Annotated in this window: 35 protein-coding genes and 1 pseudogene (1 of these 36 running past the window's edge); 12 read left to right on the top strand and 24 right to left on the bottom strand. The window is 71.2% G+C overall.

Going from position 1 to position 43,651, the window contains the following annotated elements:
• The 6 genes from TN53_RS17500 to TN53_RS17475 all read right to left on the bottom strand — a co-directional run.
• A partial coding sequence (locus tag TN53_RS17500; RefSeq protein ID WP_046259436.1) for a DUF4142 domain-containing protein occupies nt 1–768 on the bottom strand: 768 nt, incomplete at its 3' end.
• A 248-nt stretch (nt 769–1,016) separates the two neighbouring features.
• A complete protein-coding gene (locus TN53_RS17495; RefSeq protein WP_046259435.1) occupies nt 1,017–2,390 on the bottom strand; it encodes a DUF692 domain-containing protein in 1,374 nt (457 codons plus the stop codon).
• 216 nt (nt 2,391–2,606) lie between these two features.
• On the bottom strand, nt 2,607–3,188 hold the full coding sequence (locus TN53_RS17490; RefSeq protein WP_046259434.1) for a TIGR03086 family metal-binding protein: 582 nt from the start codon (nt 3,186–3,188) through the stop codon (nt 2,607–2,609).
• Nucleotides 3,188–3,595 (bottom strand): hypothetical protein, encoded by a 408-nt coding sequence (locus TN53_RS17485; RefSeq protein WP_159038138.1) that lies wholly within the window; start codon nt 3,593–3,595, stop codon nt 3,188–3,190. Before TN53_RS17485 ends, TN53_RS17490 begins: the two co-directional genes overlap by 1 nt.
• Before the next feature lie 88 nt (nt 3,596–3,683).
• Complete coding sequence (locus TN53_RS17480) at nt 3,684–4,322, bottom strand: TetR/AcrR family transcriptional regulator (RefSeq protein WP_234441612.1); 639 nt, start codon at nt 4,320–4,322, stop codon at nt 3,684–3,686.
• Nucleotides 4,319–5,035: an aminoacyl-tRNA hydrolase gene (locus tag TN53_RS17475; RefSeq protein ID WP_046259432.1), complete on the bottom strand. Its 717-nt coding sequence runs from the start codon at nt 5,033–5,035 to the stop codon at nt 4,319–4,321. Before TN53_RS17475 ends, TN53_RS17480 begins: the two co-directional genes overlap by 4 nt.
• Nucleotides 5,036–5,140: 105 nt before the next feature.
• On the opposite strand from TN53_RS17475, the gene TN53_RS17470 reads away from it, so the two are divergent.
• Nucleotides 5,141–6,001 carry an ABC transporter ATP-binding protein gene (locus TN53_RS17470; protein ID WP_046259431.1) on the top strand — a complete coding sequence of 287 codons (861 nt, stop codon included), beginning with the start codon at nt 5,141–5,143 and terminating at the stop codon, nt 5,999–6,001.
• Nucleotides 5,998–6,669, top strand: a complete 672-nt coding sequence (locus tag TN53_RS17465; protein WP_046259430.1) for a hypothetical protein — start codon at nt 5,998–6,000, stop codon at nt 6,667–6,669. Before TN53_RS17470 ends, TN53_RS17465 begins: the two co-directional genes overlap by 4 nt.
• Here TN53_RS17465 and TN53_RS45155 read toward each other — a convergent pair.
• The 7 genes from TN53_RS45155 to zapE all read right to left on the bottom strand — a co-directional run bounded on the left by TN53_RS45155 (nt 6,661) and on the right by zapE (nt 13,692).
• Complete coding sequence (locus TN53_RS45155) at nt 6,661–6,840, bottom strand: hypothetical protein (RefSeq protein ID WP_095046541.1); 180 nt, start codon at nt 6,838–6,840, stop codon at nt 6,661–6,663. The genes TN53_RS17465 and TN53_RS45155 overlap by 9 nt on opposite strands.
• 18 nt (nt 6,841–6,858) lie before the next feature.
• Nucleotides 6,859–7,701 carry a polysaccharide deacetylase family protein gene (locus tag TN53_RS17460; RefSeq protein WP_046259429.1) on the bottom strand — a complete coding sequence of 281 codons (843 nt, stop codon included), beginning with the start codon at nt 7,699–7,701 and terminating at the stop codon, nt 6,859–6,861.
• Nucleotides 7,702–7,797: 96 nt separating this feature from the next.
• Nucleotides 7,798–9,174 carry a PhoX family protein gene (locus TN53_RS17455; RefSeq protein WP_046259428.1) on the bottom strand — a complete coding sequence of 459 codons (1,377 nt, stop codon included), beginning with the start codon at nt 9,172–9,174 and terminating at the stop codon, nt 7,798–7,800.
• Between the two features lie 90 nt (nt 9,175–9,264).
• The gene (locus tag TN53_RS17450) at nt 9,265–10,041 is read right to left on the bottom strand and encodes a slipin family protein (protein WP_046259427.1); all 777 of its coding nucleotides are present in this window, start codon (nt 10,039–10,041) and stop codon (nt 9,265–9,267) included.
• 107 nt (nt 10,042–10,148) lie between these two features.
• Nucleotides 10,149–11,606, bottom strand: coding sequence for a SulP family inorganic anion transporter (locus tag TN53_RS17445; protein WP_046259453.1), 1,458 nt, complete (start codon nt 11,604–11,606; stop codon nt 10,149–10,151).
• A 5-nt stretch (nt 11,607–11,611) separates the two neighbouring features.
• A complete protein-coding gene (locus TN53_RS17440) occupies nt 11,612–12,190 on the bottom strand; it encodes a carbonic anhydrase (RefSeq protein ID WP_046259426.1) in 579 nt (192 codons plus the stop codon).
• 395 nt (nt 12,191–12,585) lie between these two features.
• Nucleotides 12,586–13,692, bottom strand: coding sequence for a cell division protein ZapE (zapE, locus tag TN53_RS17435; RefSeq protein WP_234441611.1), 1,107 nt, complete (start codon nt 13,690–13,692; stop codon nt 12,586–12,588).
• 313 nt (nt 13,693–14,005) lie between these two features.
• Between zapE and TN53_RS17430 the strand changes: the two genes are divergently transcribed.
• The 4 genes from TN53_RS17430 to msrB all read left to right on the top strand — a co-directional run bounded on the left by TN53_RS17430 (nt 14,006) and on the right by msrB (nt 17,368).
• Nucleotides 14,006–14,794: a pyrimidine reductase family protein gene (locus TN53_RS17430; protein WP_095046540.1), complete on the top strand. Its 789-nt coding sequence runs from the start codon at nt 14,006–14,008 to the stop codon at nt 14,792–14,794.
• A gap of 132 nt (nt 14,795–14,926) precedes the next feature.
• Nucleotides 14,927–15,400 carry an indole-3-glycerol phosphate synthase gene (locus TN53_RS17425; protein ID WP_199924593.1) on the top strand — a complete coding sequence of 158 codons (474 nt, stop codon included), beginning with the start codon at nt 14,927–14,929 and terminating at the stop codon, nt 15,398–15,400.
• A gap of 152 nt (nt 15,401–15,552) precedes the next feature.
• Complete coding sequence (murC, locus tag TN53_RS17420; RefSeq protein ID WP_046259423.1) at nt 15,553–16,941, top strand: UDP-N-acetylmuramate--L-alanine ligase; 1,389 nt, start codon at nt 15,553–15,555, stop codon at nt 16,939–16,941.
• Nucleotides 16,942–16,960: 19 nt separating this feature from the next.
• Nucleotides 16,961–17,368: a peptide-methionine (R)-S-oxide reductase MsrB gene (msrB, locus tag TN53_RS17415; RefSeq protein WP_046259422.1), complete on the top strand. Its 408-nt coding sequence runs from the start codon at nt 16,961–16,963 to the stop codon at nt 17,366–17,368.
• A gap of 66 nt (nt 17,369–17,434) precedes the next feature.
• Here the strand turns inward: msrB and TN53_RS17410 are convergent, their stop codons facing one another.
• Both TN53_RS17410 and TN53_RS44095 read right to left on the bottom strand, forming a co-directional pair.
• A complete protein-coding gene (locus TN53_RS17410) occupies nt 17,435–17,884 on the bottom strand; it encodes a hypothetical protein (protein WP_046259421.1) in 450 nt (149 codons plus the stop codon).
• A 1-nt stretch (nt 17,885) separates the two neighbouring features.
• Entirely contained in the window at nt 17,886–22,505 is a 4,620-nt protein-coding gene (locus TN53_RS44095; RefSeq protein ID WP_052745221.1) for a DNRLRE domain-containing protein, read from the bottom strand.
• Between the two features lie 423 nt (nt 22,506–22,928).
• Between TN53_RS44095 and TN53_RS17400 the strand changes: the two genes are divergently transcribed.
• The gene (locus tag TN53_RS17400; protein WP_052745220.1) at nt 22,929–24,563 is read left to right on the top strand and encodes an esterase/lipase family protein; all 1,635 of its coding nucleotides are present in this window, start codon (nt 22,929–22,931) and stop codon (nt 24,561–24,563) included.
• 22 nt (nt 24,564–24,585) lie between these two features.
• Here TN53_RS17400 and TN53_RS17395 read toward each other — a convergent pair whose 3' ends face one another.
• Complete coding sequence (locus TN53_RS17395) at nt 24,586–25,212, bottom strand: RraA family protein (protein WP_046259420.1); 627 nt, start codon at nt 25,210–25,212, stop codon at nt 24,586–24,588.
• 128 nt (nt 25,213–25,340) lie between these two features.
• Between TN53_RS17395 and TN53_RS17390 the strand changes: the two genes are divergently transcribed.
• A complete protein-coding gene (locus tag TN53_RS17390) occupies nt 25,341–26,582 on the top strand; it encodes an MFS transporter (RefSeq protein ID WP_046259419.1) in 1,242 nt (413 codons plus the stop codon).
• 108 nt (nt 26,583–26,690) lie between these two features.
• Nucleotides 26,691–28,166 (top strand): glycoside hydrolase family 3 N-terminal domain-containing protein, encoded by a 1,476-nt coding sequence (locus tag TN53_RS17385; RefSeq protein WP_046259418.1) that lies wholly within the window; start codon nt 26,691–26,693, stop codon nt 28,164–28,166.
• Here TN53_RS17385 and TN53_RS17380 read toward each other — a convergent pair.
• A pseudogene (locus TN53_RS17380) lies at nt 28,167–29,434 on the bottom strand (glycoside hydrolase 5 family protein).
• Between the two features lie 8 nt (nt 29,435–29,442).
• Between TN53_RS17380 and TN53_RS17375 the strand changes: the two are divergent.
• Together TN53_RS17375 and TN53_RS17370 are read left to right on the top strand one after the other, a co-directional pair.
• Entirely contained in the window at nt 29,443–30,675 is a 1,233-nt protein-coding gene (locus tag TN53_RS17375) for an N-acetylglucosamine kinase (RefSeq protein ID WP_095046539.1), read from the top strand.
• 290 nt (nt 30,676–30,965) lie between these two features.
• Nucleotides 30,966–33,185, top strand: coding sequence for a glycoside hydrolase family 3 N-terminal domain-containing protein (locus TN53_RS17370; protein WP_046259416.1), 2,220 nt, complete (start codon nt 30,966–30,968; stop codon nt 33,183–33,185).
• On the opposite strand, the gene TN53_RS17365 is transcribed toward TN53_RS17370, so the two are convergent.
• The 6 genes from TN53_RS17365 to TN53_RS17340 form a co-directional block, all read right to left on the bottom strand.
• Nucleotides 33,175–34,056, bottom strand: coding sequence for a carbohydrate ABC transporter permease (locus TN53_RS17365; protein WP_046259415.1), 882 nt, complete (start codon nt 34,054–34,056; stop codon nt 33,175–33,177). The genes TN53_RS17370 and TN53_RS17365 overlap by 11 nt on opposite strands.
• Nucleotides 34,053–35,060: a carbohydrate ABC transporter permease gene (locus TN53_RS17360; protein ID WP_095046538.1), complete on the bottom strand. Its 1,008-nt coding sequence runs from the start codon at nt 35,058–35,060 to the stop codon at nt 34,053–34,055. Before TN53_RS17360 ends, TN53_RS17365 begins: the two co-directional genes overlap by 4 nt.
• A gap of 2 nt (nt 35,061–35,062) precedes the next feature.
• Complete coding sequence (locus TN53_RS17355) at nt 35,063–36,439, bottom strand: ABC transporter substrate-binding protein (protein WP_046259414.1); 1,377 nt, start codon at nt 36,437–36,439, stop codon at nt 35,063–35,065.
• 164 nt (nt 36,440–36,603) lie between these two features.
• On the bottom strand, nt 36,604–37,242 hold the full coding sequence (locus TN53_RS17350) for a hypothetical protein (protein WP_052745219.1): 639 nt from the start codon (nt 37,240–37,242) through the stop codon (nt 36,604–36,606).
• Complete coding sequence (locus tag TN53_RS17345) at nt 37,239–41,465, bottom strand: NEW3 domain-containing protein (protein WP_046259413.1); 4,227 nt, start codon at nt 41,463–41,465, stop codon at nt 37,239–37,241. The genes TN53_RS17350 and TN53_RS17345 overlap by 4 nt, the downstream gene beginning before the upstream one ends.
• Nucleotides 41,466–41,574: 109 nt before the next feature.
• Nucleotides 41,575–42,456 (bottom strand): MurR/RpiR family transcriptional regulator, encoded by an 882-nt coding sequence (locus tag TN53_RS17340; protein ID WP_046259412.1) that lies wholly within the window; start codon nt 42,454–42,456, stop codon nt 41,575–41,577.
• Between the two features lie 198 nt (nt 42,457–42,654).
• On the opposite strand from TN53_RS17340, the gene TN53_RS17335 reads away from it, so the two are divergent.
• Entirely contained in the window at nt 42,655–43,419 is a 765-nt protein-coding gene (locus TN53_RS17335) for a sugar isomerase domain-containing protein (RefSeq protein WP_046259411.1), read from the top strand.
• A gap of 89 nt (nt 43,420–43,508) precedes the next feature.
• Here TN53_RS17335 and TN53_RS17330 read toward each other — a convergent pair whose 3' ends face one another.
• Nucleotides 43,509–43,651 carry the 3' end of a beta-N-acetylglucosaminidase domain-containing protein gene (locus TN53_RS17330; RefSeq protein WP_095046543.1) on the bottom strand. 2,878 nt of this gene lie beyond the right edge of the window, so 143 of the gene's 3,021 nt are visible here — the last part of the coding sequence; its start codon lies beyond the right edge, outside the window; it ends in the stop codon at nt 43,509–43,511.

Genomic DNA, 43,651 nt, shown 5'->3' with positions numbered 1-43,651 from the left:
TTGGGGCTGGGGGGGGGGGGGGCGGGTGGGGGGTGGGGGGAGTGAGTAGCTCGGGGTCACCGGGACGGCCGGGGTCGGGGCTGCCGTGAAGGCGGGCGGGGCCGGGGGGTTGGTGATCGGGGGTGTGCTGCCGACGGCCATGTCCTGGGCCAGGGCGTCGAAGTCGACGTAGCCCGTGGCCTCCAGGATCTTGATGTGGTCCAGGACGGTGGTGTTGGCGTCGTCGGCGAGCGTGCGGACCAGGGAGTTACGGGTGCTCGCGCGGACCTGGGCGACGACGGAGAAGACCCTGCCGTGTGCGAGACGCAGGATGTTGGCGAACTCGCGGTCGTACTCGACGCCTTGGGCCGAGTTCAGGGTGGCGAGCCACCCCTTCTGCTGGTCGTTCGGCTCGTTGGGAAGGGTCAGGCCCAGCTGGGAGGCGACGTCGCGGACCCGCTCGTCCAGGAAGGTGTGCCCCTCGACGAGGTGCTGTCCGGCCGTCCGTACGGCCTGTGTCGTGCCCTTCTGCTGGGCCTGCTGACCGGCGGGCAGCTCCCACAGCCCGGCCAGCCGGACCTTCGTGACGAACTCCCGGTCGAGCGCGGACAGCGGCCCGTACTGCGTCGACACGGTCTCGGCATTGAGTACGTCGGCCGCGGTCCCCGACCGGTCGGCGTACGACCAGATCGGGAAGATCAGCGCCATCAGGGTCGCTGTCAGGCCGGTGATGATGAGCCCCGTGCCGCTGAGAATTCCTCGGCCCTTGACGGGGGGTCGCGGTCGCATGGTGCCTCCTGTTACGGCACCGCACGCAGTTGGGATTTCGAGTGCGGGATTGGCATGTTACTGCGCGGTCCGCGCCAACTGCCGTACAGGAGCGAATGGTTGCATCCCGGACACCAGGGGCGAATGGTGAAGGGAGACTTGGTGGCTTATGGCACCAAAGGGTGGCTAACCGAGTGTGTGGGAGATGTGTCGAGGCGCCGGTGTTATCCCCGGCACACTCGGCTGCGGCCGGCGCGGACGGCGGCCGGTCACCGTCGCAGCAGCACCCGCCGCGTCGCCCGTGCCAGCCGTACGGCGGGCCGGTGGGACCGCGGCCGCGTGCCGGACCGCTCCAGCCACCACTCCCGCAGCCCGGCCCGGGCGTGCGGGTCCTCCGGCAGGCCGGAGCCGAGGAGGTACCCGGCGAAGTCCAGCGCGTCCCGCCGGTAGCCGGCGCCCATCGGATGCCCCTGGGCGTACCCGAGGAACGCCGCCCGGTACCCCGCCCCGAGAATCTCCGGCAGCTCGGGCGCGACCTTCGCCACGACATCCGCCCGCTTCCCGGCGAGCGCCCGCGCCTGCACCCCGACCCGCACCCGGTCGAACCCCTCGGGCACGGGCGTCCCGGCGACGAGCGCGGAGAGCAGAGCGGTCTGGGCGAGGGCGAGGCGCTGACGGGCGGGGGCGGTGGTGGAGGCGGCGTCAGCGCCGTCGAGGGGGGCATCGGCAGTGGTGTCGGGGCTGGTCTTCATGACCCGCCCCGCGACATCCGTCACGGACTCCCCGCCGCCCTCCTCGGAGCTCCCCCCGGCCTGCTCGCGCCCCTTCTCCAGCGCGCCCCGTATCGCCGTCAGTTCCCGCTCCAGCTCGCTCGGCTCGGGGAAGTTCTCGTCCCGTTCCAGCAGGACCCCCGGCGGGGAGACGCGGGAGGCGAGGTCGGTGAGGATGTCGAGGACCGGGCGGGGGACGGGGTGGGCGTGGCTGTCGTGCCAGACGCCGTCGCGTTCGAAGCCGCCCGCCACGTGGACGTAGGCGATGGCCTCCAGAGGGAGGTCGGCGAGGGCCTCGGCGGGGTCCTCGCCGCGGTTGACGTGGTTGGTGTGGAGGTTCGCGACGTCGATCAACAGTCGTACGCCCGTGCGGTCGGCCAGCTCGTACAGGAACTGCCCCTCCGTCATCTCCTCACCCGGCCAGGAGATCAGCGCGGCGATGTTCTCGACGGCGAGCGGCACGGGCAGCGCGGCCTGGGCGATACGGACGTTCTCGCACAGCACGTCGAGCGCGTCGCGGGTGCGCGGCACCGGCAGCAGATGGCCCGCCTCCAGGCGCGGTGAGGCCGTCAGGGGCCCGCCCGCCCGGACGAACGCGATGTGCTCGGTGACCAGCGGTGAGCCCAGGGCCGTGGCGCGCTCGGCGAGGGCCGTCAGCCGGTCCTCGTCGGGCCGGTCCGCGCCGCCGAGGCCGAGGGAGACGCCGTGCGGGACGACGGTCACCCCGCGCTCGCGCAGCCGGAGCAGCGATTCGGGGAGATGCCCGGGGCAGACGTTCTCCGCCACGGCCTCGACCCAGTCGATACCCGGCATGCGCTCCACGGCGTCCGCGATCTCCGGCCGCCATCCGATTCCCGTACCCAGTCGCTCCATCGTCCCCGTCCCTCCTCCGGCCGACTCTCCCGCTCCACCTGGATCCGTTGTGTCGTCCCCTTCGACGGCTCGCTGTTTCCGGCGTGACGGGGGTATGGCCCCGGTGTCCGGTCCCGAATCCCCCCACCCCGTCGTTCAGAGGAACATTTGAGGTTCCGGCCACCCGTGCCAGGAGGTACGCAATCCAGCAGCCGCCCGTTCAGGCGGGCGGACCGCTCACCCCCACTCCGGCGACCGCCCCAGCAGCCGCAGCGTCTCCTCCAGCGGCCCGGCGTCCGGCGGCACGTCCAGCGTCGCGGCGAACGCGAACCCCGGACCCCGCCCCGCCGGATCGGCCGGGACATGACGGGCCACGGCCAGGGCCGCCGTCAGGACCTCGTCGGGCAGCTCGAGCCCGACCCCCAGCGTGGCGGCCACATCCCAGGCGTGCACGACGTAGTCGATGAGGTGGAAGGCGATCGCGAGCCGCCCGGGGAACCGCCCGCCCAGTTCGGGGAGCGTGAACTCCCGTTCCACGGCGCCCGGTTCGGCGAACGCCCCGAGGAGGCTCGTCGCGGCCGCCCGATGCACCTTGGCCGGCTCGCGCAGGTCCGCCGGCTCCGTCCAGTACGCCGGATCGCCGCCCGCACCCCGCGCGGCGGCCGCGAACCCGTGGTGCTGCGCGGCCATGTGCGCCACCAGCCGCCGCAGTGTCCACCCGGCGCAGGGACTGTCCCGCTCCCAGTCCCCGTCCTGCGCGAGTTCCACCACCCGCAGGGCCTCGTACACGGCGATCCGGTCGAGTTCCACGACGTCCATCACTGCTCCTCGGTGATCGGGTCCAGGGCGTGGGCCCACAGGGTCGATGGCTCGAATATCGCGAACTCCCGTGTCGTCGACCGAAGTTCACTCCGCCCACGGTGGGCGCGCACGATCCGCAGATGGTCGGGCCGGGCGACGAACTCCTTGAGCTCTTGTTCGCCGGCCCACACGGACACGGCCCCGGAGCGTCTGCGGACCGGGTCGGCCCACAGCCACATGCCGAGCGAGCCGGGCGTCCCCGGCCAGGTGCGGCGCAATCGCACGCCGGCCAGGGCGACCGCGGCGGCCTGCCCGAAGCCGAGGGCGGTGAAGTCGGTGACGCTGACCAGCACCGGGGCGTCGGTCGGCGGTTCGGGCCCGGGCTGCCAGGGAGCGCGCAGGATCGCTCGTCGCGAGATTCGCATGGATCCGAGAATAAAAGTAAGCGAACGATCGTGCTACTTGTTTTCCGTGATCGGTCCCGAAAGACGAGCAGCCAACATCCCTTATCCCTCAGCCCACTTGAGGCGCCGACGAGACGTCCACCGCCACCGCCCGCAACCGCGCCGCGATCCCCACCCGCGCCCGTCGATAGGCGACGTTCTCCCCATGCAGCACGGACAGCGCGTTCGCCGACTCCATGAGGGCGATCAGCTCGAAGGCGAGCTGCGCGGCATCGGTGTCGGAGCGCAGTTCACCCGCGGTCCGCGCCTCCTCGACACAGCCCTCCACATGAGCGCCCCAGGACCGCTGGGCCCTGACCAGCGCATCGTGCACGGCCCCCTCCCGGGCGTCGAACTCGGCCACCACGCCGTAGAAGAAGCAGCCGCCGGGAAAGACCCGCCCCTCCGAGTACTCCAGCCACGCCTGGCACAGCCGCCAGACCCGTCCGATCCCCGCCGGAACCTTCGCGGCGGGCTCCACGACCTCCGCGACGAACACCCGCGAGGCCTCCCGCACCGTGGCCAACTGCAGCTCCTGCTTGGAGCCGAACAGGGCGAACACCCCGCTCTTGCTGAGCCGTAGATCGGTCGCGAGCCGTCCCACCGACAGCGCCTCGAGACCCTCCACGGAGGCGATCTCGACGGTACGGCGCAGCACCGACTGCCGGGTGCGGTTGCCTCGTTCGACCCTGCCGTCGAGCCGGGTCACCGCAGCGCCGGATGGTCGGCGACGACCGTGCACGAGCCCGGGGCGATCTCGGTGAACCCGGCGTCCCGCACCAACGGCAGCCCACTGCCGACGAGTTCGCGCCACCGGTCCCGTCCAGGGGTCCGTACGGCGACCGGGAACCCGGCGTCGCGCCAAGCGGCCCGCTCCGCGTCCGACAGCTCCCACCAGGCGAGCTGAGCCCCGTGCCCGGCCTGAGCCATCGCCTTCCCGGCCGACATGTCGACGTCCGGGCTCATCCACAGCACGGGGACACCCGGATCGGCGTCCACCGGCGGCTCGGGGTCGTCGAGGTCGGTACCCGACACCTGAAGCTTGGCCAACTCCTTGGGCCACCCGTCCAACGGCACCGGCGGAAACACCCGCACCTCCGCGGACTTCCCGGTGACCGTGATCCCGGGCAGCGCCTCGGCCTTGCGCCACTCGCCCCCACGGGCCCGCCGCACGACCTTCCGGATGCGTGCGTCCTGCCAGTCCCGCATGACCTGAGCCCACTCACCGTCCCCGAGGGAGCGTCCATCGCTGAGCATGACGAGAACAGCACGGGCAGCGGTCTCGAGAGCGTCGGTCCGGGCGGGAGGCGCATCCCGCTCGATGCGCACGACCAACGGCAGCACGAACTGCGGTGCATGATCGCGGGCAGTGGCTTCGTGCCGGAAGGGACTGTCACCGGTGGACTTGGAATCAACGCTCACGCAATCACCCTAAGGGGCGCGGGGCTGTGCCGATGTGCGGCTACCGCCGCGTGAGCGCGACCAGCCACAACCAACCGTTGGTCGCCACACGACATCATGACAACCATGGAACGCGATCTACAGCTGGACAACGTGGGCCGCCGCTACGGCCTACGCGGCCCCTGGGTCTTACGAGGCATCCATCTCACCCTCATCCCCGGCACCCTCACCCGCATAGAAGGCCCGAACGGCACCGGCAAATCCACGCTCCTTCGCGTACTCGCCCGCCTCGACGCCCCCTCGGAGGGTCGCATCAAGGGCCGCCCGCACACCGCCTACGTCCCCGAACGCTTCCCCTCGGCCCTCCCGTTCACCGCCCTCGGCTACCTGACCCACCTGGCCACGATCCACGGCCTCACCCGCACCTCGGCCGAGCGAGCCGCGGCCGACACCCTGGAGCGGTTCGGCGCCACCCCCTACGCCCGCACCCCCATGGCCCAGCTCTCCAAGGGCAGCAGCCAGAAGGTCGCCGTCGCCCAGGCCCTCCTCGCCGAACCGGAGCTGCTCGTCCTGGACGAGGCGTGGACCGGCCTCGACGCGGACGCCCGGGCGGAACTGGAGCGCGCGGTCGCCGAGCGCACCGCGGCGGGCGGAGCGGTGGTGTTCGTCGACCACGACCCGAGCCGGCTGGCGGGGGTGCCCGACGCGACGTACGCCGTGCACGAGGGCGGCCTCCACCGTCGTACGACACAGGCCGCCGCGCCCTCCGGCCCGCAGGTGACCGTCGTGGCCCAGGGCCCGGCAGGCGGCCGGCTGCCCGCGGACGCGCACCGGATGGCCACCACCGCCGAGGAGACGGCACCGGGCACCTACAGGCTCGCCGTCCCCGCGTCCCGCTCGGACGTCCTGCTCCGTACCCTGCTGGCGGCCCGCCCGCCGTGGCATGTGGTGAGCGTCAGCCACCAGACACAGGAAGACGGCCGATGACCGCTCTGCTCCGCTACCAGGCCGCCCTGCTCGTACGCTCCCAGCGCTGGCTGCCGCCGTTCATCCTGTACGTCGCCTTCCTGGGCATCGGTGTGCAGAGCGGCCAGCCGATCCTCGACTCGCTCGGGTACGCGGCCGCCGCGCTGCTGCCCGTCGCCGCCTGGCTGGTGCGGATCTGTGTGTCCAACGAGCCGCCCGCGGCCCGTGCCTGTGTGTCCGCGGCGGTCGGGCCCGCGAGGGCGCACCTCGCCTCTCTGCTGGTGGCATTCGCCACGGCGGCGCTGCTCGGCACGGCGGCGACTCTCCTTGTGACGCTGATCAGCGATCCGGTGGGCGCCGACCACCAGATGCGGGTGCCACGGTTCCCCGCCGGTGCGGCGGGGCTGATCGCCACCCTCGCGTGCGCTCTGCTCGGCACGGCCGTCGGGGCGCTCACCACGTGGCCGCTGCTGCGCTCGCCGGGACGGGCGGTCCCCACGATGCTGCTCGCGGCGCTGCTGACGACGGTGACGACCGGTTCCCCGGCCCAGGCGGCGGTCCAGGGCCTGGTCACCGGTTCCCGTGAGGGCACGGTCCCACTGCCGCTGCTGCCCCTGGCCGCGGCCGCCCTGCTCACCGCGGGCGCGACCGCCGTGGCCTGCGTGCTGACGTCCCGGAGATCACCCTGAGCAGGCGGTCCGCTGGGCCTCCTGCCACTCGCATACCGGGCACATGGTGATCCCCTTGTACGACTCCGGGTACTCCGTCGGCTTCCGGCACAGCACACACTCCGCGTACGGCGGCCCGTCGGCGACGGGCGGCTTCGGCGCCGCGCTGATCGTGCAGTAGTCCTCGCTCATATCCCCAGCGTAGGGCGGTCAGCGGCGCCCGCCCCCCGCCGCGATCAGCTCGGACACCTTCACGAACCGGTACCCCTTGGCCCGCAGCTCCGGCACGATCGTCCGTACGGCCCGCTCGGTCGTCGGGGCGGCGCTGCGGGTGCAGTGCATGACGACCACGGAACCGGGCCGGACCCCGTCCAGCACCTGCCGGGCCACGGCGTCCGCGTCCGTCGCGAAGGCGTCCCCGCTGACCACGTCCCACTGCACGGCGGTGACACCGGCCGGGGTGAGCGCCCTGAGGGCCTCTCGGTCGTAGCAGCCGCCGGGGAAGCGGAAGTACGGCCGCGCGTCCGGGACGCCCGCCTTCCGGAAGGCGGCGTACGCGTGCTCGACATCGGCCCGCATACGGTCCTGCGAGACCGTCGGCAGCCCGTAGCAGTCGCCGGTGAAGGCGTAGTGGCTGTACGAGTGGTTCGCCACCTCGAAGAGCGGGTCCCGTCCGATCGACCGCGCCTGTGTCGGGTACTCCTCGGCCCACCGCCCCGTCATGAACACGGTGGCCGGCACCTTCAGCGTCCGCAGCGCCGCGATGAGCCGCGGATTGTCGAAGCGCTCGCCGGCCGCCGCCCGGGGCCCCTGGTCCGCGGTCATGTCGGCGTCGAAGGTGAGCGCGACCGTCCTGCCGTGCGTGCGGGGGCCGTTCTTGAAGACGGGGGTGAGTCCGGCGGGGCCCGGGGCGAGGGTCGGGGCCCGGGAGGGGGCGGCGGGAGCGGAGGGAGCCGGACGGGCGGCGTGCTGTGCCTCGGGGGCGGCGGCGCAGGCGGTGAGCGCGGCGCCGAGTGCACAGGCGGCCACTACTTGTCGTACTCGAATGATCACTGTATGAACATAACGGGATGAATCAGGCACATCCCGGATTGCGGCCGCTTCGATCATGCGCCGGGAGGCGGGGGTCCGCCTCCCGGCGCAGGGGCCCTACCTGCGCCAGGGTCCCGTCACCGCGAACGTCGTCCCCGGCGTGTAGCAGTTGACGTACATCGTGTCGCCGTCGGGGGAGAAGGTGACCCCCGCGAACTCGCCCCACTCCGGCGCCTCGGGCGTCCCGATGTTCTGGGCGTTGCGGGCCATCGCGTACACCTCGCCCCTGCGCGTGACGCCGTACACGTGCTGGGCGCCGTTGCCGTCCTCGCAGACCATCAGGCCGCCGCTGGGGGCGAGGCAGATGTTGTCGGGGGACTCGCCGGGCAGCTGGATGTCGGTGTCCGGACCGAAGACGATCACCAGGGTCAGGCGGCGCGAGGACGGGTCGTAGCGCCAGATCTGGCCGAAGTGGTCCGCGGCCGAGCCCTCCGCGCTGTGGGCGAAGGACGACACGAAGTACACACACCGGCCGCCCCAGTAGCAGCCCTCCAGCTTCTGCGCGTGTGTGATGCCCTTCGGGCCGAAGTCCTGGAGGCGGATGGGGGTCTGGGCGGCCAGCGGGTCCGGTACGTCGACCCACTCGACGCCCTCGAAGCACGCGCCCGTCTCCTGGATCGAGGACAGGTCCGGTACGCCGGGCACCCGCATCGCCTGGAGCTTTCCCCCCGCGCGCAGGGAACCCAGGCCGCCCAGCGGCTTGTTCGGCAGGAAGCGGTAGAAGAGGCCGAACGGCTTGAGGAACGCGTCCTCGGTCTCGTAGACGATGCCCCGCTGGGGGTCGACGGCGATCGCCTCGTGCTGGAAGCGGCCCATCGCGGTCAGCGGGACCGCTCCGGAGCGGCGCGGGTCGGCGCCGTCGACCTCGAAGATGAAGCCGTGGTCCTTGGTGTAGCCGTTGGTGCCGGCCTTGTCCTCGGTCTCCTCGCAGGTCAGCCACGTGCCCCAAGGGGTGGGCCCGCCCGCGCAGTTGACGGCCGTGCCGGCGATGGCGACCTGCTCGGACAGAACCCTGTTCCGGCCGTCGAGCGCCAGCGTCGTACAGCCGCCCTTGCCGGCCGGATCGTAGGTGAGGCCCTCGACGGTCGGGACGGGGATGGCCGCGGTGGGGCGGTTCTCGTGGTTGCGGACCAGGTGTACGACGCGAGCACCGCTGTGTCTGCCGGCGAAGGCGGCCATGCCGTCGTGGTTGGAGGGAACGAGCCCCTGGTCGTAGGAGAGCTTGCCGCCCTCACGGGAGAGGACCTTGTAGCGGAAACCTTCCGGCAGATCGAGCAGGCCGTTCGGGTCGGGGACGAGGGGGCCGTAGCCGGTGTGGCCGAGGTTCTGGGCGGCGGCGGTGCCCGTGAAGAGCTCGGAGAGGGCGCCGGTGAAGGCGATTCCCGCCCCCAAGGCGCCGGAGCGGGCGAGCACCTGACGTCGTGTTGCGGACATGGAGCAGCAACCTTCCTGCTGGCGGACAGGATGTGACGCCGCTGTGTCTATCACCTGGCGCGGGCTCCGTGAACCACGCGCGTAGAGGTGTCACCTGTCGGTGGGGTGCTCCTGGGCCCTCTCCAGGAAGCGCAGCAGCTCCACCGGGAAGGGGAGGACCAGGGTGGAGTTCTTCTCGGCGGCCACCGCCACCACCGTCTGGAGCAACCGCAGCTGGAGGGCGGCCGGCTGCTCGGACATCTCCTTCGCGGCCTCGGCGAGCTTCTTCGACGCCTGGAGTTCGGCATCCGCGTTGATGATCCGGGCGCGGCGCTCGCGGTCGGCCTCCGCCTGCCGGGCCATGGAACGCTTCATCGCGTCCGGCAGCGACACGTCCTTGATCTCGACGCGGTCGACCTGCACGCCCCAGCCGACGGCCGGGCTGTCGATCATCAGCTCCAGGCCCTCGTTGAGCTTCTCGCGGTTGGAGAGCAGGGCGTCCAGCTCGCTCTTGCCGATGATCGAGCGCAGGGACGTCTGCGCCATCTGGGAGACCGCGAACTTGTAGTCCTCGACCTTCACGAGCGCGTTCGCCGCGTCGATCACCCGGAAGTAGACGACCGCGTCCACGCGCACCGTCACGTTGTCCCGGGTGATGCCCTCCTGGGCCGGGATCGGCATCGTGACGATCTGCATGTTGACCTTGTGCATCCGGTCCACGAACGGGACCACCATCGTGAACCCGGGCGCCCGCACGTCGTCCATCAGCCGCCCTAGCCGGAAGATCACCCCGCGCTCGTACTGCTTGACGACCCGCGCCCCGGCGGCGACATAGACCACGCCGGCGGAACCGGCTGCCGCGGCCACGGTCAGGAGCTCCTGGAGCATGGCGACCCCCTCACTGAGAGGCCTGTTTGTCCGCTCCTGCAACGATATGCCCGGTGCCCGGTCCGAGGCTATGGACCAGGCACCGGGTGTGGATCGCGTGCTGCGTCTTACTGGGCGGTGACCCGCACCGGTTCCGTGCCGACCGCGCTGTGGCGCTCGGCCCAGTTCTCCAGTGCCGTACGGCAGGCGTGGTCCAGGTGGTGCAGACCGGACAGGTCCAGCTCCACCGGGCGGTCCTGCGGCAGGGACTCCAGGTTGTCGAGGATCTTCGGCAGCCTGAGGAAGGTCGCGTTGCCCGACAGATACGCCTGGACGGGTCCGGCGCCCTTGTCCACGACCTCCAGCTTCAGGTGCGAGGCCTCCCAGGCGGTCTTGGCGACGGCCAGCGCGAGGCCGATGAGGACGCCCTCGAACATGCTGACCGCGACGATCGACACGGCCGTGACCACCAGGATCAGCGCCTCACCGCGGTGCTCGCGCCACAGCGACACGATCTCCCGTACGGGGATCAGCTTGGCGCCGGAGTAGACCAGGATGCCCGCGAGCGCCGGGATCGGGATGTAGGCGAGGACGCCCGGCAGCAGCGCCGCGAACAGCAGCAGCCATACGCCGTGCATGACCCGGGACGCCTTGGTCTTCGCGCCCGCCTGGACGTTGGCCGCACTGCGCACGATCACCGCGGTCATCGGCAGCGCGCCGAGCACCCCGCAGAGCGCGTTGCCCGCGCCCTGCGCGACCAGTTCCTTGTCGTACGCGGTGCGCGGCCCGTCGTGCAGCCGGTCCACGGCCGCCGCGCTGAACAGCGACTCGGCGGACGCGATCAGGGTGAACGCGACGATCGTGGCGAGCACGCCGATGTTCGCGAGCTCACCGAAGGCGGTGAAGGACGGTGGCTGGATGGAACCCAGCAGCCCCTGCACCTCGACGGTCGCCACCGGCATGGAGAACGCCAGACCGGCGAGCGTGGCCAGACCGACCGCGGCGAGCGGACCGGGCACGGTGCGCACCTTCGCCGGCATGCGCTTCCACAGCACGAGGATCGCGATGGTGCCGGCCCCGAGCCCGAGCGAGGCCAGCGCCCCGGTGTTCCCGACGGCGTCCGCGAGCGCACCGGGCAGCCCGGCTATCTTCCCGAGGCCCGAGGCGGGCGCCTTGGCGTCGGCCATCGCGTACAGCTGTCCGGCGATCAGTACGAGGCCGATGCCGGCGAGCATGCCCTCGACGACGGAGACCGAGATCGCCCGGAACCAACGGCCCAGCTTCAGGGCGCCCATGAGGATCTGGAGCGCGCCCGTGGCCAGCACGATCACGCCGAGCACGGGCAGCCCGAACTCCTGGACCGCCTCGAAGACCAGCACGGTCATCCCCGCGGCCGGTCCGGAGACCTGGAGGCTGCTGCCGCGCATGAGACCGGTGACGATGCCGCCCACGATGCCGGTGACCAGACCGAGTTCGGCCGGCACGCCGGAAGCGACGGCCACGCCCACGCACAGCGGGAGCGCGACCAGGAAGACGACCAGAGAGGCGGCGAAGTCCTGCCGCAGATGAGGGTATTTGGTCATCATCGTGATCACAGCGCCTCGAACGTGTCGGTGCCCGCGCGGTGTTCCCGCACGGCACCGGTGTGCACCTCGTAGTACCAGGCACGGAGGGTGAGTTGACGAGCCGTCAACTTCTCTTCGATGAACGGGTAGGAGCGCAGCCGCAGCAGCTGCGTCAGGACGTGGCTCTGCACGCCCTCGGCCACGGCCGGATCCTCGGGCGCCCCCGCGGGGCGCGGCGCGGCGTGCGTGAGCCAGTCGCGCACGGCCGGTACGGCGGTCAGGTCGTCGCCGCGCACCAGGGCGCCGACGGCGCCGCAGTGCGAGTGGCCGCAGACCACGATGTCGCTGACGCCGAGCACTTCGACGGCGTACTCGATGGTGGCCGCCTCGCTGGTGGGGTGCTCGGAGGTGTACGGCGGGACGATGTTGCCGGCGGTGCGCAGCTCGAAGAGCTCGCCGGGGCCGGCGCCCGTGATCAGGGCCGGGACGACCCTGGAGTCGGAGCAGGTGATGAACAGGACTTGAGGGGACTGGCCTTCTGCGAGCTTGGCGAACTCCTCAGGGCGCTGTCCGAACAGACGGGCGTTGTCGATGAGGGGCTGCATGTGGTGACTCCTCCTGGCGCGCCTGCAGCGGCGCGTCGGACGTACATGACAGGTGGGGGGTACTGCCGTTATCTGTGAGGCAGAGCTCTGGTCGAAGCCTCACTGGCTGTGTGCGCGGTTGCGAACGATGCCGTGATAGCGAAGAAGGCGAGGGGGAGTGGATTCACGGCAGGGGTTGAGAGCCCTGTCCGTGTCGGTTTGTCTCGCAACATGCGTCCCCCTCCCTATGGTTCACGGCTCACGCGCTTGCCAAGACATGGTCAATGCCTGGTCAAGAAACACGTTAACCCTGCGAAGTTGTTTGCAGGGTTAACTTAACGTTTCGAGCTGAAGAGAGCCTGAAAAGCGTAGGTACGGTGGCGGGAACCAGCCCTTGACCTGCGGGAGTTCACCGGTTAGGCGGGCTCGACGAGTCCCTTGCCGTCGCGCGCCAGCGCGGTGAGCCGGGAGATGGCCCGGAAGTACTTCTTGCGGTACCCGCCCTTGAGCATCTCCTCGCTGAACAGCTGGTCGAACGGCTGTCCGGACGCGAGGACCGGAACCTCACGGTCGTACAGCCGGTCCGCGAGCACGACGAGCCGCAGCGCGGTGGACTGGTCCGGAATCGGCTGTACGTCGGTGAGACACACCGCCTTCAGGCCATCGGTCAGCGCGCCGTACCGGCTGGGGTGGACGCGGGCGAGGTGATCGAGGAGTTGCGGGAAGTCGTCGAGCGAGGAGCCCTCGGTGGCGTACGCCGCCTTGGTGACCTGTTCCTCGGAGTAGGGGGCCGGTGCCGCGGGCAGACCGCGGTGGCGGTAGTCCTCACCGTCGATGCGCAGCGGCCGGAAGTGGGCGCTGAGCCCCTGGATCTCGCGCAGGAAGTCGACCGCGGCGAAGCGGCCCTCGCCGAGCTTGCCGGGGAGGGTGTTGGAGGTGGCGGCGAGGGCGACACCCGCGTCGACGAGCTTGCCGAGCAGGGTGGAGACGAGGACGGTGTCGCCGGGGTCGTCGAGCTCGAACTCGTCGATGCAGAGGAGACGGTGGCCGGAGAGCGTCTGGACCGTCTTCTGGAAGCCCAGGGCGCCCACGAGGTTGGTCAGCTCGACGAAGGTGCCGAACGCCTTGAGCGAGGGCTCCGCCGGGGTGGCGTGCCAGAGGGAGGCGAGGAGATGGGTCTTGCCGACGCCGTAGCCGCCGTCGAGGTAGACGCCGCGGGGGCCGGCCGGGACCTTGGGCGCCTTGGCCTTCCCGAATCCGAAGAGCCCCCGTTTCCCCCCGCCGACGGCATGCGCCCCGCCGAGTCCACCGGCGAAGCCTTCCAGTACCCGGACGGCCTCGAACTGGCTGGGCTGGTTCGGGTCCGGGATGTACGTGCTGAACCGCACCGAGTCGAACCGCGGCGGCGGCACCATCTCGGCGACGAGCCGGTCCGCGGGGACGTGCGGCTCACGGGAGCACAGGGACATCGGGGCCGCGTCTGCTATCGGGCTGATCCCGGAGGCGGTGGTGGAGGACGACACGGTTCCCCATGCTAAGCGCCGTGCCACACTGCACGACATGCGACGCCTGTTCCCTGTGACCGACCAGACAGCGACGAGGGCCTCCGGCGGTGGGGCCGGGGGTGTGGGAGCGGGGGGTGCGGTCGAGGGCTCCGGGGGTGGTGGAACCGGTGGGCCTGTCGGGGCCGACGGTTCTGGTGGGGGTGCCGAGGCCGGGAGCGCGGTCGTTGCGCCCGGCGCCGCGGGCGGCGGTACCGGCGGTGCTGTGACGGAAGGCGCCGGTGGGGTACCCGGGGCGGACGGGTCCGGTGCGGTCGGAGAGGGGGGCGAAGCGGTGCGTTCTCTGGGTGGGACCGGCGCGGATGCCGTGCCCGGTGCCGATCTCGTTGACCGGGAGTGGAGTCTTGGCGAGCTGGCCGAGGCCTACGCCTATCCCGAGCCCGTGGCCGGCGGGGCGCCCGTGGCCTGGTTGCGGGCGAACATGGTGTCGACGCTCGACGGTGCCGCTCAGCACGACGGGAAGTCGCACCCCATCTCCACCGCGGCCGACATGCGGATCTTCGGGATGCTCAGGGGGCTGGCGGACGTGGTCGTCGTCGGCGCGGAAACGGTACGGCAGGAGGGTTACCGGCCCGCACGCGCGCGTGCGGAGTTCGCCGAGCGCAGGGAGGCGGCCGGACAGGGACCTGCGCCGGCGATCGCGGTGGTCAGCGCCAGTCTGGAGCTGGACTTCTCCCTTCCGCTGTTCACCTCCCCCCTCGTCCCCACCCTGATCCTGACCGGCGCGGCGGCCGCCCCCGACCGGATCGCGACCGCGGAGAAGGCGGGCGCCCGGGTCGTGATCGCCGGTGACGGCGTCGGCGTGGAGCCCGCCCGTGCCGTACGGGCTCTCGCGGACCTCGGATTCACCCGGCTGCTGACCGAGGGCGGCCCGCGGCTGCTCGGTCAGTTCGTGGCTGCCGGTGTGCTCGACGAGCTCTGTCTGACCGTCGCCCCGATGCTCACCGCGGGCGATGCCCAGCGCATCGCCGGGGGACCGTCCGTCGCGGTTCCGCATCGGTTCGCACTGGTGTCCCTGCTGGAGGAGGAGGGGTTTCTCTTCGGCCGCTACCAGCGCACTTGATATTCGTTCAGCGGTACCGCCGGTCCCGAAATCGGCGGAATCTACCGTTCCGGTTAGCTTCCGACGGGCACACTGAATCTCGCAGCCCCGTGAGATCACGGGGCAGGATGGTTTCCGCAGAAGGGGCGCTCGGTGTTCACAAGCGTACTGATGATCGAAAAGGCCCTGACGTCCGCCGACGTGGAGTTCGTCACCACCTTGCACGGCGACGAGCAGGTCTCCTTCCATGTACTGCTCCAGCCGCGCGGCGACCAGGCGGACCGCCTGCTGCGGGCCATCGACGACGTCGCACTGGGCGAACTGGACGAGGCGGCGAAGGAGCGCGAGGTACCCGAGGGTGATGCCGCGAGGCCCTTCGGGGAGCGGGCGCTGGAGGTGTCCCTGCAGGCGCTGCGGGGCTCCGGGAACGCGGCGGAGGGGCGGTTGATCGAGGATCATCCGCTGGACGCGTTGAAGGGGCTGGTGGAGGAGGTCGGGGCGGACGAGGTGATCGTGCTGACCGATCCGCACTATGTGGAGGAGTTCTTCCACCGGGACTGGGCGTCGCGGGCGCGGCACAAGGTGGGGGTGCCGGTGCTGAAATTGTTCTCGCACAGCAAGGCCTAGTCGCCGTCGGGGTGCCTGTGTGATTGCGGCTGCGGGTGGTGTGTGGCTGGTCGCGCAGTCCCCCCGCGCCCCTAGGTCGGTCACGTCACCGTAGGCAATTAGGCTGGGGCGCCTGTACGTCCGCCGTATCTGTATGCACAGGGAGACATCACGTGGCACCCGGCACCCTTCCCACCGCCATGGACCGACCGCACTTCATCGGCATCGGCGGCGCCGGGATGTCGGGGATCGCGAAGATCCTCGCGCAGCGTGGGGCCAAGGTGGCGGGCAGTGACGCCAAGGAGTCGGCGACCGCCGAGGCGTTGCGTGCGCTGGGTGCCACCGTGCACATCGGGCACGCGGCGGAACATCTCGCGGACGACGCGAGCTGTGTGGTCGTGTCGTCCGCGATCCGCCGGGACAACCCGGAGCTGGCCCGCGCGGCCGAGCTGGGCATCCCGGTGGTGCACCGGTCCGACGCGCTGGCCGCCCTGATGGAGGGCCTGCGCCCGATCGCGGTGGCGGGCACCCACGGCAAGACCACGACCACCTCGATGCTGGCGGTCTCGCTGTCGGAGCTCGGCCTGCGGCCGTCGTACGCGATCGGCGGCGACCTGGACGCCCCCGGCTCCAACGCGCTGCACGGCGACGGCGAGATCTTCGTCGCCGAGGCGGACGAATCGGACCGCAGCTTCCACAAGTACGCCCCCGAGGTCGCGATCGTCCTCAACGTCGAGCTCGACCACCACGCGAACTACGCGTCCATGGACGAGATCTACGAGTCCTTCGAGACGTTCACCGGAAAAATCGTCCCCGGCGGCACGCTGGTGATCTCCTCCGACCACGAGGGTGCGCGCGAGCTGACGCGACGGGTGGCTCCCTCGGTGCGGACGGTGACGTACGGAGAGGCGCAGGACGCCGACGTACGGGTGCTGTCGGTGGTGGCCCAGGGCCTGAAGAGCGAGGTCACGGTCGAGCTGGACGGCACGCCGCTCACCTTCACCGTCTCCGTCCCCGGCCGCCACTACGCGCACAACGCGGTCGCCGCCCTCGCGGCGGGCGTCGCGCTCGGCATCCCCGCGACGGACCTCGCCTCCGCCCTGGCCGCCTACACGGGCGTGAAGCGGCGCCTCCAGCTCAAGGGCGAGGTGGCCGGTGTCCAGGTCATCGACTCCTACGCCCACCACCCGACCGAGATGACGGCCGACCTGGAGGCGATGCGCGGAGCCGCCGGCGACGCCCGCATCCTGGTGGTCTTCCAGCCCCACCTCTTCTCCCGCACCCAGGAGCTGGGCAGGGAGATGGGCCAGTCGCTGTCCCTCGCGGACGCCTCGCTGGTCCTGGACATCTACCCGGCCCGCGAGGACCCGATCCCCGGCGTCACCAGTGACCTGATCATCGAGGCGGCGCGCGCCACGGGCGCGGACGTGACACCGGTCCACGACAAGGCGGACGTCCCCGCGGTGGTCGCGGGAATGGCGAAGCCCGGCGATCTCGTTCTCACCATGGGCGCGGGCGACGTCACGGACCTCGGCCCGCGCATCCTGGACCGTCTCGCGTAGTGGATAGGGGCTGAGCAACATGTCGTACGACGTCGAAAAGCCGGACGAGCAGTGGCGCGCGGAGCTGAACCCGGCCGAGTACGCCGTCCTGCGCCAGGCCGCCACGGAGCCCGCCTTCACCGGTGAGTACACCGACACCAAGGCGACGGGCGTCTACTCCTGCCGCGCCTGCGGCGCCGAACTCTTCACCTCCACCACGAAGTTCGAGTCCCACTGCGGCTGGCCCTCCTTCTACGACCCGAAGGACACCGACGCCGTGGAACTGGTGTCCGACCGCTCCCACGGGATGGTGCGGACCGAGGTGCGGTGTGCTCGGTGCGGGTCGCATCTTGGGCATGTGTTCGAGGGTGAGGGGTATGCCACCCCGACGGATCAGCGGTACTGCATCAACAGCATCTCGTTGCGGTTGGCGCCGGACGAGGGCTGATCCGGGCAGCGCACAGCGCCCGTCCCTCCGGTGATGCCGGGAGGACGGGCGCCTGCGTAGGGTGGCTCAGCCCTGGAGCTTCATGCCCTTGGGGGAGGTAAGACCCTTGTCGGGGTGGGCACGGAACGTCGCCGTCCGGACGGTGGGAGGGCAGGACGCCCCGTTGGGGTGCTGCTCGGTCAGCCTGGCCTGTGTGCTGTCCTCGACGACCGTGTCACCGCTCTTCGTCGACGTCACGGTGAGCCGCACCGCGACGCTGGACACCCCGATGTCGTCCGGGAGCCGGACCGACAGCGCGGCGAACGGGTCGTCGGGGCTGCCCGACGTCCGCTCCTCGCAGGAGCCGTCCGCGCACAGCCGGATCGTTGCCGCGTTCGGCTCGCCGAAGTCGGCGGGCTGCCACACGGCGGTGACCTCGGAGTCGGCGTCGGCCTCGGTGCACGGTGTGTCCTGGCCGAGGAGTGAGCATCCGGTCAGGGCCACCGCCAGCAGCGGAGTGAGAAGGGCTCGGCGCATGTCAGTACCACGCTACCTTTCCGGGGAAGGCGCTGTTGGCCAGCCCGATGTCGGTGAAGTACAACCAACAGGGGTCGAAGAACCCGCCGCTGTTGTCGCCGCCACCGCCACCGCCACCGGACAGGATGCCCTTGGCGATCGCCTGTCCGCTCCCGTCGACGGTGTACACGGGGCCACCGGAGTCGCCGTTGATGGTGCAGGATCCGGACGTCTTCTTGGCGACGACCATGTTCTTGGCAGTGGTTCCGCCCGAGTAGTGGATCGTCGCCTGAGTCGCGGTCACCTTCCACCCGCACAGCTCGCCGGTCATCATGCCGCCCGTGCAGACCTTGTCGCCGCTCTGCGCCCAGCGCTTCCAGTAGCCGTGGACGAGCCGGGACGAGCTGGACGTCTTGCCGCCCTTGTAGATCCGGGGCGTTGCGGCGCTGTCGCTGTTGACTCGGTACAGCGACAGGTCACCCGAGTAGTAGCTCTGGCCGGAGAGCTTCACTGAGCCGTACCCGTTCCTCCAGTTGTCCCGGACGACGGGGCCGATGTAGTCGCTCTCGTTGGGGCTCATGATGGCCCCATTGCCGCTGGTGCAGTGGCCGGCGGTCACCATGTACCACTTACCGTCGTACCGCCAGGCGAAGCCGGCCGTGCACCACTTCGCCGAGCTGGTGGTCACGTACGACAAGATGCGCGACCCGCCGTAGTAGGGCGAGGTGTCGTTCTGGCGGTTCGCCTGGGTTTCCACCATGTCGGCACCGGGAGTGAGGCTCACGGCGACGGTGTCGGTGCCGTACCGCTCCCCCAGAGCCGTGACCAGCGCCGGGGTGGCCGTCTCGGTCTCCACGACCACACGGTTCTCTGCGGGGTCCACGAACGCGATGTGCAGTCCGCTCACGCCGGGCAGTTCCGCCTCCGAAAGCTGGAGGACCTCGTCGCGCACGGATTCCAGCGCGGTGACGCTGTGCTCCACCACCTCGGCGCGCGGAGCCACTTGCTCGGTGACGGTCGGCCCGTCAGGCGCGGGAGTGGTCTCCGTGGTGTCCTCGGCCATCTCGAACGACTCCTCGCCGGTGGTCTCCACGGACCCGTCGGCGGGCGGCGCCGGAGTCTCCGCCTCGGTGGACGTGACGTCGGGCTTGGTGCCCTCCTCCGTGTCCTCGGCGGGCAGACCGCTGCCCTCGTCCGCGGGGGCCTGCGTCACCTGGATCGGAGCGGACGCCTCGTCGGCCAAGGCCGATTCGACGACCGGAGCGACCAGTTCGCCCGTGGCCGGGTCGATGTAGGGCGGGGCGAAGGCGTCCGGGTCCTCGGCCGCGCGGGCCGTCGCCTGCTCCAGGGCGTAGGCCTGTGCGGGCTCCGACTCCTGCAGGCCGTCGCCCAGGCCGCCGTCGATGACCTCGACGCGGTCGACGATCACCGAGACGGGTTCGGCGGCGGGCGGGGCGTACGCTCCGCCGAAGCGGGCGCCGATCTGCCGGCCGCCGCTGCCGGAAAGGGACGACGTGTCCCACAGCAGCTTCGGCGCCGAGCCGCCGGTGAGCGGCACCGGCCAGGTCACGGCCGCGCCGTCGGCACGGGTGACCTGAGAGGCCGCGATGACCTGCCACGGATCGGTGGCCGAGACCCGCTGGAGGAAGGTGACCTCTGCCAGCGAGGGCGGGGCGTCGACCGCGAGGTCGACCGAGCCGACCAGGACCTCGCCGTTGGCGGGCGCGGTCACGGCCGCCTGTCCGGCGTGGAAGGCGTACTTGGTCTCGGCCGAGACGTTGCCGGCCCGGTCGGTCGCGGTGACGACGAGCTGGTGGCTGCCCTCCGTGGCCGGGGTGATCGGCAACTCCACCGGACCGCCGGTGGTGGTGACGGTCTGCGCGGCAGCACCGTCGACCCTGTACGTCAGGCTCCGGGTGTCCGTGCCGTCGGGGGTCAGCGTGAACTTCCCGGTCACCTGCGCGCCGCCGGCCCACGCGTCCGATGGATAGGCCGCAGAGGTCACGGCCGGGGTGCCAGGAGCGGTGGTGTCCACAGTGAAGCGGTAGTGCGAAGTCGCCCCGCCCGTGCCGCCGGCGTCGATGCCGCGCACGTGGAGGTACCAGGTGCCCTCGGTGCGGGTCGTCGCGTAGGAGGTGACCGTCGCTTCGGCCGTGCTGTCGGGCACGGTGTCGGCGGTGCCGTCGACGACGATGCTGTACCCGGCGGAGGCGCCGGAGGGCGCGGTCCAGGTCGCGCTGAAGTCGCCGCTCTTGTATGCGTCCGTCTGGTCCGGATGCGTGGACGAGCTGATCACCGGGCTCGGCGGCAGCGTCATGTCGACCCTGAACGGCAGGTGCGCGGCGGTGGATGACCAGTTTCCGGCCTTGTCCTTGGCCCGCACGTGCAGGTACCAGGTGCCGTCGGCGTCGACCGTCGTGCTGAGGTTCGTCGACGTCTGTACGGTGCCGGTGGTGGCCGGCAGGGTGTCGGCGGTGCGGTCCACGGCGACCGTGTAACCGGCCGCGCCGGACAGGTCGGCGGGCGCCGACCAGCTGAAGGACGCGGTGCGGTTGGCATAGGCGCTGGTCGTCATGGGGTGTGTGGCGGAGACCAGGCCACCGGGCGCGCCCGGCGCTGTGGTGTCGACGTTGAAGCCGAAGTGCCGGGTCGGGGACCACAGCCCCGCCTTGTCACGGGCGGCCGCGTGCACCCACCAGGTGCCGTCGGCGCGCCCGCTCCAGCTGACGGCGGTTCCCGTCTGCGTGACGGCGGTACCGGCGGCGGTCGTCGGGCTCTGGTCGAGCTTGACGGCGTACCCGGTCACACCGGAGGCGTCCGTCGCGGCGAGCGTGCCCGCGAAGGCGGTGGCGTCGTACCAGGCCGACGCCGACGGATGGCTGGTGGAGGTGATGGTGGGGGTGGACGGCACGGTCGTGTCGACGGTGAAGGTCTGCCATGCCGACCAGGCCCCGGTGTCGGTCCCGTCCGAAGCCCTGGCCCGCCACTTGTAGTTGCCCGGCGCAAGGACGGCGACCGTGTGGGTCGCCACAGCCCCGGAGGCCACGGCGGCAGAGGTGCCGGATTTCAGGGCCGCGGTGCCGTCCGCCGCCCAGACCTCGAAGCCCAGCGTGAGCTGCTGGCCGTCGGCGTCGACGGACTTGGCGGACAGAGTGGGCGTGGTGTCCGAGGTGTAGGTGCCGGACAGCGGCGAGACGGCCGTCGCGGTACCGGGCTTGGAGTTGTAGGTGACCGTCAGCGAGGGCTCGTAGGCGGCGTTGTGCGAGCCGTCCGTCTGGTTCGCCGAGTGGTAGCGGCGCCAGGTCAGCGGGTCCGTCTCGTCGACGGCCGCGATCCGCACGCCGTGGTTGGGCTGTCCGTCGGCCCAGGCCTGGACGATCCCGTCGACGTCCCAGGAGACGTGGCCGGCGGCGCAGCTGGAGTTGTAGCCCTTGGCCGCGGTGGAGGTCACGGCGCCCGTCGTCGTGGTCGTCGGCTGTTCGGACCAGGTGATGGCCGAGGGGTCCCAGGCGGAGGTGATGCGGCGCACCTGGTTGCCGGAGTTGGCCGTGCTGCACGTGGACGAGTAGTACGAGTACAGGCGCAGGTCGGTGTCGAGGATGTGCTTGCCCGCGTACTTCGCCACGTCGAACTTCAGGTACGAGCGGGCCTTCTCGGCGCCGTTGTAGGTACCGGCCTTCAGCTCGGTCGAGCCGCGCTGCGAGGTGAGGTAGTCGTCGTACTGGACCCAGGTGTCGGTGACCGGGCCGAGGAGCGAGTCGGTCGGGTCGATGGTGACCGGGTACTCCAGCGCCGGGTCGGCGAGGAAATCCGCGTCGGGCTTCAGGACCAGGACCTGGTCGCCGGTGTCCGCGTCCCGCTCGATGGTGACGTCGATGGCCGTGAGGTCCTCGGGCTCACCGGAGGCGCGCTTCTCGCCCGAGCCCCACATCACCGGCAGCGGCGCGGTGGCCACCGTATGGCCGCCGCTGTCGCTCCAGCGCAGCCGGTCGTCGGCGGTCTCGTGCAGGGTCAGGCCCTCGGCCGAGACCGGGAGACGGTAGCTGACCGGGGCGTCGGGGCGCTGGTGCAGGACGACGGAATGGGAGAAGCCCTCCTTGAGGGCGGTCACCACGAGGTCACCGCCCTCCACGGCGTCGGGGTAGACGGCGGTCGGGCCGTCCAACCGCGGTGCGGGCAGCTTGCTCGGCCAGTCGAGGCCGAGCGTGCGGCCGTCGCGAGAGACCTCGGCCAGCGGCTCGCCCGAGCCGCCGCCGGAGAAGGTGATGTCGGCGGCGGTCGACTTGGGCCGCACCACACCGTTCTCGGCCACGAGGGTGGTGTCGACGGGCCGCCAGCTGCCGTCCGGCTGCTTGACCCGGATCGGGCCGGTGTACGCCTCGACGGTGGTCGTGCCGTCGGCGTTGGCCCAGGTGGTGGTCGAGTCGGTGCGCTTGGAGACGATCTCGGTCCGGGCCCCGGCTGCCTGTCGCACCGCCGGGGCATCGGCGGCCGGGGCGGCGTCTTCGGCGAACGCGGGCTCGTTGAGCAGCGGCAGAGGGGCGCATATGAGAGCGGCCAGCAGGGCCGCCGCCGAAGCGCGTTGCTTCCGGCGGGGTCTTCGTCTGCCCGGGGCCGGGGCGGACGACGCGGAGTGGTGCACAGGGAATCCTTCCAACTTTTGGATGAAGATGGGCTGATCGTAGAACCTGTGCACGTCGCGCCCACAAAGGGAATCGATGGCTCCGGTTCTGGCGGCCGCACTTGACCGACTGCTCCGGAATCGCGCGCGGCTCAACACATGCTCCCCATCAAGGAGTTCGTCCCCGGCGCCGTCGACAGCATCTCGTTGCGGTTGACACCCGACCAGGGCTGATCCGACGGGGTCGCGGCGTCAGTCGCTCGGGCACGGTGATGTGTCCCGGTCCGCGGGCCGGTACGTCGTCGGGCGCACGGTCTCTGCGCATGGGTTCCTGAACGAGCCTGATTCGGGGCGTAGTTGCCGAAGCCGATGTGTTCACGCGGCCGGGACTCTGGTAGGGCGGGACTGCGGAGGTGCCCAGGTTCACGATCGGGGGAGGGCGCGATGACCGCTTTCGTACGGCCCATGATTCTGGTGCGAGGGTTCGGCGGACCGGATGTCGGTGGGGTTCGGCGCAATGCGTACCAGGGCTTCAACGAAGGGACCGTGTATCCCAGCCGTCGCGGGGAGAACTTCATCTACGAGGGCTTCGTGCTCCGGGCGTTGAAGTACCTGGAGCATCCCTACCGGGACGCCACCAACGTCGTCGGCTACTACGCCCGACCGCTGCCCGTACCGCCGGGTGAGTGGGACTGGGACGACGATCTCCTGTCCGGGAGCGTGGTCCTCGATCCGGGCATGGCGGATCGTGTGCTGCGCGACGGTGTGGACGGGACGCTGTGGATCTACCGCTACTACGACCTCGAACCGAGGACGATCGAGGGATACGGGGCGGGGCTGGTACGCCTGATCGACATCATTCGGCGTGCCGCCGCCCGCAACGGCGGTGGCGAGGAACCGTTCCCGGGTGTCGACATCGTGGCGCACAGCATGGGAGGGCTCGTCCTGCGGGCCGCGCTCCGGCAGATGAGCGCCGCCCCTGCGGGGGAGCCGCGACCGGGGGACCTGGTCCACCGGATCGTGACGCTCGGTACCCCGCACCGGGGTATCGCCTTCCAGGTGCTGCCGCGCGCACTCGTGGAACATGTGCCGGGGGTCGCCGAGGCGGCGGACGAACTCGCCGCGTTCGATCCGGGGAGCACGGAGTTCAGGCAATGGAACGAATGGTTCCCCGTCGAGCGCGTCCTGACCGTGGTGGGGACCGACCACCGCAGTTTCGGGGTCGCGATCGCCTCGGTGGCGAACCGGATCGTGAGTCTCACCGACGAAGGCACCCTGGTCCACAACCGCAGTGACGGACTGGTGAAGCAGGCGTCGGCCCAACTGCCGGGCGCACCCAGGACGTTCGTGCACAAGTGCCACGGCGGGCCGGACTCCCTCATCACCTCGCGCGAGGCGTTCGAGATCGCGATGAGGTTCTTCCACGGCACCCACCATGTGCGGCTGCGCCTCGAATCGGCAGAGGTGCTGCGCGGCAAGGACTTCTTCGGCCGCAGCGAGTTCTACTTCGGGGTCTCGGTGAAACCGAGGGGAGTCGACTTCGATCTGTTCCATCAGAGTCCCGAGGCGGAGAACTGCTACGGCCCGTTCCACTCGGACGGCCTCACCGATGGACCGCCCCCTCTGGAAGAGGAGTTGAACAAGCCGCTGTCGGCCGCGGGAGACCGGACCACCGGCTGGGCCGGGCCCGGCCGACTCATCTGGGAGGGCTGGGTCGACCGGACCGTACGGCCCGCGACCGCGGACGGGGCATCGGGCCTGGTGTTCCGCCTCGACGTGTATCTCGGTGAACGGGACTCGTTCGGGATCGGGTTCTCGGACAACGTCGTCTTCCGCAAGCAGTACTACCTTCAGCTGCTGACGGAAGACGGCGACGAGCCCGCGCTGTATCTGCACACGGGCGAAGGACTCCTCGCGAACACCCGGGAGGAGTTGGAGGCCGCCACCCGCGTGGAAGCGGCGGGTGTGGTCCGGGCCGACGGATCGGGGCCGGACGGCGCGTGGCGCTTCCCGATCAGGGGCACCGGGTTCGAGGCCACCCTGGCGGTGTCGTTCACGGAGGAGCCCGAGCCCGCGTAGGACCAGGGAGACCAAAGGGACGTCAGCCGCCGAAGCCCAGCTCGCGCAGCGCCCTGTCGATGCGCGCCCGGTGGTTCGCCTCCCAGGTGTCCAGGGACTCCGCCGCCTCCTTGGCGAGCTTCGCGCGCGCCGCCGTGAGGATCTCCTCCCGGCGGGCCGCGGGTGTGACGACGACGCCCTCCTCGTCGGCGACCACGATGTCGCCGGGGTGGATCAGGACGCCGCCGACGTGGACCGGTTCGCCGAGGGTGCCGAGCTTCTCCTTGGTGCCGGGGATCGGGATGACTCCGCGGGCGAAGACCGGGAAGGCGGCCTCGCGGACCTCGGCGAGGTCGCGGACGAGGCCGTCGACCACGAAGGCGGCGACGCCCCGGCGCTGGGCCACGGCACAGACGTTGCCGCCGGCCGGCGCGTGGTCCAGGTCGCCGGACTCGACGACGACGACCGAACCGGGCTCGGCGCGATGGAGGGCGGCGTGCAGCATCAGGTTGTCGCCCGGCTCGCAGCGCACCGTGTACGCGGGGCCCGCGACGCGTGGCGCGTCCCACAGCGGGCGGATGCCGATGCCCATGACCTGCGCACGGCCCAGCAGGTCGGCGAGGGTGGTGCGGGGAAGGTACTGGAAGGCGTCGGTGAATGCGGTGTCCATCGTTCCATTCGACCCGGATTCCGTCGTGGCGCTCAAGATCGAGCGGGGTGAAGAGTTTCCTTGAAAAGTTGCCCGGCGTCCCGAGTCGTGCCGTCATGGACGGGGGATCACGGAGTCTGGGAGCACGTATGACCGACGTGGCGATGTCCGGCGACGACCGTCCTACCGCCGCCGCCTGGCGCAACCTAGTGGTGGCCACCGTCGGGTTCACGCTCACCTTCTGGGCGTGGAACCTGATCGCCCCGCTGGCCGCCGACTTCGACGACGAACTGCACATGTCGTCCTTCGCGCAGTCCGAACTGGTCGCCATCCCGGTGCTGGTCGGTTCCCTCGGACGGGTGCCGGTGGGCGCGCTCACCGACCGCTACGGGGCGCGGGTGATGTTCCCCCTGGTCAGCGCCCTGACGATCGTGCCGGTGCTGCTGCTCGTCCCGGCCCATGACTCCTATCTGGCCTTGATCGCCGTCGGCTTCGTGCTCGGCCTCGGCGGCACGACGTTCGCCATCGGCGTCCCGCTCGTCAACTCCTGGTTCCCGCCCAAGCAGCGCGGCGCGGCGCTCGGCGTCTTCGGCATGGGAATGGGCGGTGTCGCCCTGTCCGGCTACTTCACGCCCCGCATGTACCGGTACAGCGAGAACCTGCCCTTCGTCGTCCTGGCGATCGCCCTCGCCGTCTACGCCGTGCTCGCCTACTTCCTCATCAACGACCGCCCCGACCGGCCCATCCCGTCCACCCCGCTCACCACGCGCCTCGGCCAGGCCGGCCGGCTGCGGGTGACCTGGGAGCTGTCCGCCCTGTACGCGATCGGGTTCGGCGGCATCGTCGCGTTCGGCGTCTATCTGCCCACGTATCTGAAGACCTGGTACGAGCTCGACGCCACCGACGCGGGCACCAGGGCCGCAGGATTCGCCCTGGTCGCGGTGGTGTTCCGGCCGATCGGCGGATGGCTGTCGGACCGGATCCACCCGGCCGTGGTCACCGCCTGGGCACTGGGCGCGGTGGCGATCCTGGGTGTCGTTCAGGCCTTCGATCCGGCCCTGGTGCCGGGCGCCACGATCTGTCTCCTGGTGATGGCGGCCGCCCTCGGTGCGACCAGCGGCGCGGTGTTCGCCCTGGTCGCCCGGGTCACCCCGCAGCCGCAGGTCGGCAGCGTGACCGGCATCGTCGGCGCGGTCGGCGGCCTCGGTGGCTTCGTCCCCCCGCTGGTCATGGGCGCGGTCTACAGCGCCAAGGACTCCTACTCCATCGGTTTCATGCTCCTGTCCGACCTCGCCCTGGCCGGCTGCGTCTACGCCTACGGCCGGATGCGCGAGGCCGGCCGCACGGCACCGACGCGGTCGGCGCCGGAGAAGGAGCGGATCGCCGGCTGAGGCGGGTACGGGCGGGCGGCCCCGCCCAGCGGGCCGCGCGATGTGTGGTGAATCAAACTATCCATCACGATGTTGACTTCCGGCTGAACCAGCCAGAAGAATCCGGATGTGACCCCTTCAGCGCTCCCGGCCTCCGGCCCCGTCCTCCCGTCCGACCTGGACGAGGCGGCGCACCGCTGTCTCGTCGCCGGGTTCGACGGCACGACCACGTTCCCCGACACCCTGAAACGGCTGGTCGACCGAGGTCTGGGCGGAGTCATCCTGTTCACCCGCAACGTGCGGGACGCGGAGCAGGTCCGCGAGCTCACCGACGCGCTGCGGGCGATCCGGCCGGATCTGCTGGTGGCCATCGACAACGAGGGCGGCGGTATCGGACACCTGGTGGGCGCGGGCGCGCCCGAGGTGCCCGGCTCCTACGCCCTCGGCGTCGCCGACGACCCCAACCTCACCGCACGCTGCGCCGACGCACTCGCCGGGCATCTGGCCACCCTCGGCATCAGCGTCTCGTACGCCCCCGTCGCCGACCTCCAGCACCTGCCGAGCAACCCGATCGTGCGCACCCGCTCCTTCGGTGCCGACCCCGAGGTGGCCGCCCGGCATCTGCGAGCCTGGATCACCGCCACCGAGGCACGCTCCATCGCCTCCTGCGCCAAGCACTTCCCGGGCCACGGCGGTACCGACACCGACAGCCACCACGGCATCGCGGTCGACCCCCGGCCGTACGACGCACTCCGCGCCGACCTGGAACCGTTCCGTGCCGCCGTCGCCGCGGGGGTGCCGATGCTGATGAGCGCGCACGTCGTCTTCCCGGCGCTGGACGCCAACCGGCCCGCCACCCTCAGCCGCCGTATCCTCGGCGACCTGCTCCGGCACGACCTCGGCTTCGACGGCGTCCTGGTCAGCGACGCCCTGGAGATGAAGGCGATCGCCGATGAGTACGGGGAGGCGGCCGGGGCGCGTATCGCCCTCGCGGCCGGGGCCGACCAGGTCATCGTCGCCGTACCGGACCTGGAGGTCACACTCGCCTGCCGGGACGAGGTCCTCGACGCGCTGGGCTCCGGCGTGCTACCCCAGGAGCGGGTGTGGGAGGCGGCGGAACGGGTGCGGCGGCTCGCCGAGCGGTACGCGACGCCGGCCGAGAGGGTCGCCGCGTGGGACACCGATGCCGGACTGGAGGCCGCACGCCGGGCCGTCCGCGGCCAGGGGGCGCCGTCCGCGGTGCGCGGCGCTCATGTCGTCGACCTGTTCCCGCACCCGCACCCCGCTCTCAACTGGGGCGGCGAGGACCTGCTCACCGAGGTCCGTGCCCTCGACCCCACGGCCGTGGGCACGGCGGTCGCCGGTGAACCGGAGGATCCGGCCGCCCTGACCGACGGGATACTGGCCCGCGAACGGCCCCTCGTCATCGCCACCTGCGACGCCGGGCTCCACCCCTGGCAGGCCCGGCTGCGCGACGCCCTCCTGGCCCGGCGTCCCGACGCGGTACGGGTGGACACCGGGCTGCCGGAGGGCGGTGCGCTGTGCTCCTACGGGCGGGGTCGGGTGAACCTGCGGGCGGTGGCGGAGGTGCTCACCGGAAGCTGATCAGGACGGTCGTACGACTTCCTTGATCCCGCGCGCGGTCAAGTACCCCTCGTCCTCGGCCCGTTCGGCCAGGACGACCGCCGGGCGCACCCCTTCCGTGCGCAACCGCATCCACTCCTCGAAGTACTCCCCGCCCGGGCCCGACACGGACCGGGTGCCCGGCGTGCAGTCCAGCACCAGGGCGGTGTCGCGGGGCCGGGGTGCGTGCGGCTCGGCGATCGCCTCCGCCAGCGCCTCGGCGATCGGCTTGGGGCGGCCGGCCGAGTCGAACAGGCCCAGGGTGTACTCGAGTTCGGGGAAGTCGGCGAGGGAGCGGTCCACGTCGTGGGAGCACCACCAGGTCACGCCCCACAGTCCCTCGCAGTCGGCGGAGTTGCGGACCGTCGCGCGGGCGAACTCCGCGGCGTCGGCGGCCGGGATGTGCGGTTCGGGGGCGCCCGTCTCCTGGACCCACACCGGGCGTGCCGGATCCTCGGCGTAGGCCTTCGCCAACTCCGTTCCGTACTCGGCGAGATGGCGCACCTGCGGGGAGCGGGGGCCATAGCGGCGGGCGCAGTCGCCGGAGAACACCCAGGGGTGGACCGTGGTCAGATCGCCCTTGCGGGCCGAGGCCTCGGGGGTGAAGGGGTGGTCGTCGCCGTACCAGGCGGCGTCGTACGCGGAGTGGGTGACCATGCCCTGCTCGCCGAGTCCGTCGCGGGCGGCGGCCAGGAGGGTGTCGAGGTAGTGGTCCACCTCGGCGGGGGTCACCGGGTTGTGCTCGACCAGGTTGTTGAGCTCGTTGCCGAGCTGGAGGCCGAGCAGGTGGGGGCGGCCGGCCAGGGCGCGGCCGAGGGTGCGGAGCAGGTCCGCCTGGGCCTCGACGGCGTCCGGGTCGGTGAAGACGTTGCGGTGGTGCCAGCTGCGGGTCCACTCCGGGTAGAAGTCGAAGCTCGACAGATGGCCCTGGACGCCGTCGACCAGGACGTCCAGACCGGCCTCGCCCGCCAGGTCGACGAGCCGCACCAGCTGGTCGACGGCGGCGGTGCGGACGAGGGTGCGGTTGGGCTGGAGCAGTGGCCACAGGTGGAAGACACGGACGTGGTCGAGCCCCAGGCCGGCTATCTGCTCCAGGTCCTCGCGGGCGTGCGCCGGGTCGAAGTCCTGCCAGGCGTGGAACCAGCCGCGGCGGGGCGTGTAGTTGACGCCGAAGCGGAGCGTACGGATGGGATCCTCCTCGGGTTCGGTGCACGTCGGCTCTTGTTCTGCGCGAATGTATCAACCACCATAGTCAGTGATGGGCAATAATTTGAACCACATTCCGGCAGGCGCGGCAGACTCGGGCGACGCGCGGCACGACCTCGTCGTCGGTCTCGACGCGGGCGGCACCCGCACCCGGGCGATGTGCGCGTCCGCGGCGGACGGCCGGCTGCTGGGCGAGGGCTCGGGAGGCCCGGGCAACGCCCTGACGGTCCCGGAGCCGCAGCTCACCGACCATCTGGCCGAGGCGATCGCCGCGGCGGTGCCGGAGCCGGCGCGGGGCCGGGTCGTCGCCGTGGCCGGCGGATTCGCGGGCGCGACGGGGGCGTCGGCGGACGACCCCGGGTACGTCCACGCCCGGTCCGCGCTCACCGGGGCCCTGCGACGGCTGGGCATCCCGCCCGGGCCGGTCGCCCTCTGCAGCGACATCGAGGCCGCCTTCGCCTCCGCGCCCGGCACCCCGACCGACGGCCTCGCCCTGGTCGCCGGCACGGGTGCCGTCGCCATGCGTATCGCCGGGCGCCGGGCCACGACCACGGTGGACGGCGACGGCTGGCTGCTGGGTGACGACGGCAGTGGGTTCTGGATCGGGCGGAGCGCGGTGCGGGCGGCGTTGCGGATGGCGGACGGGCGGGGGCCGGGGACGGAGCTGGCTGTGCTGGTGGGGAGGGCTTTCGGGGTGCCGGACGGGGTACTGCCGGGTGGTGGCGTGGTGCTGGGCGGGAGGGGGGCGCCGGGTGACTGGGGGCTGCCCGGCGCCGGCGCGGTGCCGGACGGTGGCGTGATCCCGGACGGGCTCGATGACCCCGAGGCGTCGGGTGGCACGGGGGCGTCGGGTGCCGGGGGCGGCCTCTCGGCAGGCGGCGGGGTGGTCTCGTACGACGGTGTCGGCCCCGCCGTACCGGACTGGCCCCTCGCCCGTCGCGAGGCCTACCGCGCGCACCTGCTCCCCGCCGTCATGACCGCCCCCCCGATCCGGCTGGCCCGCCTGGCCCCGCTGGTCGTCGGGGCGGCCCGGGAGAAGGACGCCGTGGCGGTGCGCATCCTCGACGAGGCCGCCGACCAACTGGCGGAGACCGTACGGGCATTGGCGCCCCGCGCGGGCGAACCGCTCGTCGCCACCGGCGGACTGCTCGGGCCGGAGGGCCCCCTCACCGAACCCCTGACCATCCGCCTGCACGCCCTCGGCGTGACCCTCGACTGGGTGGCCGACGGCTGCCGGGGTGCCGTGGCGCTGGCCCGGCTCGCATACGGGGGCGGCGGGCGGTGAGGGCCCCCTCGTCCAGCGATGCTCCGCCCGCCCTGCACAAGGTGGGGATGGGCGTTGAATCGGCTTCTGTCCCCTGGTGTCCTCGTCCTCTCTGCGCAAGGTGGAGGTGGGCGTTGAATCGGCTTCAACCCGCTGGTGTTCTCGTCCGCTCCGCGCATGGGGGAGGTGGGCGTTGAATCGGCCTCTGTCCCCTGGTGTCCGAGTCCTCTCCGCGCAAGGTGGGGGTGGACGATGAACCAGCCTCGGCCCCCCGGCCCCCTCGCCCGCTCCGCGCAAGGTGGAGGTCGTCGATGAGCGAGCCCCTCTACCGCGACCCCACTGCCCCCCTCGACGCCCGCGTCCATGACCTCCTCGCCCGCATGACCCTCCCCGAGAAGGTCGGCCAGCTCAACCAGCGCATGTACGGCTGGGACGCCTATCGCCGTACCCCCGACGGGAGTTACGAACTCACCGACGCCCTGTACGCCGAGACCGAGCGGTTCGCCGGACTCGGTGCGCTCTACGGGCTCCAGCGGGCCGACGCCTGGTCCGGTGTGGACCACGGGAACGGGCCCGGCGCCGAGGACGCCGCGGGCCTCGCCGAGCTGGTGCAGCGGCATGTCGTCGAGCGGAGCCGGCTCGGTATCCCCGCTCTGTTCGTCGAGGAGGTGCCGCACGGGCTCATGGCCCTCGACGGCACGGTCCTGCCCGTCAACCTGGCCGTCGGCGGCACCTGGGACCCGGAGCTGTACGAGCGGGCCGCCGCCCACGCCGCAGCCGAACTGCGGGCCCGCGGTGGTCATGTCGCCCTCGTCTCGGCCCTCGACATCGCCCGCGACCCGCGCTGGGGCCGCACCGAGGAGTGCTTCGGCGAGGACCCCCACCTCGCGGCGCGACTCACCGAGGCGCTCGTACGGGGCATGCAGGGCGCCGCGCACGAGTCCTTCGCCGCCGACAAGGCGCCTGTCGTCCTCAAGCACTTCGCCGGCCAGGGCGCCACCGTCGGCGGCCGCAACTCCGCGGAGTCCGAACTCGGTCTGCGGGAACTGCACGAGATCCACCTCCCCGCGGCCCGTGCCGGAGTGCGGGCCGGAGCGGCCGCGGTCATGGCCGCGTACAACGAGGTCGACGGCATGCCGTGCTCGGGGAATCGCGCCCTGCTGACCGGACTCCTGCGGGACAGCTGGGAGTTCGACGGACTGGTGATGGCGGACGGCCTCGCCGTGGACCGGCTGGCCCGCATCACCGGCGACAAGGTCTCGGCCGGCGCCCTCGCCCTCAACTCCGGTGTCGACCTGAGCCTGTGGGACGAGGGCTTCACGCATCTGGAGGAGGCCGTCGAGCGGGGGCTGGTCGAGGAGCCGGTGCTCGACGCCGCCGTCGCCCGCGTCCTGCGGCTCAAGTTCCGGCTGGGACTGTTCGACGGACCGCACACCACGCCCCCTCCGCCGACCGGCGGCAGGGAGATCAGCAAGGAGCTCGCCCGGGCCGCCGTCACGCTCCTCGACAACAAGGGGCTGCTGCCGATCCCGGCCACCGTCTCCCGTATCGCCGTGATCGGACCCCAGGCCGCCACCACCGCCCACCAGTCGGGCGACTACACCGCCCCACAGCGCCCCGGCACCGGCAGCAGTGTCCTCGACGGGCTCCGCCGACTCGCCCCGCCCGGCGTGGACATCCGGCACGCCCGCGGCTGCGCCCTCACCGGCGACGACCTCTCCGGCATCCCCGAGGCCGTCGCCACGGCCGCCGCCTCGGACGTGACCGTGCTGGTCCTTGGCGGCAGCAGCGCACGCACCCCCGACACCGAGTTCGACGCCAACGGGGCGGCGCTCAGGGCGGTTTCGGAGATGACCTGCGGTGAGGGCGTCGACCTGGCCGACCTGCGGCTGGGGCCCGCCCAGTACCGGCTTCTGGACGCGATCGCGGCAACGGGCACGCCCACGGCGGTCGTTCTGATCCAGGGCCGCCCGCATGTCGTCCCCGACACGGCCGGTGCGCTGCTCACGGCCTGGTACCCGGGCCCATGGGGCGGCGAGGCGATCGCCGAGGTGCTGCTCGGACTCGCGGAACCCACCGGCAGGCTCCCCGTCTCCGTCCCGCGCTCCGCCGCCCAACTCCCCGTCTACTACAACCACAAGGACACCGAGTACGGCGGATATGTCGACGAGAGCGCGGAGCCGCACCACTCCTTCGGGCACGGACTGTCGTACACGAGCTTCGCGTACGGCACGCCCCGGATCACCGGCGGGACCGTGACGGTCGAGGTCACCAACACGGGGAAGCGGTACGGGCGTACGGTCGTGCAGGTCTATCTCAGGCGCCTGATCACGTCCACCTGGCCGCGCACCCTCGAACTGTGCGCGTTCGAGGGGGTCGGCCTGGAGCCGGGTGAGCGCCGTACGGTCGTTCTCCCGCTGTCGATGGGGGAAGCCCGGACCGACTCCGCCGAGATCCGTGTCGCGGAGTCGGCCCGGGCGGCTTTGCGTGCCGTGCCGATCGTGCTTGACGTGAGGGGCGTCAGAGCTTGACGGCCCCGGACGAGACGCCCTTGTAGAACCACCGTTGGGTGATCACGAACAGCACCAGCACCGGGATCACCGAGATGACGGACCCGGCCATGACCATCCGCTGGTCGTAGCCGAACGACGAGCTCTGCAGACGCGAAAGCCCCAGCGTCAGCGTCATGTTGCTCTCCGAGCGCAGCACGATCAGCGGCCAGAGGAAGTCGTCCCAGGCGCTGATGAAGGTGTTGATGACCACCACCAGGATCGCGCCCCACGCGGACGGCAGATACAGATGCCTGAAGCGCTGCCACTCGTTCGCGCCGTCGAGCATCGCCGAGTCCTCGATCTCGCGCGGCACCGCCAGGAAGGCGGCGCGCATCAGCAGGACGTTGATGGCGCCGACGAAGCCGGGCAGCCAGACGCCGGCCAGGCTGTCGACCAGGCCCAGATCGCGGATGCTCAGGAACAGCGACACCATGATCGACTCGAAGGGGAACATCATGGAGGCGATCAGCACCACCCAGACCGCCTTGCGGCCCTTCCAGCCCGGCTTGGAGAGCATGTAGCCGGCCGTGGTGGAGAAGACCAGCTGGCTGGTGACCGACAGGACGACCACGATCAGGCTGTTCTTGATGTACGAGGCCACCGGGACCTGGTCGAAGACCGTGCGGTAGGCGCGCAGGGTCGGGTCGTGCGGCAGGAGGGTGGCGTCGGCGCCGAAGACGTCCTCGCTCGTGCTCTTCAGGGAGGCCAGCAGCTGCCAGACCAGTGGGCCCACGGTGAGGCCGAGCACGAGGAACAACAGCAGGTAGCGGACGACCAGTTCGCGCGGGCGACCGTAGTCCCGCCAGCGTGGCAGCAGGCGCCGGCGCGTGGCCGGAACAGCGGTCGTCACGACTCGTCCTCCTTCGTCAGGCGCTGCGCCAGCAGGGTCAGCCCCAGCGTCAGCAGGAACAGGGCCACGCTGACGGCGGAGCCGTAACCGGCGTTGCCGGTGATGGGGTCGAGGCCGACGTCCCGGATGTAGAACGGCAGGGTGCGGTCGGCGCCGCCGGGGCCGCCGGTGGAGCTGCCGAGCATGTAGATCTCGGTGAACACCCTGAGCGAGCCGATGCCGGTGAGCGTGCCGACGAGCATCATGGCCTGCCGTACACCGGGCATGGTGATGTGCCAGAAGCGGCGGACCGCGCCGGCGCCGTCCATGGCCGCCGCCTCGTGCAGTTCCTTCGGTACGTTCCCGAGCGCGGCCAGGTAGAAGACCATGTACCAGCCGAGGCCCTTCCACAGCGTCAGGCCCATCGCGGACAGCAGGATCAGCCGCGGGTCGGACAGGAAGGGGATCGCCGACCTGATCAAGTGGGCTTTCTCGAGCCAGGTGTTCACCAGTCCGTCGTCGGCGAGCAGCCACTGCCAGCTCAGACCGACGACCACGCTGGAGGCCAGCACCGGTGTGTAGAAGGCCGAGCGGAAGAACCCGATGCCGGGGAGGTTCTTCTCCACCAGGACCGCCAGCATCAGCGGCAGCAGCACCATCAACGGGACGACGATGACGGCGTACAGGATGCTGTTGCGTGTCGCCAGCCAGAAGTCCGAGTCGTCCAGCATCCGCGTGTAGTTGTCGAGCCCGACGAAACTCGCGGCGCCGCCCAGCGGCTTGGCGTTCGTGAACGACAGCAGGAGCGTGTTGAGGAACGGGAACACACCGAACACCACCGCGCAGCCGATCGCGGGGGCCGTCCACAGCCAGGGCAGCCACCAACGGCGGTACATCGCCGCCCCGTTGGCACCGGCTGCCGGGCCCGGCAGCAGGGCCCGGAGCCGGGAGGGTTTCGTGACCGGCGCGGCGGGGGTGCGCTGCGCGCCGGACACGGACACCGGCTTCGTGATCTGAGCCGCCACGGTCAGCCCGCCTGCTTCAGCAGCTCGTTGGCCTTCTCCTGGGCGTCCTTGACGGCGTCGGCCGCGCTCTTCTTGCCCTGCATGGCCAACTGCACCTGGGAGACCATCGCGTTCTGCACGGCCGGGGAGAGGTTGGTCTGGTTGGTGCTGGCCGTCTTGAGCTGGTCGGCGACGAGCTTGCGGGCCTGGGAGAACGGGTCGCTGCCGGTGGCGTTCTGGAAGAACGGGTCGCTCAGCGACTCGGTGGTGGTCGGGAAGATCACCACGGCCGGGTCCTTGCACCAGGCCGTCTGGTTCTCGGCGTTGGTGAGGAACTCCGCGAACGACAGTGCCGTGGGTGCGTGCTTGCTGGTCGCGGCGACCGAGATGTACTGCGGGGCGCCGGCGGAGGCGCGGCCGAGCGCGTCGTAGGGCTGCTGGCCGACGGCCGTCTTGTCGTACACCGACGGGCTGTTCTGCTTCACGAACCGCACGAAGCTCGGGTTCGTCGAACCGTAGGCCACCTTGCCCTGGCTGTAGAGCGTGGACGGGTCGTTGCTGGAGGACAGCGAGTCCTTCGGCATCGCGCCCTCCTTGTACAGCTTCGCCATCCACTCCACCCACTGGGTGGTGCGCGGGTCGTCGGCGAAGACGGCCGACTTGCCGTCGTCGGAGAGGACCTTGATGCCCATCTGGTCGAAGTCGGCGGGGATGCGCCAGATGGGGTTGGCCATCGTCGCGTAGAACTTGCCGTCGGAGGCCTTGGCGACCTTCTCGTAGTCGGCGAACAGCCCGAAGAGGCTCGTCGGCGGCTTCGCCGGGTCGACGCCGGCCTTCTTCAGCAGGTCCTTGTTGTACGTCAGGACGACCCCGCCGGTGTACCAGGGCAGCACGGTGTGGATCGACTTGCCCGAGGCGTCCTTGAAGGTGCCGGACTTCCAGAACGACGGGACGAAGGGCTTGGCCGCGTCGGGGTCCTTGGTGCCGACGTCCAGCAGATAGCCGGCCTTGGTGAGGGCCGTGGCCGTCGGCGCGTTGACGTTGATGACGTCCGCCAGTGTGCAGGCCTGGGCGTCGGCGACCGTGCGGCTGGTGAAGGTGTTGTCGCCGGGGTCGTCGATCCACTTGACCTTGGCGCCGGGGTGGGCCTTCTCGAAGTCGGCGATCACTCCGTTGAAGAAGTCCCCGAAGTCTTTCTTCAGATTCGTCGTCTGGAAGGTGATCGTGCCGTTGACGTCCCCGGTCAGCTTGCTCGACCCGACGTTGGCCTTGTCGACCTTGCAGCCGCCGGCCGTGGCGTCCCCGTCGTCCGAGCCGCCGCCCGACAGGCCGCAGCCGGCGGCGGTCAGCGACAGAACGGCGAGACAGGTCAAGGTGCGGGTCAGTCTCTTTGCACGCATGTGATGGGCCCTCCTGCGACCGGGCGAGTCAGGGATGTGGCTGGTTCAATCAACCAACTTCGACTCCGATTGATGAAAAGGTGGACCAGAATTCATCGGAGGTCAATGGTTTGCCGTGTTGCTTTTCGGTTCCGTGGTGGTTCCGTGCGGGGTCAACGACCCGATCAGTGCCGGTGCTCGTGGTCCGGGTGCGAGGGGTCGCCGGGGTGCTCGTACCCCGGTGCGTACACGACGTCGGCCCGTGCTCGGTCCAGCCAGTCGAAGAAGGCGCGGCGGCCTGCGGCGCGGCGTAGTTCGTGCGTGATGCCCTCGCGGACCTCGCTGTAAGGGAGGAGGTCGGAGGTCTCGTGGAAGGGATCGGCGCCACGTTTCAGCGCGGCGGGGGTGAGGAAGCGGTCGCGGTTGCGGTCGTAGTAGTCGTACGCCGCCTCCTCGGGGACCTGCTGCTCGCGTTCCAGTTGTTCGAGGAGGGTGCGGGCTGCCTGGGAGTGGGCCAGGGCGACCGCGACGATGCTGCCCAGCTCCGCAGGGGAGGCCGTGATGGGTTGTTTGTCGGGTGCGACGCCGTTGTGGCTGGTCGCGCAGTTCCCCGCGCCCCTCAGGCCGCGCTTCGCGCAGGCCTGTCGGGCCAATTCGTCGACCACCACGACTTGCGTGGCCCACCGGCGCCGTTGCCGTTCGGCCCTGGCCAACGCCTCTGGTCTCGTTTCCCGGTCGCGGGCCGGGACGGCCTTCAGAAGGATGTCCACGCGGTCCTTGGGGACTGCCCTGCCGAGTACCTGAGCCGCGTATTCCTCCGTCACGGCTTCACCTCCAGCTCCACGGCCTCCGTGTACGCCACGCAGCCGTGCCAACCCACCTTCGCCATGAGCCAGTACGAACCCGGCGGCACCGCCGAGCCGTCCACCTCGATCACGCACTCGGCCTCCGCTCCGCCGGCCACGGTGAAGCCCTGGACGCCAGGCCCGACCCCGGGCCATGTGCCCCAGGAGGACACCGCCCAGAGGGTGCCGCTGACGGGGCCCCGGGTGGTGTTGCGCAGGGTGACGGGGACGCGGGCGCGCTCGCCTCGTCGCACGACGACTCGGTCAACTCCCAGAGCGGATACGAGGGTTGGACCTGTGTGCCCGTCCGGCACGTCCAGCGCCACCACGTCCTCGTACGTCTGCCCGCCGTACGACAGCCGCGCGGCCAGCCAGTGCCGGCCGGGTTCGGGCTCGGGCGGCGGTGACACTGTGACCTCGGTGAGGCTGAAGCCCCCGGGGCCGAGCGTGTACGGCAGTTCGGTGGGCTCGGTGGACCAGCCGGGAGGCACCTCGAAGGTCACCGTGCCCGACACCGGCGCGTCGGTCAGCTCCGAGCCGATCCGGACGGTCGCCGTGACGGGGCCGGAGACGGTGAGCGTGGTGGGGGAGACGTACACGGCGACCGGCATGTTGCCGCGTGGGGCGGGACCGGAGTTGTGGAGCCAGTAGCGGGTGTGGACGGGCTGGGCGGGCTCGGCGGCGGCGACTCCGGGGCCCGGCGCTGTCTCCAGGGCGCCTGCGGGCGTGGCGAGGACGGTCGCCACCTCGAAGCCGGCCAGATCGACCCGCAGCGTCCCGTCCGTGCCCGGCGTGAGCGGCTTTCCGGGCGCCTCCAGTACGTTTGCCCGGGCGCCCTCCGTCCACCCGCGAGGCCGCGACAGACGCGCCCGCACCGGACGGCCGTTCACCTCGTGCATGCGGACGACGACACCGCTGCCCGGATCCGGATGTGCCGTGCCGCCCCGGGCGAGCGGGGAGCCGGCCGGCTTGAGGGCGTCGAGCAACACCTCGCCCGCGGGCTCCAGTTGGAGCAGGGAGCTGTTCCGGGGCAGGAGCGCGTCCGTGGGCCGGGTCCGCAGCCGCGCGGTGAGCGGACGGTTGAACTCGTGGCCGCGCTTGGGCAGTTGCCCCTCCCGCCAGTCGCCCTCGCCCGCGACGACGGCGTACTCGAAGGTGTGCGACCAGCGCTGGAGCTGGAAGGCGGACCCGTCGGGGGCTGTTCGGCGCGGCGGGTCGACCCAGATGCCGGAGGGCCAGCCGGTGCAGGACCGCATGAGGGACATGTGGAGGTCGCCGGACGAGGTGACCACACAGCCGGGCGTGCCCCGGTTCAGGACCGAGAAGCTCCGGCCGTCCCAGGCGTCGCCGGGCGGCAGGGCCTCGCCGCTGCCCGCGGCGGTGGCCGTGACGGTGAAGTCGTCCAGGTCGGCGATGAGGGCGTCGACCGCCTTGGCGTCATCCTCACCGCCCGCCACGACGAGCAGCGGCAGCCGCTCAAGATCCCGCAGATCGGCTCCCGGCACCCACTCCTCCCGCAGCGAGGCGCGCGGCGCGACCCACACGGCCGCCACATCCCCCTCGGCGAGCTGCCGCCGGAGTTCGCGTCCGGCCGCCGGGTCCCAGCCGAGGGCCTCGGCGACCACGGAGTTACGGTCGGGACCGCCGACGGCGATCCGGATGTCGGGCAGGTTGGAGTCGACCTCCAGGTCGCCGTAACGGGGCCCGCCCGCGATGGTCGAGGTCGCGGTGACCCCCGCGCGGACGAGGGCGGCGGCGAGCTCGGCGCCCAGCTCACCGGCCACGTCCCAGTCGGAGTAGATCAGTTCGGCGACCCCGATCGAGCGGTGCCCGAGGAGCGCGCCGGTGTCGTCGTGCACGGCGACCCGCGCGGTCGACCCCAGCCCGAACCAGGTGTTGGCCGGGTTGTCCAGCGTCCACGGGAACTGCTCGCTGTCCACCTCCACGAACCCGAACCCGCGCCCGATCACCGCGTCCGCCACCTCGTGCACCGGCAGCCCGCCGCGCACGTCGGACGGCCAGCGCACCCGGATGAGCCGGTCGGCGCCGTCGTACCCGTCGACGGTCGTGGAGACGTCCAGACGGTCGACGCCCTTCCAGAGGGTCAGCCGCTGCGTGTAGGTGAAGAGGCCGAGGTCGGCGCGGACCGTGATGCGCTGTCCGGCGGGGGAGTGCTCGACACCGATGTCGGCCCTGACATCCCTGCCGCGAGCGGCAGTCGTCCCGGTCGGCGTGAGGTGCCAGGGCCCCTCGCCGAAGCGCGGGTGTCTGGAGTACTCCTCCTGCACGACGAGCTCGTTGCCGATGTCGCCGGCGCGCAGCAGTTCCCGGGCCCCTTCCTGAAGGGCTCGCAGACTGCTGACGCCGCCGCCGCGCGCAGGGTCGACGGTCAGCTCGTAGAACTCGTTGCGGATCGTGGCCCCTTCGGCCGGCGTCCACTCGGAGACGGTGCCCTCGGCGAGCGGGACGGCCTTGAGGCCCAGTCCGGGCACGTCCGGTACGACGACGCTCAGCCGGCCGTCCTCCTCGCGCACGGCGGGCAGGGGAAGCCCGGTGCTCTCGTCGACCGGCAGGAGCCCCTCGTCCCGGACGCTCAGCACGTCCCCCCGCGTCCAGGTCGCGGAGTTGAAGACCACCAGATCGGGGCCGTCGCCCGGCAGCGGGAGAACCCGGTCCGCGAGGGCCTGCGTGGCGTCGGCGTGGACGGTCTCGGCGAGGTCGTACAACTCCCGCCAGCCGGTGAGGAGATCGATGTAGACCTGGTCCGACTCCGAACCGGTGATGGCGTCGTGATGGGCGCCGTAGACGAGCTGCCGCCACGCCTTGTCGAGCGCCGCGTCCGGATAGGGATGCCCGGCGGTGAGGGAGGCGAGTGTCGCCCAGGCCTCCGCGTCGGCGAGGAGGCTCTCGCCGTACCGCTGGGCCTGCTTGGTGTCGATGTAGGAGACGTCCTTGCCGGTGTAGACCGGGTTCATGTCCCGGGTCTGCGGGGAGGCCTTGCGGCCCTCCGCCGCCAACTCCGCCCGGACGGCGGCGAAGAAGTCCCGGGGTATCGCGCTGATGAACCGCGGCCAGACGTAACGGGCGTTCCAGTCGCGGTGGATGCCCATCACCCAGCGGCACGGCGGCGCGTAGTCCCCGCCGACGGGCAGCAGGACGTTGCGCGTGAGCGCGACCTTCTTCAGACCCTTGAACAGCTTGAACGCGGCCTGTTCGGCCTCGGGCAGGGTGGGCGCGTTGTCGATCGCCCAGCCCGCGCCGTAGTGGTTGACCATGTACGCGGTGAGGATGCCGCGCCCCGAGGGGGCGATCCAGTCGAACTCGGCCGGGAACTGCATCCGTTGGGGATCCCTGGGCTCCTCGCCGAACACGGAGAGCGTCGGCCCCCACTGGTGGAACGGCCCGCGCGCCCAGGAGCTGGAGGTGACCCCGGCGTCCGCCATCAGCCCGGGGAACTGCGGATCGTGACCGAACGCGTCCAGCTGCCAGGCGGTCTCGGGCGACGCCCCCATGATCCCGCGCTGGTATCCGTCGCCGTACAGAGCGTTGCGTACGGTGGCCTCGGCGCCGGTGAGGTTGGTGTTGGGCTCGTTGTAGGTGCCGCCCATGATCTCGACGCGGCCGGTGCGGATCAGCTGGCGCAGGAAGGCGCGCTCCTCCGGGAAGGCGTCCCAGTACGGCTTGAGGTAGTCGACCTCAGCGAGCACGAAGGTGTAGGCCGGGTCGCGGCGCGCGAGGTCGCAGTGGGCGCGCACCAGGCTCATCCCGGACTGGCCGCGCGAGTCGAAGGTGCGGGCCGGCAGGCCCGAGGTGGCCGGGTCGTCGGCGACGTCCCAGGTCTCGGTGTAGGCGGCCTGGGTGTTCCACCAGACGGGGTCGTAGTGGAAGTGGCTGACCATGAACATGGTCCAGCCGGGCTCGGCGGCCGTGAACGGGGCGGTGTGCCGGTCGCTGAGCGCATCGTCGACGGCGACGACCGTGATCTCGTCGCCCTCGCCGGTCACGGGTATCTCGGCGCGTGCGGTGCCGTCGTCGGCGGTGGTGACCAGCGTCTCTTTGACACTGCGGAGACCGCCCGGGCCCTCGGCCGTGAGGCGGACCGTGCGGCCGGGGACGTGGCTGATCTCGGCGACCACCACCTGGTACGGCTGCTCGACGGTTCCGACGAAAAGCTCGGTCGACTCGACAGAGGTGACGCGCATGGGTCTCCTACGAGGATGCTCGGCGGAGCACCATCCTGGCACCGTAGGGATGGTTCAAACAACCATCTACGCGTGTTCTCGGTGAATCATCTATGCAATGCCACTGCCGTCAGCGGGTGCGCCGACCCTTCGCCGAGTGCTGCGGCACGATGTGGTCGGTCAGCGCCAGGGAGGCGCTCGCGCGCTGGTAGGAGAGCTGCGCGACCCGGACGTAGAGGCAGTCGAGCAGCACCAGGACGGAGTGCCGACCGCCGATACCGGTGAGGAAGTTGGTCTCCGAGGCGGACGAGACGAGCCGGATGTCGGCGGCCTTGGCGAGCGGTGAGCGCGGGTCGGAGGTGATCGCCACCGTGGTCGCGCCGCGCTCCTTGGCCAGCTCGAACGGCTCGATGGTCTCCCGCGTGGCCCCCGAGTGCGAGATGCCCACGGCGACGTCCGCCGGGGTGAGCAGGGCCGCGGACGTGACCGCGCCGTGCACCTCGGTCCAGCCGCGCACCGAGCAGCCGATACGGAACAGCCGGGTCTCGGTCTCCAGCGCCACCGCCCCGCTGCCCCCGGTGCCGTAGAGGTCGATACGGCGGGCCCGGGCCGTGGCCTGGGCGGCGCGCTCGATCGCGTCGAGGTCGATCCGGTCGATGGTCTGCTGAACGGCCCGCAGGTCGGCGTTGCCCACGACCTGTACGACCCGCTCCAGGCTGTCGTCCGGGGAGATGTCCGGGCCGATCTCGGCGGTGCCCCAGTCGGAGACCTCGCCGCGGCCGTGCTCCTTGGCCAGCTCGATCAGCAGATGCTGATAGGAGTCCAGGCCGATGGCCCGGCAGAAGCGGGTCACCGTGGCCTGCGAGGTGCCGGTGCGGCGGCCCAGCTCGGCGGCCGAGCAGTGGGTGACGGCGGCCGGATCCTCCAGGATCAGCTCGCCGACCTTGCGCAGGGAGCCGGCCAGCCGGGGCAGCTCGGTGCGGATCAGTGTCGTGACGTCCGTCGGAGGCATGAGAAGAAGGTACCAGCCACCGTTCAGGCCACCTGTTGAATACCAGGACCGGATTCACGGGTGAGGGAGGGGCGAGGGAGGGGTGAGGTCGGGACCGTTGTGCGGGTCGATTGAATGCAGTGGCCATCCTATGGTTTATTGATTCATCGATGGAGATGTATAGGGTGGTTCAATCCATCAGTGGGGAGTGAGTGCCGCGTGTCCGTCGAGTCCGTCAGCGCCCAGGGCTTCGCGCAGCAGAGCCTGGCCGTCCTTCAGCAGATCACCGAGTCCGCCCGCGCCGACGTGGCCCGCGCCGCGGAACTGATCGCCGACTGTGTGCGCGCCGACGGCGTCATCCAGGCCTTCGGCACCGGCCACTCCCAGGCCATGGTCCTCGAAGTCGCGGGCCGCGCGGGCGGGTTGGTGCCCACGAACCGGCTGAGCATCGCCGACCTCGTCCTGTACGGCGGTGACGCCCCGTCCGTCCTCGACGACCCGCTCCTGGAGCGGCAGCCGGGCGTGGCAGCGCGGCTGTACGACCTCGCGGCCCCCCGGCCCCAGGACCTCTTCGTGATCATCTCCAACTCCGGCGTGAACACCGTCATCGTCGAGATGGCCCTCCAGGCCAAGCAGCAGGGCCACAAGCTGCTGGCCATCACCTCCCTCGCCCACACCCGCGCGGTCCCCGCCGGCCACCCCAGCGGCAAGAAGCTCGCCGACCTCGCCGACGTGGTCCTCGACAACGCGGCCCCGCGCGGGGACGCGCTGCTGGAGTTGCCGGGCGGGGGTGCGGTGTGTGCGTTGTCGACGCTTACCGGGGTGATGCTGGTGCAGATGGCTGTCGCCGAGGCGTCTGCCGTGCTGCTTGCCGCGGGGGAGCGGCCGCCGGTGTATGTCTCCGCCAATGTGCCTGGCGGCTTTGAGGGGAATCTGGAGCTGGAGAAGAAGTACGCGGGGCGGGTTCGGCGTACGGCTAGTTAGGCGTTCGGGGGTTCTGGGGTATCGCGGGGAGCTGCGGGCCGGTGGCCGGTCGCGCAGTTCCCCGCGCCCCTGGGTGGGGAAGCCGGCTGTTACTTCATCGGTACCGGTGTCAGGGCTACGGCCAGCGGATATGCGCCCGTCGTCAGCGGTGTCCCCGGCGTCCCGGTCGCCGTGTCGATCGGCACCAGCTTGTTTCCGTCGGCCGTCGTGACGTACGCCGTGCTGCCGCTCC

Source organism: Streptomyces sp. WM6386, assembly GCF_000972385.1.
GTDB lineage: Bacteria > Actinomycetota > Actinomycetes > Streptomycetales > Streptomycetaceae > Streptomyces.
This window is presented reverse-complemented; position numbering and strand designations above follow the sequence as displayed.

What these genes read in the sequence shown, in the direction of transcription:
- TN53_RS17465 (WP_046259430.1), top strand. Translation starts at nt 5,998, where the DNA reads ATGACCGCTCTGCTCCGCTACCAGGCCGCCCTGCTCGTACGCTCCCAG.
- msrB (WP_046259422.1), top strand. Translation starts at nt 16,961, where the DNA reads ATGTCGTACGACGTCGAAAAGCCGGACGAGCAGTGGCGCGCGGAGCTG.
- TN53_RS17485 (WP_159038138.1), bottom strand. Translation starts at nt 3,595, where the DNA reads ATGCGAATCTCGCGACGAGCGATCCTGCGCGCTCCCTGGCAGCCCGGG.
- TN53_RS17340 (WP_046259412.1), bottom strand. Translation starts at nt 42,456, where the DNA reads ATGCCTCCGACGGACGTCACGACACTGATCCGCACCGAGCTGCCCCGG.
- TN53_RS17450 (WP_046259427.1), bottom strand. Translation starts at nt 10,041, where the DNA reads ATGCTCCAGGAGCTCCTGACCGTGGCCGCGGCAGCCGGTTCCGCCGGC.
- TN53_RS17395 (WP_046259420.1), bottom strand. Translation starts at nt 25,212, where the DNA reads ATGGACACCGCATTCACCGACGCCTTCCAGTACCTTCCCCGCACCACC.
- TN53_RS17355 (WP_046259414.1), bottom strand. Translation starts at nt 36,439, where the DNA reads ATGCGTGCAAAGAGACTGACCCGCACCTTGACCTGTCTCGCCGTTCTG.
- TN53_RS17370 (WP_046259416.1), top strand. Translation starts at nt 30,966, where the DNA reads ATGAGCGAGCCCCTCTACCGCGACCCCACTGCCCCCCTCGACGCCCGC.
- TN53_RS17440 (WP_046259426.1), bottom strand. Translation starts at nt 12,190, where the DNA reads ATGCAGCCCCTCATCGACAACGCCCGTCTGTTCGGACAGCGCCCTGAG.
- TN53_RS17410 (WP_046259421.1), bottom strand. Translation starts at nt 17,884, where the DNA reads ATGCGCCGAGCCCTTCTCACTCCGCTGCTGGCGGTGGCCCTGACCGGA.
- TN53_RS17345 (WP_046259413.1), bottom strand. Translation starts at nt 41,465, where the DNA reads ATGCGCGTCACCTCTGTCGAGTCGACCGAGCTTTTCGTCGGAACCGTC.
- TN53_RS45155 (WP_095046541.1), bottom strand. Translation starts at nt 6,840, where the DNA reads ATGAGCGAGGACTACTGCACGATCAGCGCGGCGCCGAAGCCGCCCGTC.
- TN53_RS17445 (WP_046259453.1), bottom strand. Translation starts at nt 11,606, where the DNA reads ATGATGACCAAATACCCTCATCTGCGGCAGGACTTCGCCGCCTCTCTG.
- TN53_RS17375 (WP_095046539.1), top strand. Translation starts at nt 29,443, where the DNA reads ATGGGCAATAATTTGAACCACATTCCGGCAGGCGCGGCAGACTCGGGC.
- TN53_RS17455 (WP_046259428.1), bottom strand. Translation starts at nt 9,174, where the DNA reads ATGTCCGCAACACGACGTCAGGTGCTCGCCCGCTCCGGCGCCTTGGGG.
- TN53_RS17400 (WP_052745220.1), top strand. Translation starts at nt 22,929, where the DNA reads ATGACCGCTTTCGTACGGCCCATGATTCTGGTGCGAGGGTTCGGCGGA.
- TN53_RS17390 (WP_046259419.1), top strand. Translation starts at nt 25,341, where the DNA reads ATGACCGACGTGGCGATGTCCGGCGACGACCGTCCTACCGCCGCCGCC.
- TN53_RS17490 (WP_046259434.1), bottom strand. Translation starts at nt 3,188, where the DNA reads ATGGACGTCGTGGAACTCGACCGGATCGCCGTGTACGAGGCCCTGCGG.
- TN53_RS17495 (WP_046259435.1), bottom strand. Translation starts at nt 2,390, where the DNA reads ATGGAGCGACTGGGTACGGGAATCGGATGGCGGCCGGAGATCGCGGAC.
- TN53_RS17470 (WP_046259431.1), top strand. Translation starts at nt 5,141, where the DNA reads ATGGAACGCGATCTACAGCTGGACAACGTGGGCCGCCGCTACGGCCTA.